We start from the raw sequence: 40,637 nt of genomic DNA, 5'->3' as shown, positions 1-40,637 counted from the left end.
GCATGGCGCTGGCGCGAAAACTCCTCGTCATTCTCAATGCAAAAGCACGCGATGCGCGCATCGAGTTCGCCAATGCAACTTGACACCACAGATAGTCGCTCATTGCCCTGCCGGGCATTTCTCCCCGTATAGTGACGGGGAGAAAGACGCGGTCGCTGATGATTTCGCCAATCACCAGCGTTGCAGAAGGAGCGCCGACGATCGCGACAGCCCCTTCTCCCCGTCACTATACGGGGAGAAGGTGCCGGCAGGCGGATGAGGGGCAGTGTCAACGTCGGCAATTGGCGTCGAGAATTGGGAGGGAGACATGATCACCGACAGTCTGTTGAAAACCTATGCTGACTCCGACGCGCTTGACCTGGCCGCGCTGGTGCGCAGCGGCCAGGTTTCGCCGGCGGAGCTGGTCGAGGCGGCGATCACGCTGGTCGAGCGGTTGAATCCGTCGCTCAACGCGGTCATCCACCGCCTCTACGACATGGCGCGCGCGCAGGCGCGCACAGTCGACAAATCGGCTCCCTTTGCCGGCGTACCATTCCTGCTCAAGGAACTGGCCTCGTCCTGGACAGGCGCGCCGAACACCAATTCCTGCCTCTATCTGAAAGACGTCGTCGCCGACTTCGACACCGAAGTCGTTCGCCGCATGAAGGCGGCGGGACTGGTGCTGGTCGGCAAGTCGAACGCGCCCGAAAACGGCTGGTCGATCACGACGGAGCCAAAACTCTACGGCACGACGAAGAACCCGTGGAAGGAAGGCATCACGCCCGGTGGATCGAGCGGCGGTGCGGCGGCGGCCATTGCCTCGCGCATGGTGCCGATCGCGGAAGCAAGCGACGGCGCCGGCTCGATCCGCATTCCCGCCTCCTGTTGTGGCATTGTGGGCCTGAAGCCGTCGCGTGGCCGCGTCAGCCTCGCGCCATTCGGCGACTATTGGTATGGCGGCGCCTATTTTCTCTGCTGCTCGCGCACGGTGCGCGACACGGCGGCCTATCTCGACGCCGTCGCCGGCGCGCTGCCCGGCGACCCCTACACGCCGCCGGTGCCAGATGCGTCCTGGCTCAGCCTGTCGGCGAGCGCGCCGAAAAGATTGCGCATCGGCTTCACCGTCACGCCGCCCAACGGCACGGCCATCGATCCGGAGGTGAAGGCTGCGGTGCTGGCGACCGTGGCGACGCTCGAGCGGCTTGGCCATGACGTCGAGGAGCACGACATGCCGCTCGATGCCAACGGCGTGTGGACGACCTACACCAACATGACCTGCGTGCAGACGGCGGCGACCTTCGACTATCTCGAAACGGTGATCGGCCGGCCGGTAACGCCTGGCGATGTCGAGGCGGTGACCTGGGCGATCATCGAGCGCGGCTGCGCCACCAGCGGCATCAGGCACATCTGCGATGTCGAGCAGCTCAGGCAGGTCGGCCGCGACATTGTCGGCGACCTCAATGGCTATGATCTTTTCGTCACGCCCACCTTGACGCAATTGCCGCGCCCGTTCGGCTATTACGACATGTCGGAGACGGACATCGACCGCTACAACGCCAAATGGACGGACGCCGTCTTTGCCTTCCCGTTCAACATTTCAGGCCAGCCGGCGATCTCGCTGCCGCTCGGCTGGTCGAAAGGCGGCGTGCCGATCGGCGTGCAGCTGGTCGGCCGCTACGGCGACGAGGCGACAGTGCTGGCGGCGTCGGCGCAGCTCGAGCAAGCGATGCCTTGGAGGGATCGCAGGCCGCCGGTGAGTGCTTAGCAGCCAAGGGCCTAAGCATCGGCGTTCGCGCTCTACGGCGCCCCCCTCTGGCCTGCCGGGCATCTCCCCCACGGGTGGGGAGATTGGCGGCTTCGGCGCCGGCTCCTCTTCTTGCCATGTTGAAGATTGGCGACGGCGGCTACGACAGTCGATCTCCCCCCTCGTGGGGGAGATGCCCGGCAGGGCAGAGGGGGGCGCCGTAGAGTGCCAACGGCGATAGGGACCGCTACCCAATCACCTCCAGCCGCCTCGGCAGCCGGTTCATGGCGACCGGTCCATCCGGGGTGATCAGGAACTGGTCCTCGAGATTGAAGCTGGCGAGGCCGTCGATGTAGAGCGGGATCTCGAAGGCCAGCACCATGCCGGGCTCGATCACGGTATCGCTGCTGGCCGCGATGAACGGCCATTGTTCGGAAAAAACCGACTGGCCGACGCCGTGGCCGAAATGGCCGCGGCGGTAGGAGCGCAGGCCTTGCCGTGCCAGGCTGTCGGTGGCGACGCGATGCACATGGGCGAGCGTGTTTCCGGGGACAAGCTCGGCCAGGCCATCCTCGAAGGCGCGCTCGGCGATAGCGTGCAGTTCTGCCTGATCGGCGGAAGGCGGGCCGAAGGTGAAGTTGCGCGACATGTCGGAGGCGTAGCCACCGACCGTGCAGACCATGTCGCATTTCAGCGGATCGCCAGCCACGGCCCTCGCGTCCGCGCCCTTGGCCCGGGCACCCAGCGTCACATATTCGGCCGTGATGACCGGATGCGAAAGCCCGGCCGCCGCCGTGGCGACGCCTTGCCGGTAGAGCGCGACGAGGTCGCCCTGGCGCATGCCGGCCATGGCATCGACCTGCAGCCGCTCCAGGCCGGCCTCGGACAGGAGGATGCCTTGCCGCAGGAGGTCGATCTCGCGCTGCGACTTGACGGCGCGCAGCCGGTCCAGCACGGGCGAGCCGTCGACGACGGGGCAATCCGGCAGCAGCGCCTGGATGGCGGCAAAATCGGCGGCGGCAATGAAGTCGAGGTCGAGGCCGAGCGTGGCGCGCTCCAGCCCGAAATCGAGAAGCATGGCTTGCAGCTGGCGCACCGCGCCGGCGAGGTCGAAAGTGGCGGGACGCGAGAAATCCGCCGCGCGGCCGAGCGAAGCCAGGCCAGCCTCGATACGCTCCGCCAGAGGAAGGCTGTGAGGCCCGGTCTCGACCGGCGCGGATTCGATCCAGATCGGGTGCGAACGTACAAACATTTCGGGCGCCGAGGTCCGCAGCTGCGCCGCGTTGAAGTCCGCGACCACGACGCCGATCGGCAGGTCCTGACGGGCGGGGATGACGACGAAGCCGGCGCCGGCGCGCCGGAACAGTCCGGCCGGGCCGATCGACGCGCCGGTCGCATAATGGAAGGCCTCGGGCGCGCAGAGCACCAGCGCCGCGATGCCGGCGCGTTGCATCAAATGCGTGGCGCGCTGGCGGTCGACAAAGCCCGTCATGACATTTCTCCATATGCCCGAACCGGCAACGGAGCATTAAGGGTACGGACAATCAAGCGGCCGACAAGGGCTACTTGATCGATTCCAGCTTGGTAAGCGCGGCGGTGAAGCCGGCCAGCGACACCGGGATGGTGACCGGCTTGCGGGTGACGGATTCCATGCCGACGTTCAGATTGGTTCCCGATTTCATCGCCTTGACCAGTTCCGGCGGCAGCGGCGTGGCGGCATAGGCGCCGTTCTGGTCGCTGGTCTGGATGGCGATGGTCGTCTTCTGCCCCTGGTCGACCTGATAACTGGCGCCGGACGGCAGGAACAGGCCGTGCGGCAAAGCAAGCAGCATGGCAAGGCTGCCATTGGCATTGTCGCGGCGCACCGTCACGGTGAGCACGCGCTGTCCTGTCTTGGCTTCGGTCAGGTTCTGCGACAGCTGGCATTGAAGCTCGGCGTTCGCCGAGCCGCTGGAGCAGTTCACCGCCCAGGGATTGGCGTCGGCCGGCTTGGGCGGGGCCGATTGGGGCTGGGCCGGTTGGGGCTGGGCCGGCTTGGCCGCGTCCTCGGCAAGTGCGGGTCCAGCGACCGACAGGATGAGCCACAGAGTGACAATACCTACGGCCAAGCCTGAAATATTAGCTCGCGCTAAAGCAACTGTCATATTCCTTGTGCCCCGGCTGGTATTCCCGCAGTACGGCTTGATACAACACTCCAACCCGGCCTGGAAGCCGCGAGTCTAGCCAAGCAAGCCGGCAAATTTACTGTGTCCATATTGCCACAGGGAAGAACTTTGGCGGACGACCACAGCAGCCGGATCTTTAGGGACTCGCTATACAATAGAATTCCAGTAAATATCGGCACGCGGGACGTGTAGTCCCAGAAGGGCTCGCCAGGGGATGGGAACTACCGAGAAGTCTCGGCAAGTTGGTGGGATGGCGGCGCGTGGGGAGGGTTTCCACGTGCGCGCCGGCTATCGCCGTTCGAGCATTGCCAGGCATCTCTGGAAGACGACGGCGCTTACGTCGCTGGCACTGGCGCTCTCGGGCGCGGCTGCCTATGGCGACGATGCCGGTCTCTGGCAGCCGCAGATCCGGGCCATTATCGGCGCCGACAACAATGGCGGCAACGCTGCGCTCGAAGGCTTCATCCCGATCAAGCAGACCGCCGAATCGGTGCTGTTCCTGGATGTCCGGGCCAAGCACGATTTCAAGGACGCCTTCGGCCAGGATATCGGCCTCGGCATCCGCCGCATCATCAACCCCGACCTTATGCTCGGCGGCTACGCCTATTTCAATGCCGAGAGCTACGGCGGCACTCAGTTCACCGGCGGCACGCTGGGCGTCGAGGCGATCACGCCGAATTTCGACGCGCATGTGAACGTCTTCGTGCCGATCAAGGGCGACTCGACCGACCAGTCGACCAGCTCGACCCTGTCGATGGTCTCCAACCAGCTGATCGAGCAGATCTCGGTGCTCGACCATCGCGATTACGCGGCCTGGGGCATCGAGGGCGAGGTCGGGGCAAAGGTGCCGCTCAACCTGCCCGACAAGCATTCGCTGCGGCTGGATATTGGCGGTTATCATTTCGAGGATCCGCACGGCGATGACGGCAGCGTCACCGGCGCCAAGGCCGGCATCGAATATGAGATCGGCGATGTCTTCGGCACCGGAACGTCGCTGACCTTCACCGGCGAGGTGCGCAACGACAACCGCGACGACACCCAATTCGCCGGCAGCGTGCGGCTGAACATCCCGTTCAACCCCGGCCATGGCTCGGACACTACCGGGGCCATCGGCACGGACCCGGTCTATCCGGTCAGCGAAGGCCTGCGCAAGCGCGTCAACGAGCGGGTGCGCGGCGATATCGGCGTCAGGGTCCAGTCGCAGGACAAGATCGGCGGCTCGACGACGCGCGTCGCCATCAACGCCGCCACCAATGCCGCCTTCGGCAAGTTCTATTTCGCCGATGGCGGTTTGGCCGGCGCCGGCACGCAGGCCGACCCGACGACACTGGACGACGCGGTCACCAAGGCCGGCAATGGCGGTTTTGTCGTTGCCCTGGGTGGCAGTGGCAATCTGACGACTGCCGGCGTGACACTTGCCACTGGCCAGACCGTGATCGGCGGTGGCCAAAGCGTCACCGCGAAACTGTCCGGCGGCGGCACCGCCACCTTCAATCTGGGCGGCAGCGACGGCACGATCCAGGGCACCAACGTCGCCAACAACGTCATCACGCTCGGCACCGGCAACACGCTGAACGGCATCACCATCACCGGCGGCGCCGACGGCATCTTCGGCAACAACGTCACCGGCACGACGCTGACCAAGGTCACGGTGACGGGCGCCGGCGGCAACGGCGCCGAGTTCACCGGCAATTCGACCAACGTCAAGGCGTCCGATTTCACGTCCACGAATAACGGTCTCGACGGCCTGCACATCGAGGACAACGGCACCTACAATTTCACCGGCACGACGCTGCTGTCGGGCAATCTCGACGACGGCCTCGATATCACCGGCCAGGGCACCTACACCTTCGCGACGGTCAATGCGCTTGATAATACCGACCGCGGCATCACCGTGCAGGGCACGTCGAGCGGCGGCAGCTTCACCACCACCGGCGGCACTATCTCCGGCAATGGCGGCGTCGGCGTCTACATCGACCCGATCACCGCGCATGTGGTGCTGGATTCGATCAGCCAGACCGGCGGCACGTCGGGCGTGGTGCTCGACCACGTCTCGGGCAGCTTCACCGTCAACGGTTCGACGACGATTTCCAACACGACCGGAGCGGCGATCCAGATCACGGATTCGCCGGCGACAATCCGCTTCGGCGACATCAAAATCACCAATCCCGGCGCCGGCGGCATGTCGTTCAGCGGCGTCAACGCCGCCGTAGTGGCCGGCAACATCGTCATTTCCGGGCTGGGCGTCGGCTCTGGTCTCGACTTCTCCGGCAGCCAGACCAATTTCACCGCGCAGTCGCTCAACATCACCGGCCCGGGCGCCGCCGGCACCATCGGCATCGACCTCGCCGACACCACCGGCGGCGCCTCGATCATCATCACCAATGGCGGTTCCATTTCGGGTGTCGACACCGGTGTGCGCTTCGGCATAGCGGGCTCGCTGGCCCATTCGGCCAATGCCGAATTCAGCTTTGGCGGCGGTTCGATTGCCGGCAGCACCGCTTCGCTCGACGCGCGCGGCCTCAACCAGACGCTCGGCCACTACGCGTTCGGCTCGACCACTTTCAGCGGCGATCAGCTGTTCGACCAGCAGAATGTGATCTTCGTCGGCGGCGTCGGCTCGTTGGGTGACGGTTCTTCGACATCGAGCCTGCTCGCGATAAACCTGGCCGACTCCAACACCCAGAACAATGCGATCTTCGTGCTGGTCAACGAAGGATCTCCCATCGATACCGTCAACGGCTTCTCGCTCAGCGACGGCCAGACGCTGGCCTCGTTCGGCAATGGCCGCTCCTTCTCGCTCGGCGGCATTCCGGTCAACATCACCGGCAACAATGTCCAGCACGACCAGGTCGTTTCGGATCCGGGCGGCGGCGCGGCGACGCTGACCAATTCCGGCTCCGGCGGTGTCGTGACAGTGGCCAACGGCAATTCGCTGCTCGACTTCAACATTTCGGGCGGCAGCGACGCGGGCATCAACGCAACCTTGATCAACGCCCTGACGATCCAGGGCGTGACCCTCAGCAATGTCGACACAGGTCTTTTCCTCGGCAGCGTGACCGGCACGGTTTCGGTCCACGATCTCAATGTCCAGAATGCGAGCCAAACCGGCATCGAGCTTGTCGCCTCGAGCGCGACCGTCAATTTCACCGGCAACACGACGATCGGCAATGCCACCAATGTCGGGCTGTCCGCCAAGAATTTCGATGGCACCGCCACTTTCGACGACCTCGATATTACCGGCGGCGGCATAGGCGTCTCTATCGTCAACGACTCGAGTGGAACCCTGACTTTCGGGGCCGGCAGTTCCATCACCGGCACGAGCAGCAACGCCTTCTCGATCAGCAGCTCCACGCCCAACGTCACCTTCAACGGCACCATCAATCAGACCGCTGCCGCAAGCGCGGTGACAATCTCCAACATGACCGGCGGCAGCGCCACCTTCGGCGGCACGATCACCGCCAGCACCGGCGCGGCCAATGCGATCGACCTGACCGGCAACACCGGCGGCACGATCAACTTCACCGGCGGGCTCGACCTGACCGCGGATGGCGGCTTCGCCTTCAGCGCCGTCAATGGCGGTACGCTGACGGTAACTGGCTCCGGCAACACGGTAGCGACCGGTCTCGGACCGGACGAGAAGGGCATCCAGATCGCCGGCATGACGATCGGGACTGCCGGGGTGAACTTCTCCAGCGTCACCGTGGATGGTTCCGGCGGCGGCGTTTCGACCGGTATCGCCATCAGCAACACCAGCGGCGGCAACGTCACCTTCGGTGGCGTCGACCTGTACCGTATCAGCGGCGTCGCCATCAGCCTCAACAATGTCGCCAGCGGCGTCTACACCTTCAACGGCACGACGAAGATCGACACGGTGGTCGGCGGAGGCCCCGGCTTGCTGGTTCAAAACAGCGCCGCGACCGTCAGCGTCAGCAATCTCGTCACCACGAATATCGCCGGCGCCGATGTCAGCTTGACCAACAACACCGGCACGATCGGCATCGGCGGCACGATCACCAACTCCGGTACCGGCAACGGCGTCGTCGTCTCCGGCGGCAGCGCTGCGATCACGGTCTCGGCCGATATCTCCAGCTCAGCCACAGCACCGGGTACGGCGGTCAAGGTCGATGGCATCACCGGCGGCTCGGTGACCTTCAGCGGCGCGATCAGTTCGACCAGCACCGGTAGGCTTTTCGAGATCGGCTCGGCGGCTTTCCTGAGCGGCGGCACGATCAGCTTCACAGGCCCGTCACTGTCGGCGACAGGCGGCGGTGGAGCGTCTGCCATCGACCTCATCGGCACGGCCAAGTTGAACGTTACCGCTCCGCTGTCGATCACCAATGCCGCGAGCACCGGCCTGGTTGTCGGCAGTGTCGACAGCACCGCATCGGCAACCTTCGGAGCGGTCACGGTGACGGGCGCCGGCCCCGGCATCGCCATCGCCAACACTGCCGGTTCAGTCACCTTCGGCACGACCCAGGTCACGCTGGGCTCTGCCGCCAACGTGGCCGGCATCAACTTCTCATTCACCAATGCCGATGTCAGCTTCGGCACGACCACCGTGACGATGGGCGCCGGCGCCAACCAGAGCGGCATCAGCTTCGCAACTGCCAGTGCCGATGCCAGCTTCGGCGCAACCACCGTGACAATGGGCGCTGGCGCCAACCAGACCGGCATCAACTTCAGCGGCGCCTTTGCCACGGCCGATTTCGGCGTGACTCATATCACCGGCACCGGTGACCTGACCTCGCGCGGCATCGACCTGTCGTCGACGCAAGCCGACAAGACCATCACCTTCCAGGCCGGCTCCAGCATTTCCAATGTCGGCGTCGGCGTCGAACTGTCGTCGGGCGGCACCACGGCGACATCGGCCAATGCCAACTTCACCTTCGGCGACGGCAATGCGGGCAATGGCCTGCAGTCCTCCATCAGTGCGGCAGCCGGCGGCTACACGGTCAACACCATCGGGCTCAATCCGGCGCTCGGCAATTACAATTTCAACGATGTCGCCTTCACCGGCAGCGCGCATCTGGCCAGCGCGGTTGGTGGGACCATCATGGTCTCGCAGAACGGCGGCGTCATCGCCGCCGGCACGGACGGGCTGAGCGCGGATGTGAGCACCATTTCGGTGACCGCCGCCGACGCCATGAGCGGCAGCGGTGTGGTCTTCGCCTTTGTCGGCACGGTCGATCTCAGCGGCACGCCGTTCACGCTCGATTCGGGCCAGTCGATCACCGGCTTCGGCAACGGCAACTCGATCCTCACCTCCGGCACGGTCCAGCCGATCAACGTCCAGGGCAATCTCGGGGCAACCGGCGGCAACGTCACCGGCGACGAGGGCGTGGTCAAGAGCACGGGCAGCGATACCCTGCACCTGCTCGGCAGCAATCAGGTGGAGAACACCGCTTTCGACTTCAGCGGCGGCAGCGGCTCGGTCTTCCTCATCGACGAGAGCGCGGTCGGCTTCGGCAATGCCGGCGGCATCGTCGTTGACGGCGTCACGGTCAGCAATGTCGCCGTTGGCCAGACCGCCTTCAAGGTCGACGGCCTCACCACCAACGTGTCGATCACCAACAACAACATCAACGTCGCCGGCACGCTGCTCGCCGCCGATGGCGGCAATGGCAACATCACGCTCACGCGCGGCAATTTGCCCAACAGCGGCCCGGCCGGCACGCTGACCGGCGGCGGTGTCACGATCTCCAACCGCACCGGCGGCCTGGTCGATTTCACCGACAAGGCGACCATCGGCGGCAACGGCGTTTCGCTGACCAACAATACCGGCGCTGGGATTACCTTCGCGGATGTGGACATCACCACCAACGGGTCGACGGCCTTTACCGCCAGCGGCGGCGGCACGGTCAATGTCACGACGGGCACGATCAACGCCACGGGCGCGCAAGCGGCGGCGCTCGACGGCATCACCGCAGGTATAAACTTCGCCTCGACCAACGCCACGTTCGGCTCGGGCAACGGCATCGACCTGCGGAATCTCAGCGGCACAGCCGCTTTCGGCACCGGCACGCTGACCAACACCGGCGCGAGCACGTCGTTCAATGTCGGCTCGGCGACCGATCAGAGCGGCGGCAACGCCGTTATCTCCTATGGCGGCACCATCGCCAGCAACGGCACGGGCGCGGCGGTTTCGATCCAGGAACTGACCGGCGGCTCGGTGACGCTGTCGGGCAATTTGACGGATGGCCTCACGGGCGCCGGCGGCAATATCGTCGTTGCCGGCATCGACAACGGCACGGCGGCGACGGTCACCTTCTTCGGCACGACCAAGCAGATCGACTCGGGCGCGACCGACGGCGTCAGCCTGACCGGCAATCCGAACGGCACGGTCGACTTCAGCAATGGCGGCCTTGCCATTAAGACAACGACCGCAACGGGCTTCCATGTAGCCTCCGCCGGCACGGTCAGCGTCAGCGGCAGCGGCAACACCATCACCACGACGACCGGCACCGCGCTCGACCTCGGCAACGCGACAGTCGGCGCCGGCGGCGTCACCTTCGATTCCATCACGGTCGCCGGGGCGGCGACCGGCATTGCGCTGAACAATGTCAGCGGCGGCGCCGTGAGCCTCGGCGTGGTCGACCTGCAAGGCATCACGTCGCGCGGCGTCGACATTTCCGGCACGCTCGCCTCAACGCTTGATTTCACCAGCCTCAACATCGGGCTCGGCGCCACCAACGCGATCGGCCTCGACCTCAGCGGCGCCGCGCTCGGCGCCAGCAACATCACGGCTGGCGATCTCGACGTCGATGGCGGCAGCTTCGCCGGCACGATCGGCATCGACATGGCCGGCACGACCGGCACCGGCACGATCCAGCTCGGCGACCTCGTCAACAACAACCCCGGTCCGAGTGGCCAGACCTCGACCATCGCCAATGTCGGCTATGGCGTGCAGTTCTCCAGCACCACCAACGCCAAGCTGGTCTTCGGCGATGGCCAGGGTCCGGCCGAATCGTCGATCGCCACCACCGGCGGCCAGGTCATCCACGCCACCGACACGCTGCCGACCAATGGCAACTACAATTTCAACGACGTCAATTTCACCGGCGACATTTCGAACCTGTCGACGATCAGCGTCTACTACGTCGTTGAAGGCGGCACCGGCGACGGCAGCCTTGCCAATCCGGGTAGCTATATCGGCGCCCAGGCGTCCACCGCCAACGTCGTGGTGCTGATCGACAAGAACGTCAACGGCAGCCAGGAAACCATCGATCTCAGCGGGACGTCGTTCCAGCTCGACGACGGACAGGTGCTGCTCGCCTTCAAGAGCGGCGATGCCGCCGTCGATGTCTCGCAGCTTGGCGTCGACACCAGCGGCGGCGCCGGCGCAGCGTTCCATTTCACCACCGTGCAGAACTCGCCGATCGTCTCGGCGCCGGGCGGCATCGATTCGCTGCGGCCGATCCTGCAGAGCAACAACGCCACCTCGGTGATCAACCTGGCGACATCAGGCTCGGGCATCTTTAGCGGCGGCGTCGACAATCTCATCATCCGCAACACCAGCACCGGCGCAGGCATTTCGGTCAACGCGACAGCAGCCTCCAGCTTCTTCATCTGGAACAACGACATCGCCGCAGGCGGCCGGGCGCTCGACTTCGCGACCACTGGCGCGCCGGCCAACACTCTGCTGGCGTCGATCGACGGAAACACGCTGCAATCGACCGGAACCGCGCTGGCCGCATCCTTTGCCGGCCAGAACATCAGCGCCACGCAGAATTCGATCGCTGTCAGATCTTTTGCCGGCAACACGGTGGTCGGCGGTACCGGCGGCGGCATCGCCTTCAGCAATGTCACCTTCGATTCGACCGGCGCCGGCGGCACCGTCTCGGTGGGTACGCTCGACATCGGCACGACAGCCGCGAGGGTGCAGGGCAACGGCCTCAGCCTGACCGGCACCAGCGGTACGCTTGATCTCGGCACGTTCACTGTCTTCAACAACAACGGCACCGGCCTGCTGGTCGATGCCAAGGGTCCGCCAGCCACCACTTTTGCGCTCAACAGCAGCGGCGGCTCGGTCGACACCACCAGTGGCACCGCCATCGATCTCGACCCGTTGACGGTTGGCATGACGATCGGCAGCGTCACCGCGACCGGCGGCGCGAGCGGCATCATCTTCGACGGCGTCGCCGGGACCTTCACCGTCACCGGCGCCACCAACATCTCCGGCACGGCGGACGCCGGCATCAGCGCGATAAACACCAATGCCGGCACCTTCAACTTCAACACGGTGACGGTGAACAACGTACTGTCGACCGGCGGCGGCATCGGTTGGGCCAGTGGTACGCTCAACGTCACCGGCCTCGCCGACATCGACACGACGAGCGGCGCGGGCCTTACGCAGACCGGCGGCACGACCAGCTTCACCGGCGGCGTAACGATCGATACCACGACCGGCGTCGGCATTTCCGGAGGGGGTGGCGCCACGATGGGCATCACCGCCACTGGCGGCACCGAAAGCGTGAATTCAACCAGCGGCACGGCGATCGCCTTGTCCAACGTCTCTGCAACCATCGCCCTGGATTCGACCTCGTCCGCCGGCGGCAGCACCAATGTGAACCTTGTCAACACCAGCGGCACGGTTAACCTTGGTTCGGGCGCGCTGACCGGCGCCGCGGCTGTCTCGTTCATCGTGAGCGGCGGCACGGCGGCAGTCAGCTATTCGGGCAGCGCCACCATGTCGGCCGCCGCCGGCACAGCCCTTGAAGTCCAGAACCGATTGGCCGGGGCCGGGCTCGTCTCGTTGAGCGGCAACCTGACGTCCAATGGCAACGGTATCTACCTGAACAACAATACCGGGGGTACAGTGACCGCCTCGGGGGCATCCAACAATTTCACCGGTGCGGGTTCCGGCGTTACGATAGTCAACAACACCGGCGGCACCTTCAACATCAACGGCGCAAGCTATACCATCGCTATGAGCTCGACCGGCGCGGGCGTCGCGATCAGCGGCAACAGCGCCCCTGTGGCGATCAATTTCGGCGGCGGTGGGCTGGCGATCACCACGGCGGCGGGCACGGGGTTCAGCGCCACGGGCGCCGGCACTGTTACCGCCGGCGGAAGCGGCAACACGATCGCCACCACCAGCGGCGGCACCGCACTGAACCTCAGCGGCATCACGATCGGCGCGGCGGGGCTCAACTTCTCCTCGGTATCCACCACCAGCGCCACGACCGGCATTTCGCTGGCCAATGTCGCCTCCTCGGGCGGCGGCGCCATAGCGCTCGGCACGGTCAGTCTGCAGGGCATCACCTCTCGCGGCGTCGACGTCACCGGCACGCAGGGTGCGGCGCTTTCCTTCAACGGTCTCGACATCGGCCTGAACGATAACGCGGCCGTGGCTTTCGACCTCAACGGTTCGACGATCAACGCGGCGATCACGGCCAACGATTTCGACGTCACCAATGCCGCCGCCGCCGGCACCTCGATCGGCGTCGACCTGCGAGGCGCCACCGGCGGCCAGACGGTGCGGCTCGGCGATGCGAACCTCGCCGGCAACAGTTCGAGCATCGCGGGCGTCAACACCGGCGTGTTCCTGAACGGCACGACGAACGTCGCCTTCACCTTTGGCGACGGCGATACCGCCGACCAGTTGTCGACCATCAGTGCCAGTGTCGGCATCGACGCTTCCGTCGCGCCGGCCGCGGGCACCTACAATTTCAAGGATGTGAACTTCCAGGCCACGCCTGGCCTCGGCTTCGGTGTCGGCAAGGTTTATTTCGTCGGCGCGGCGTCGACCGGCGACGGCAGCGGCCGCGACCAGAATAATCTGGCGACGCTGGCCGACGCCGAATTCAACGCGGCCGCAACGGACATCATCGTCCTCGTCAACGATGGCGGCACCATCACCGCACAGGGCACCAATGGCAACGACACGCTGAACCTGCTGACCGGCCAGCAGGTGCGCGGCTTCGACAATGGCAACATCAACCTGGCGCTGACGGTGCCGTCGACGATCCAGCTGGCCAGCAACACCATCTCCATCGCCGATCAGACGCCGGGCGGCACCACCACGCTGACAAGCGCCGATGGCAGCAGCGTCATCACGCTTTCGGCCAGCGGCAACATCATCGACGGCTTTACCATCAACGGCGACGACGGCGCGGGAGTGAATGCCGCGATCGGCATCAGCGGCGCGACGGCGAATGCCACGATCAGCAACATGACGATCAGGAACGTCACGGCCGCCGACATCGACTTCGGCGCCGGCGCAACCGGCACGACGACGCTGACCAATGTCTCCCTCATCGCGGCCTCGGCCGCGACCGGCATCAAATTCGGCGCGGCCTCCGGAACGGTCACCGCCACCAATGTCGATACCACCGGCGGCAGCGGCCTGTCCGTGATCGGCGGCAATGCGGCGTTCGGCTTCGACAGCACGAGCTCGGTCACCAGCGTTATCGGCACCGCGGTCAGCATCACCAACCGCACCGGCGGCAGCTTCGGCTTTGCCGGCGCGGTGACGTCGAACATCGGCGCCAGCGGCGTCGTCATCTCCGGCGCGACGGCAGCCAACACAGTCAGCTTCACCGGCGCCGTCACCCACAATAATGCCACCGGCGCCGCCGTCTCGATCAACAATGGCGGCCAGGCCTCGACCGTTAGCTTCGCCAACCTCGTGGTCACAACGGGCGGGTCCAACACGGCCTTCACCGCGACCAATGGCGGGACGGTCAATGTCACCACCGGCTCGATCAGCGCGAGTGCCGCCCAAGCGATCAACCTCAACGGCATCGCGGCCGGCATCAATTTCACCTCGACCACTTCGGGCGGCGGCGTCAACAATGTCGCCCTGACCAACGTCACGGGCACGGTAAACCTGGGCACCGGTGCGCTGAGCGGCGCCTCGGGCACCGCGTTCGATGTCAGCGGCGGCACCGCGGCCATCACCTATGGCGGGTCGATCGCCAAGACGAGCGCCGTCGGCAACGTCATCAGCATCGCAGGCCGCACCGGCGGCACGGCCACCTTCAGCGGCACGGTGTCGGCAACCGGCTCCAGCGCCGGCATAGCGCTTTCCAGCAACGGCGGATCGACGATCAATTTCACCAACACGCTGACGCTGACCGGCTCGAACGTCGCCGGCTTCAGCGCGACGGGCGGCGGCACGATCAGCGCCACCGGCACCGGCAGCGTGATCAGCTCGGGCACGGCCACAGCACTCAACGTCGCCAACACGACGATCGGTGCGAGCGATCTGACGTTCCAGCGCATCAGTTCCAGCGGCGGCAGTGCCACCGGCATTATCCTCGACACCACGGGTGCCCTGGGTGGCCTGCATGTGACCGGCAATGGTGCAACGGTCGGCGCCTCCGGCGGCGGCGTCATCTCCAGCAAGACAGGCGCGGATGGCAGCACCGCGCAAGGCGTCGGCATCTACCTGAACGGCACGACGGATGTGCAGCTCAACGGCCTGCAGATGAACGACTTCCAGAATTACGGCATTCTGGGCAACAACGTCACCGGCTTCACGCTGGACCATACGATCATCAACGGCAGCAATGGCACCAGCGTTGCCGGAGTCGGCGAAGGCAATGCCTATTTCACCGGCCTCAAGGGCACCGCTACGGTTTCGAATTCCACCTTCACCGGCGCGGCGCTGGACGCATTCCACGTCTTTAACAACAATGGCGAGACTCTCAACCGGATCACCATCACCGGTTCGACCTTCGCGACCGACGCCGCCGCAGGAAACTCGTCAGGCGACGCGCTGGTGTTCCAGGCGACGAACGGCGTCTTCAACGCGACCGTCCAGAGCTCGACATTCACCTCCGCGCGCGGCGACCTGTTCCAGCTTGATCTGCACGGCAACGTCCAGTCGGATCTGGTGTTCGGCGGCGCCACTGGAGCGCTCGGCAACACGCTGTCGAACAACAACCAGAACATCGTCTCGGGCGGCGGCGGCATCACGATCAGTTCGGGCGGCGCCGGCGACGTGGCGAACCTGACCTTCAACATCGCCCACAATACGATGCGCGATGCGCTGGGCACGGCTCTGGGCATCAGCACCGGCTCCGGCGCCAGCTCGTTCAACGGCACGATCGATTCGAACACGATCGGCGTCGCCGGCGTGGCGAACAGCGGATCGGCCCAGGGCAGCGATATCGGCTTCGTCACGTTGGGCGGCGCCGATTCCAGCGTGACGATCACCAACAACCTGCTCTATCAGTACAACAATGATGGCATTCTGCTGCAGACGGGTGATGCGGTCGACGGCGGCAACCACAAGCTGACGGCCGTGGTACAAGGCAACACCGCCAGCAATCCAGGCACATTCGGCAACCACGGTTTCGAACTGAACGCCGGCACGGTTGCTGGAGACGCCCAGACGGTCTCGCTGACCCTCGGCGGTGCTGGCGGCCTGGCCAACAATTTCACAGGTTCGGGTGCCAATGGTGGCACAGACATCCGTCTCCGCACGCGGTTCGATGTCCATGTTGGCTTGCATGGCGGCGCCGCGGCTTACGCGGGCGCGGCAACCGATGCCGCGGCTGTCATGAGCTATGTGCAAGCCATCAACAGCGGCACTGTCAGTGTCACGATCGGCACCGGTGGTACGGCGGGCTTCTATTCGACGCCATAGTCTGAACGGGCGACGAACTCGCCAGGCGATTCTTACATACGCCTCAATCGAGGCTTGTAAAGTATATAGTTAACAATATACTTGAAGTTGCCAGTAAGCGATCCGGTGGATATTTATGAAAATTTATCCGGAATAAGTATTGCCAGTAGACTTATAATTCGTGACGTGTATAGTCCGAAGCGGCAGTGGGAGGGTATCGCATGTCAGAGCCGTTTCTGTCCGAAATCCGCATCATGTCCTTCGGTTTCCCGCCCAAGGGGTGGGCGTTCTGCGACGGCCAACTGCTTCCCATAAATCAGAACCAGGCTCTGTTTTCACTGCTCGGCACGACCTTTGGCGGCGACGGCCGGGTAAATTTCGGCTTGCCGGATTTCCGGGGCAGGGTCCCGATCCATGTCGGCAACGGGCATGACCTCGGCGGGCGGGGCGGCGAGCAATCCCACACGCTGTCGATTGCGGAATTGCCGACCCATGTTCACCAGGCGAGAGCGACGAACGCCAACGGCACGGTGCCCCTGAACTCCGGGAATTTCCTGGGGGCTTTCAACAATGGCTATGCGCAGGCTACGAACCTGACCTCGTTGCACCCCGCCAGCATCGCCAATGTTGGCGGTTCGCAGGCGCACCTCAATATGCAGCCTTTCCTGACATTGAACTTCTGCATCGCCCTGCAGGGCATTTTCCCGTCGCAGACCTGAGGAAACGCGATCATGGCACAACCCTATGTTGGCGAAGTTCGCATGTTTGCCGGCAATTTCGCGCCGGCTGGGTGGATGTTCTGCGAAGGACAACTGTTGCCTATCTCGGAAAACGAGACGCTGTTCCAACTGATCGGCACCACCTATGGCGGCGACGGCGAAAGCACTTTCGCGCTGCCCGACCTGCGTGGCCGGCTACCGCTCCACCAGGGCAACGGCTTCACCCTGGCCGAGACCGGCGGCGCGGAGGAAATCACGCTGTCGATCCAGCAGATCCCGGCTCACTCGCATCCCATGCTGGCATCGGGCCAAACCGGCACCGGGACCAATCCGGGCGGGAATGTCCTCGACCAGACGACGGGGACGATCTTCATGTACATCGATGGCCAGGCGCCCGATGGCCCGATGGCCGCGACCATGGTGTCACCCGTCGGCGGCAGCCAGCCGCATAGCAATTTCCAGCCGTATCTGTGCATCAACTTCATCATCTCGCTGTTCGGCATTTTCCCGTCGCAGACCTGAGAGGACCGTCATGGCCGATCCGTTCGTTGCGGAAATCCGCATCTTCCCGTTCAATTTCGCGCCCAAGGGCTGGGCGCTGTGCGACGGGCAGATTTTGCCGCTGTCGCAGAACACGGCGTTGTTCTCGTTGCTCGGCACGACTTATGGCGGCGACGGCAAGTCGAACTTCGCGCTGCCCAATCTCCAGGGCAGCGCGCCAATGCACCCCGGTCAGGGACCTGGCCTGTCACTGCACGATCTCGGAGAGAGTAGCGGCTCGGAGACGGTGACGCTGCTCCAAAGCGAAATACCGATCCATGCGCACAACGTTATGGTCGGAACCCAGGACGTCGCCGACGTCCAGGTGCCCAGCCCGTCGAGAATTCTCGGCAAGTCGGGTGGCGCTTTCGCCTATGTTCCAGGGACGCCGATACCCGCGCTGACGCCAATGAACGACAACATGCTCGCGCCTGCCGGCGGTGACCAGCCGCACAACAATCTGCAGCCTTATCTCACCTGCAATTTCTGCATCGCCCTGCAGGGCGTGTTCCCACCGAGAACCTGATTTTCGAGCCAACAAGGCGGGGCCGTTACCATGGCTAACGAAGACGCTCACTTACCCTCCCATGCGGCGCCAACCGGGCACGTGCCAGGCGTGTCGTTCTTCGAACTGTCGCGGCTGATGGTGATCGGCATCGATTCCGCGGCGGGACGGCTGATCCAGAAGGCCCAAGTCGCGCCCAACGGGGCGTGGCCTGCCGCATGGTCTCCCATCGCCGCCGGCGCCTGGGTGATCATGACCGCAGGCCTGACCAAGGACGGGCGCGTCGCGGTGGTCGCCCAACCGACCGGCACCACCAACCTGTCTTTCATCACGGAGGACGCCAACCAGGTCGGCCCTGTCGAAAAATGGAACCCGCCGGTCGGCATTAGCGCGCCGCCCGGCGCAACAAGCTACCAGAAACTCTCGATGGCGCGCGACGTTGACGGCCGCGTCGAAATCTTCCTCACCGACAATCAGGGCCGCATCTGGTGGATCTACCAGAACCCGGACGTGATCGTTCAGGTGCAGAAAACCATCACGCCGCCCGGCACATCCACCCCGATCGTCGTCACCGTCGACGAGCTCAGGCCGCCCGCACAGCCCTGGAGCGCCTGGATACAACTGACCGGCCAGCTCGTGGCGGTCACGGCCCTCCGCCAGGCGGACGGCCGTATTGCGCTCTTCGGCATCAACTCCGCCCTTCATCTCTATCGCTGCCAGCAGGCCAGGGCCCAAGCGCTGACGGTGGCCGACTGGACGCCATGGGTGCAGATCGACGCCGGCTATCCTTTCACGGAAATGGCGCCAATCGTCGGCCCGCTCGGCGCCACCAATCTTTTTGCCATGACGCAGTCAGGTCAGGTCCTGCACACCAAGCAACAGCCGGCGGGCTCCGACACCTGGACGAACTGGGCGACGCCTGGATACAGCAGGGTTCCGAGATACACGCTCTGCGCCGGCGTCCAGGGCGACGGCGACATCATGCTGGTGGCCTCCGACCAGCAGCATGTCCACTCGTTCAACGCCCAATACGACGCGGCCACCCAAAACTGGTCGGGATGGCGTGATTTCAGCGCCTCCGGCGCCAACACACGGCTGTCGCTCGACTACAATGCCGATGGTCGGCTTGCCTTGTTCAGCATGATGATCACGAACGATGGCACCAATGGCCTGTGGACGATCAACCAGATGGCCATGGACAGTTCCGAATGGGAGTGGAGCTGGACGGCTCTGGCCACCGGCAACCTCAAGCAGATCGCGGTGGTGCGCGACCTGACGCCGCCGGTCTGACGTTGACCGCAAGCGGCGTGGCTTTGGTCTATCCCGCTCCGGCGTGGTCCCGGTCGCGGCAGGCCGGGCTCAGCTTCCGGTCCGCCGCGCAGGCCGACCTGACTTTCCTGTCGCGGCTTTACGCCTCGACCCGCATGGAAGAGCTCGCCGTTACGGACTGGAGCGAGGCACAGAAAGCAGCGTTCCTCGACATGCAGTTCCAGGCGCAGCACGCGCACTATCGCAAGCATTATCCGCAGGCCGACTGGCTGGTGGTGGAGCGCGCCGGCCAGGCCATTGGCCGCCTCTATATCGAGCGCTGGCCGGGCGAGCACCGCATCATCGACATCGCCTTCTTGCCTGCGCACCGCCGCAAGGGCTATGGTGGCGCCCTGTTGCGCGACCTGATAGGCGAGGCATGGTTAGCCGGCAAATCAGCGTCGATCCATGTCGAGAAGAACAACCCAGCAAGGCGGCTCTATGTCGATCTCGGCTTTGTCGTCGTCGAGGACAAGGGCGTCTACGATTTGATGGCTTGCGCGCCGGCGGATCCATGATCGTTGGTTGGCGTTGCCCCCTCACCTGCCTGCCGGCATCCTCTCCCGTATAGGGACGGGGAGAGGGACGCCTCGTTGATGATTTCGCCAGTCTGCCGCCGCAACAAGGGCAAGGGCATTGCCGCCAGCCACCTCGCCCCGTTTACGGGGAGATGTGCGATAGTGAGTGGCGGCGCCGACGGCTAAGATTGTCGCTTTTCGGCCCTGCAGCTCAAAACCGGCGTTAATTGAACACCGCTTCGTAGAGCCGCCCCGTCGCGTCGGCTGCAACCGGCACGATGAAGATGTCGTGGACCCCGCTGGTGCCGGCAAGGCTGTAGGTCGCCTGCGGCAGCGCGATCCCGCGCGGTCCCCGGAACAGCAGGGAAAAACCGCCGCCCGGGCGCGGGCTGGCCGCGATGCGGTTGACGGCGCTCAGTTCGAGCGAGATGCGCCCGCCTGTGGTCTCGATGATGAACGCCTGCCCGATCGCCTGTTCGAAATCCGCCGCCGCCGCCATTGCGCTCGCCTCAAAGCCGTTTGCGCGGCACTGTCGCCGCTTCGCCGCTAGCTGTCCAGAACTGTTTAATTCCCGTCGTTCAGAACGGAAAATCGTCGAACACTTTCCTGGGGTTGTGCGCCATCGCGCGGAGCGCCCGGCACCCAAGACAATTCACCGCCGCAAACCGCAAAATACAGCAGCCCATGTCCTTTTGCGCGTGCCGGCGACGCTGTAGTACTTTGTTTCGATACGCGCCTGGCGCGACAAGACAGGGCTTCGGCAGCGACGCCGGACGCTGATTGGCCGGCTTGACCGGCTTGCGGGAGAAAAGGACGGACGATGGCTGAGAGTGGTGCGAAAACAGGGACGGCGCCGGCAAATGGGGGTGACGCCATGCCGTTGTTCTATACGAGGCCAGAAGCGCTCAACCCGATCCGGCACGGCTCGCTGGGGCTGACCGCGCGCAGCGATTTTTCCTTCGCGCGCTCGGCGCACGCCATTCCGGTGGTGGCGTCGGAGATGCCGGCGGCGATGCGCTCCTACCCGATCGTGTTCATCGGCGCCGCCAAGGCGCCTGTCATCATCACCGGCGTGCGCCAGGACGAAAACCTGTTCGTCGATGCCGACGGCATGTGGAACGCGCCGCATTACATCCCGGCCTATGTCCGCCGCTATCCCTTCATCCTGGCCGAGGACCCGACGTCGGCCGGCCGGCTGACGCTGTGCGTCGACCGCGCGAGCGAGCGCGTCGTCGACCAGCTCGTGGCACCGTTCCGTGACGACAAGGTGCTGCCGTTCTTCAGCGGCAACGAACCGACCGAGGCGACCAAGCAGGCGCTCGCCTTCTGCAACCAGTTCCAGATCGACTTCAGGGCCACCCGCGAGATGGTCGACAAGATCGACGCCCACGGCCTGTTTTCGCCGCGCCAGAGCAAGGTGACGCTGGAAGGTGGCGAGGTGCTCAACCTCACCGATTTCCAGGTGATCGACGAGGCCGCCTTCAACAAACTGAGCGACGAGGCTTTCCTCGACCTCAGAAAATCAGGCGCGCTCGGCCTGCTCTATTGCCACCTCGCCTCGACCAACAGCTGGACCTCGCTGGTGCACCAGGCGTCGGTGCGCAAGGCGGAGGGGGCGAAGGGCTGATTTCTCGCGCTCGTGGTTGGGGCTCTCAAGAACGCCCAAAGTCGAACGGCCTTCCGGGAGCCGAGGTTCGTTCGTAACAAGGAGCGAGCTGAAAGACTTGGGGGAGGCGGCCGCGGAAGCCGCATGATCAAGCAGATGCTTGGCCCGCGGACATCATGAACCCCGGCAAGATTTTGCCGGCGTGAGGGCAGAGCCGCTGATGCCGATGCGACTTGTGACTTTACGGCTAGTCACAGCTTTTTTGCTTGGAAGTGACCAGCTTCAGGGACACAGTGATGGTTCCATCCTCAGAGCCGCTTACGATGGTTTCCTCGAAAGTTTCATTCTTGATGCGAACATAGTATTCCCCGGGTGAAGCCCCGTCTTGTGCTTTAACTTTAAAGGTAATTGTCGTCGTATCTTCGATGGTTACGTCGTTGTCGAATACCACTAGATATGGCTCGCTCTTTAAAGTGCCAGCATCGATAAAGTCAATTACCAGGTATTCTGTGTCGTTAAACCAACCACGGTCTGGGGCTACCGTCACACTGACCGTAACCGGATCTCCGCCTCTTACAGCATTCCCTTCAGGTGTATCGACACGTACTATATCTACTCTCGCCATGGCCCATCTCCCTTCGGCCTTCTCAATTAACGATCGAAAACGCTAGTCCATATCGCCGCGCCCGCCGCGGTTCATGGCGCCACCGGACCGTCCCATCGCACCGCCAGACCTGCCCATGGCGCCGCCGGATCGCCCCATCGCACCGCCGGATCTGCCCATTGCTCCACCCGATCGACCAAACGAACGCGGGTCCAGCTCCGCACTCAGCAGGACATCCTCGAGCGTTCCGGTGTCGAGTTCCAGCCGCATTGTCAGGTCACTCTTGTCGTAGACCCAGACCTGCATTCCGCGCGCGAACGAGCCTATCTGCGATGACAGTCCGGTATAGGCAGGGTCGCTTGGACCGCGGCTCATGACCTTGAGATCGGTGTCCCCCGGGGCCGGATAATCAACGACAGTGCCAGGCCCATGGACAAGAAGTATGGTCGGTCGGGCCAGCTCGTAGAACTGCGCTTCAAAGGTGAACGCATAGATCCTTGCCAGCAGGCTACCGGAAGCGTCGATCTGGTTCTGCAGGAATCTATTGTTGCCAAGCCTTGGAGGCCGTCCCCCATCGATCCTCTTCTTGAGCTTCAAATCTTCAAGAACTCTACCGAACAAATGTATGGCTGAGGTACTTAGAATGGTTTCAGTGGTCATGGATCACCCCCATCATCTGTATGTCGATCAAAGATCGGCGCCACTTCTGGACATCCAATATTTCTCGAAATAGCTCATGTCCGGCAGGCGCGCCTGGTCCAGTGGACGGGCGGTTCGGCCCTCATGAACATGGCTCTTTCGGTTTGGCTTCGTCAGGCGAGGCCCGGCACGGTAGCGAAAAATCCCTCTTCGGTCGAAATCCCGGAAGATGATCCTCGATAGTTCTCCTCCGGTCATGCTGTCGTCGACCGCGAGCATCGTTCTCGCCACGTCACCGTAGTCCAGGAAATCCGGGGCGAGAGCCCAAAGCGTCTCGGCGAGATAGGTACCCACGATATCCCGCGCGTCGAGCAGGGCTTCGACGAAACCTTCCGGATTGCGAGCGAAATCGCGGTCAAAGACTTCCTGCATCGGCAGCTCGGCGGCCGGATCGATCTCGGCGAGGTCGGCAAGATTTTCGGCCTCCGGCGAGATCAGTCCTCGAGCCACCAAGCTCTCGTGAAAGACATCGACCAGAATGTCGAAGACGGCGCCAGTGAGAGGTTGTGACAGTGCATGCTCGTCGGTCCAGCCGTCGGCAAAGTCGGCCATCGTCCGCTTGTTGTTGGCCTCGCGTATCTGGCGGTGCGGCGAGAATTCCGAGAATCGAGAGAGCTGGTTGGCGAGGTAGAGGTTCCCATGCGTCACCGTCAGGACATTATCGATCACGGAGGGAAAATGCATGGCCGCGATCAACGAAACGCAGTCCGAAAAGGCCTCCTGAAAGCCCAGATATTCGGGGAACTCAGCGCCCGGGTCCGGTATGCCAAGAACGCTGTAGACGAATGCATGGCCAACCTCGTGCGCGATAATATCGAAGTCGAGGCTGAACGGGAGCGTGCGTCCGTCCTTCACGAATTGGCTGCCGAGCTCAAGGAAGCCATAGCCGTATTGGGCGTTGTCCCAACCTGGCAGGATCGAAATTTCCAGACGGTCGTAGTGATCGTGGAAATGCCAGGTGATCGGCTGGCCGATGTAACGCTCCCAAACGTCGAGGGTGAAGCGCGCGCACCCGAACGCGTGGGCTGCTTCGAAGCCGGGCGTCGAGGGCTGATAATGATCGAAATTGCCTTCCTCGTCGGGAACAGCCGGATCGAGGATCGCTCGCGTCCAGGGCGGCAGGGAGATAACGGGCGTACCCAACGGGCCGTGGTTGACGCCATAGGGCCGCGTCTTGCCGACCGGCTCGACGACATACATACGATCGTCGGACGGGCCAGGTCCGACGCTGCCTCGCGGGGAAGAAACCGCAATGATCTCAGGGCTTGACGTAGGGTCTTCGAACGGAGGCTGAACAAACAGCCTGAACCGGGTACCCATTCCCCACCTCTCGGTTATATTAGTAACATACCATAATAACCGTGAGGTGGCGAGGGCGTTGGTTTGTCGGGTTAATTCTTCGTGACGGACGGTTCGATTGTCGGCAATAAAATTGCCTCAAGAACAATGCGCTACTGCAGGAGCTCGAGCAACTTCTGGTAGCGGGGATGACTGCGAACAGAGGCGAAATCGGAATCGTTCTTGAACCAGAGTCTCATCTCGGCGCCAGCCTGCGGTAGCCAGACTTCCAAAAGGTCGATCGAGCGTTCGAATTCCCCCAGCAACGCATAGGTACAAGCGGCGTTGTATTGGACGTTGATATCGATAGGGTCGATTTCCAGAGACCGGCCAAGCCACTTCGCGGCCCTGTCGCGTTCACCGAGGAAGGCCAGCACGATCGCCCCCAGGCAGGCACAATTGGCGTTCTCCGGATGCAGACGGAGTTCCTCTTCGGCTCTCTCCAATGCGATCCGCGCATAAAGCTCCGCGTCGTTCTGTTGGCCGAGAGTGCGGAAGACGTTCACCAGCATGACCGGTGCGCCGTAGTCGGTCGGTTTAATCTCCATCGCGCGCAGGAAGTACGTCGCGGCGAGCTCGAACTGGCCGCCGGTCACGCAGAACTCGGCATAGTAGCGGTTGGCCTCGTGGCAGTTGGGGTCGAGCGTGAGGGCCTGTTCGAACGCCGCCGCGGCCTCGGAGCGGCGGTCGGCGAGGGACAGGGCAAAGCCCCTGGCTGAATGCGCCTCGGCCAGATTCGGGTCCAGAGCCAGGGTCTTGTCGGCGGTCGCGAGAATGTCGTCCACCTGGATCGAAGAGCCGTAGATCGACTGAAGGCGTACGTCGCAGACCGCCAAGCCTGCATAAGCGCGGGCATATCCCGGATCAAGCTCGATGGCCCTGATGTAGCTTTGTCTGGCCATCAGGTGGTTCGCTCTGGTCGCGATGTGGCTGTAATCGCGGCCTCGAAGATAATGCGTATAGGCTTCGACACTGTCCGTCGGCGCCAGCTCGATAGCCTTCTTCTCTTCGGGCAGGAGCCTGACCCTGAGCTGCGCCACGACCGCCTTGGCGATCTCGTCCTGCACGGCGAAGATGTCGGTGAGGTCGCGGTCGAAGCGGGCAGCCCAGACGTGTCCGTCCGTGGCGCCCTCGATCAGCTCGGCATTGATCCTGACCCGGTTTCCCGCCTTGCGGACGCTGCCCTCGACAATGTAGCCGACGCCAAGTTCCCTGGCGATGCGTTCCATCTTGTCGGTCCTGCCCTTGAAGGCGAACACCGTATTGCGGCTGAGCACGAACAGGCCGGAGACGTTCGAGAGGTCGGTTATGATATCTTCAGTGATGCCGTCGCTGAAATACTGCTGGTCGGGATCATTGCTCAGATTGGCGAAGGGCAGGATCGCCACCGACGGCTTGTCGGACCGCACCAGTGTCTGGACGCTCCTGGCTGCAATATGCGTCTCGACTTGCGAAACGCCCTGGTCCCAGTTGGCGAAATAGACGTGCACCGGCTGAGCAATGTTCTTGACGGTCCTGGCGCCCTGATCGGCGAAGTCGACGCCCAGCTTGTTGCCGACCTCATGGCGCACCACTTCCGAGCAGGCGATGCCGCCGGGTATTGCGAGCCCCTGCAGCCGCACCGCAAGATTGACGCCGTCGCCATGGAAATCATCACCGTCGACGATGATGTCGCCAAGGTTGATGCCAATGCGGAACTTGAAATGCCGGGCCTCGGGGATGCCGACATTCCGCTCGGACATGCCGCGTTGGATCTCGACCGCGCAGCGCGCCGCATTGATTACGCTGCCGAACTCCACCAGGAAGCCGTCACCCATCACTTTAAAGATGCGCCCACCGTGCTTGGTGACGGTCGGATCGAAGAACTCCCGTCGATGCTGCCGAAGGAGATTGAGCGTGTGCTCCTCGTCGGCCTCCATAAGACGGCTATAGCCGACCACATCAGCCGCCAGGATCGCCGCCAGCCGACGCTCAACATGCTCCTCGGACATGTCGTCTCCTGAAATCGCGGACAATAATTCCGCCTGATTTAGTTTTAACTGATTTACCTCCTCGGCGCCAACGTCGCTGAAACGGTCGCTCGCGGTCGCCGACCGGGTGGCGCGGCGCCAGTCGCAATCCAAGCGGTCCGGCCGTACGGTCGACGTCGTTCACGGGATAGCAACGAACGGGGAGTGACCCAGAACATCGTTCCCCGACCTGCGCAAAACCGGCGCGCTCGGCCTGCTCCATCGCCATCTTGCCTCAAGGTTCTGATTTGTCCATGTCGTGGTTCCGGAACGAGGACACTTCCGGGCGACATGCATCAACTGGTTGTTTTCGCCGCAATTCCCCCTACATGCGGCGGCTTTCATGCCTTCAGGTCAGTGTGACTGTCGAAACGTCGTCGTGATCCAGTTCTTGCTGCAGCATGATCTTGTCCGAAAGCAGTTCCATCGCCGCGACGGTCTTGCGGGCCGCCCTTGGGCGTGGCGCAGCAACGCCAAAACTGCTATTTAGGGCAGCGAACCGCAAGCTGGCGACCAGGCACCGCCATGCGGATCGCAATGAAGGAGCGGGTGGCATCGGTGGGTACGCCGGTGCAAGGGTCGTGGAGGCTGGGGGCAATGTCAACTTCATTGCGCGTGGATCGCGCCGGTTGGCGGGCTGGCGTTTCTTTGTTCCGTGGCAAATGGCCGATCGCTTCCAATGAGCATGCCTCAATGGAGAACACATGTTCCTGGCCGAGTTTCCGCCACCTGGCTCGACTTGGCCAAGATGCGGGCTTTTGTCGTGCACAAGAAAACTCGAATACCATACTCCAGCAACAGTTGGCTCAGGATGACGTTCGATCCATGATCTGATGGCTCGGCGAAGCAGAGGGGTGAACCGGGATGATAATGGCCGACTTGATACTCGATACTTTTCAGTTCTTCCTTCTGGTGACAAGGCGAAACAGCCGTGGCGCGGCTTTGATCTTCCGGAGGGCCGTAGCGCGCATCGTGCCGGCCCTCATCGTGCTTGCCCTGGCCTCGCTGCTTTTCCCCAATCTCTCACAGTCCAAAGAGGCCGCTTTGCGCCCCGGATTTGACGCCTGGACCGGCGACTACGGCGGAATGGAAAAGAGACGTCTTATCCGAATCCTGGTCCCTTACAGCAAGACGATCTACTTCATCGACCGTGGTGAGCAACTTGGCACGGCGGTCGAGTTTGGCCAGGCGCTTGAGCGGCAGATCAACAAGAACAAGAAAAAGGAAATCGAAAAAATTCGTGTGGCCTTCGTGCCGGTGGCCCGGGACCGGCTGCTTCCCGCGCTCATCGAAGGGCGCGGAGACATTGTCGCGGCAAATCTGACGATTACCCCATCACGGCAGCAGATCGTCGACTTCACGGATCCCCTGGCGAGCGGCGTGAAAGAAATCCTGGTCACCGGCCCGGCCGCGCCGAAAATCGCCGCCATCGACGATCTCGGCGGCAAGGAAATCCGCGTTCGCGCGAGCAGCAGCTATTTCGAGCATCTGCAAAAGCTCAACAGCGACCGGCGCGCGGCGGGCCAAGCCGAGATCGGCATCGCGCCGATCGACGAAAATCTCGAGGATGAGGATCTTTTGGAGATGGTCAATGCCGGCCTGCTGCCCTGGTGCGTGGTCGACGGCCACAAGGCGCGGATCTGGTTCAGGGTCTTCGATAACATCGAACTGCACGATGACATTGCGATAGCGCAGGACGGGGAAATCGCCTGGGCGGTCCGCAAGAACAGCCCGGAACTGATGAAAAGGCTCAACGCTTTCGTCAAGCAATACAAGGTCGGGACGACCTTCGGCAACATTTTGAAGAAGCGCTACTACCAGGATGACAAGATGGTGCGTTCCGCCTACGAGCAGTCCGAGGTCGATAAATTCCAGGCTCTGCGCGACGCCTTCGAGAAATATAGCGCTGCCTACAAACTCAATGCGTTGCTGCTGGCCGCGCAGGGATACCAGGAATCGCGTCTCGACCAGAGCGAACGCAGCTCTCGGGGCGCCGTCGGCATCATGCAAATGTTGCCGTCGACTGCTGCCGATAAGGCGATAGGCATCAGCGGCATAGCGGAAAGCTCGGATCGCAATATAGAAGCGGGCGCAAAATACATGCGTTATTTGTCGGCAACCTATGTGAACGATGCCGAACTCGACCCAGTCAACAGGGCGCTGTTGACGCTTGCCGCCTACAATGCCGGGCCCGGCAACTTGCGCAAATTTCGCAATGCCGCGAAGACGATGGGCCTCAACCCCGATCTATGGTTCGGCAATGTGGAGAACGGCGCCGCGAAGGTGGTTGGGCGCGAAACGGTTCAGTATGTCGGAAATATCTACAAATATTTTGTGGCTTATACGCTGCTCGAGGAGCAGAAAGCGCGGCGTGGCGTGAACAAGGCGCAGTCAGAGTAAATCAGCTCGTATTTCGGCATGGCTGGCTCAATGATATGGATATGCAAGAGCTGACCGACCGTTCCTACCGGCATCTGCAGGCCATGAACTGACTGGGGCGACGAGGCCGCGACTTGCGCCGCCACCGATGAATAGTTTGACGGCCTGTCACCGGTCGGTCATTTTTGAAGAGAGCGACGCTCACGGCAGCGATAGCCAATACCAACGCGATCCATTGCCGCGTGAGCTCGTCTGGCCGCCACGTTGATCAGCTCGACCATGACCCGGCCTCCCGGGACGGCAGGCTCCTGATGCTGGATGGAGCTCCGCGACATGGACGCCCTGCCGCTGCATCGGCTCATGCGGGCGGAAGCCCAGGCCCATCCGATTTGCCGGCGCCACCGCCCTTCGCAGGCTTGAGGTGGCTGCGCTTCAACCGCCACAGAAAACGAAAAAGCCGCGGCGAACCGCGGCTTTTCGATGCTTGATTCCCTTGAGGAAACTGGAGCGGGTGAAGCGATTCGAACGCTCGACCCCAACCTTGGCAAGGTTGTGCTCTACCCCTGAGCTACACCCGCTCACACGGCGTCTTGGCCGCAAGCCGGGCCTATATGGCTGAAGAGCGCGGCGATTGCAACAGGGAAATAACAGGCTTTTTGCTGCCCGGCGCCATGATGCAGGCAAGCCGCCCGTGACAAGGCTTCTCGCCGGATCTGGGGGCCGTGTTGGGCGGCGGCCCGACCATTGCCGCCTCGTCGCGGCGCGCACCATCGCCGCGTGCATGGGAATAACCGGCGTTCGCGGCGGCGCGCACCAGGCTTGCGCAAAAATGATTCCGATTCCGTGGCCGATGCGATAAACGGCATGGCCGCAAACCAGCCGAAGAAGAAATCCAATGCCGAAGACCGAAGCCGAGCTTTTCGCCTTTCTCGCCGAACTGGGCATCGCCGTTTCGACGAAACGCCACCCGCCGCTCTATACGGTGGCCGATTCGCAGGCGCTGCGCGGCGAAATCGCCGGCGGACACACCAAGAACCTGTTCCTGAAGGACAAGAAGGACAATTTCTTCCTGGTCACCGTCGGCGAGGACGCGGTCGTCGATCTCAAGCAGATCCATCAGTCGATCGGCGCCGCCAGCCGGGTTTCCTTCGGCAAGCCGGAAATGCTGATGGAGCTTTTGGGCGTCACGCCGGGCGCCGTCACCGTCTTCGGCGTCATCAATGACAGGGAAAACAGGGTCAAGCTGGTGCTCGACAAGGATTTGATGGCGCATGCCGTCATCAACGCGCATCCGCTGACCAACGAGGCGACGACGTCGATCGCGGCGGCCGATCTCATCAGATTCGTCGAGGCAACCGGGCACGATGCTGCTATCTTGAAAGTCTCGGCATGATCGCCACATGGATGGCGAAGCCGATTTCCAATTGAGACATGGCGCCGAGCCGCGGGCCGGCAGCGCGACCGAAAGGGTGACGAGATGAGCGACAACAATCCGTTTGGCGGATCATTCGGAAACAATGGCGGCCAGTATGCCACCACGGTGCAGTATGGCGGAACGGCCACGGCGCCGGCGAAGGCAGCGCTTGGCGATGCGCCCGCGGGCGCCCCCGCCGGCGATGTCATCAAGGACACGACGACCGCCGCCTTCGCCGCCGACGTCATCCAGGAATCGCGCCGCCAGCCGGTGCTGGTCGATTTCTGGGCGCCGTGGTGCGGCCCTTGCAAGCAGCTCACGCCGCAGCTGGAAAAGGCGGTCAAGGCCGCCGGCGGCAAGGTCAAGCTGGTCAAGATGAACATAGACGACCATCCCTCGATCGCCGGCCAGCTCGGCATCCAGTCGATTCCGGCGGTCATCGCCTTCAAGGACGGCCAACCGGTCGACGGCTTCATGGGCGCCATTCCCGAGAGCCAGATCAACGAATTCATCACCAAGGTCGGCGGCCAGGGCAATGGCGCGCCGCCGGTGGCCGAGGCCCTGGCGGCGGCCGTGGAAGCGCGCGACGCCGGCGACATGCAGGCCGCCGCCGACATTTATGACGCCATCCTGGCGCAGGCGCCGGAGACGGTCGAGGCGATTGGCGGGCTGGGCGAGCTGCTGTTCGAAGCCGGCGACACGGAAGGCGCCGAGGCGTTGCTGGCAACGGCGCCCGAGGCCAAGAAGGACGCGCCGGCGCTCGCCGCCCTGCGCGCCAAGATGGCGCTTGCCGCGCAGGCGGCCGAACTCGGCAACCCGGCCGAATTCGAACGCCGGCTTGCAGAAAATCCCAAGGACCATCAGGCGCGTTTCGATCTGGCCATGATCCAGAACGCCAGGGGCGATCGTATCGCGGCCGCCGACAATCTGCTGGCCATCATCAAGGCCGACCGCGCCTGGAACGAGGACGGCGCCAGGACCCAGTTGCTGCAACTGTTCGAGGCCTGGGGCATGACCGACGAGGCGACGCTTGCCGCGCGCCGCAAATTGTCGGCGTTGCTGTTTTCCTGAGCCGGTTATCGGTTGTTTTGTCGCACAGGCTTGCGGCGTCGGGCCTGAGCGCCAGATAGGACAGGGCAGGGTTGACGCTTCGCCATGGAAGCGATCGGAGGAATGAGGTGCAAGCGGGAAACGCGCATTACCGGCTCGCCAAGGATTTGCCGTTGACGATCCCGATCTTTCCGCTCGAGGGCGCGCTCCTTTTGCCGGGCGGCCGCATGCCGCTCAACATCTTCGAGCCGCGCTACCTGCAGATGGTGGACGAGGCGGTCGCCGGCTCGCGTCTCATCGGCATCATCCAGCCCGGTCTCAATGGCGCATTGCGCGAGGATGGCGAGCCGGAGCTTTGCAATGTCGGCTGCATAGGTCGCATCATCGCCTTTTCAGAGACCGGCGACGGTCGCTACCTGATTTCGCTGCAGGGCGTGTGCCGGTTCCGCATCGCCCACGAGCTGACGGTCAAGACGCCGTTCCGCCAGTGCAAACCGGCACCCTTCCTGGCCGATCTCGACGAGGAGCAGGCGGCTGATGAAATCGACCGGCCGGCGTTGCTGCGGGCCTTTCGCGCCTATCTGCAGGCCAACGATCTGGAAGCCGACTGGGAAAGCGTCAGCCGGGCCGAAAACGCCATGCTGGTCAACGCGCTGTCGATGATGGCGCCCTATGGACCGGCCGAGAAGCAGGCGTTGCTGGAAGCCGCGGACCTGAAGACGCGTGCCGAGACGCTGATCGCCATCACCGAGATGACGCTGGCGCGCGAGAATGAGGATTTTGGCTCGAGCCTGCAGTAGGATGTGCCGATATTCAGGTGATGCGGGCCTGCAAATGGCGGCTTTCTGCGCTTCCGGGGCTCACGTGCGAAAAGTGCGCTCCGCTCCGGTTCTCGGAAGCCGCCATTTTCGACTTGGCCTGACCTGAATCTCAACACATCTTCCGATAGTTGGTCAGGAGGCGACACGATGGCGGCGGATGGGCGTGACGGAAAGAATTTCAATGTCGACCCCAAGTTGCTGGAACTCCTGGCCTGCCCGCTGACCAAGGGGCCGCTAGCCTGGGATCCGGAGCGGGGCGAACTGATCTCGCGGGTCGCCAAGCTTGCCTATCCGGTACGCGACGGCATACCGATCATGCTGCCCTCCGAGGCGCGAACCATCTCGGCCGAGGATGTGCTGGCGCCGCCGAGGCTGGGTGGGCCGAGTTAGAGTTCTTAGCTGATAGTAGAGTTGCGAGAGGCTGGCGGGCCAGCGCCCCCCTCTGCCCTGCCGGGCATCTCCCCCACAAGGAGGGAGATTGGCTGTTACCTCGGCTTTCGCCAACCTTCAACTTTGTCAGAGGAGGCGGGGCGGCGACGCTGCTAATCTCCCCCCATGTGGGGGAGATGCCCGGCAGGGCAGAGGGGGGCGCCGTAGAGCGTCCACGCGGCTTGTTCCCACGTGCTTACTGAAAATTCCGTCCCTTGGGCATGACGCGTTCCGCCTCTTCCGACAGCGTTGCGAGATCCTGTCCGGCCGGCGCATTGCGTGGCGCGGGTCTGCTATCTCGATCAGGAGCCTCTGCCTTCGCGGCCGCAGAGGAGGCACCCGGCGCCCCGGCCCCGCTCACTTTTTCCAGCAGCACGGTCAGCCAGGGCGTCAGATCCTCGATCTTCTCGGCGACGATATGGACGACACCTGATTCCGACTGCAGTTTTCCGCTGACCTTGACGAAGCGCGCACCCATGACGATGGGCCGGAAGCGGGTGAAGGTCCTTTCCCAGAAGATGATATTGGCGACGGCCTTGTCGTCTTCCAGCGTGAGAAAGATCGCGTTGCCCTTGCCGGGGCGCTGGCGCACCAGCACCAGGCCGGCAACGGAGACCCGCCTGCCGTCGCGCACGGAAGGCAGGTTGGCATTGGGGGTGACGCCGGCGCGGTCGAGCCGCTCGCGCAGGAAGGCGACCGGATGCGCCTTCAGCGACAGGCCGAGCGAGCGGTAATCGTGGATGACATGCTCGCCAAGCGGCATTTTCGGCAGTCTCGTCTCGGGCTCCAGCTCGCGTAGGCTGAGTGCCGGCTGGTCGAACAGCGGCAGCTTCTCGGCGGCGCTCTTGCCGTCGAGCGCGCGGACCTCCCACAGTGCCGCGCGGCGGTCGAGGCCGATGGACCGAAAGGCGTCGGCCTGCGCCAGCTTCTCGATCTCGTCGACATTGAGGCCGGAGCGCAGCCAGACATCCCGGACGGTCGAGTAGCCGGCGCCGCGCCGGGCGACGAAAGCCTCCATGCGTCCCTTGGAAAGTCCCTTGATTTGCCTGAAGCCGAGCCGCAGCGCATGGCTTGTCTCGATGACGCCGCGCATCCCGGCATGACGCGGCAGGATGCGGGCCGGGTCGAAAGGCGCCTTTTCCAAAGTGCAGTCCCAGACGGAGAAATTGACATCGACCTCGCGGATGTCGACGCCATGGTCGCGGGCGTCGCGCACCAGCTGCGCCGGCTGGTAGAACCCCATCGGCTGCGAGTTCAGGATCGCGGCGCAGAACACGTCGGGATAGAAGGTCTTGAACCAGCAGGAGGCATAGACGAGCAGCGCGAAGGAGGCGGCGTGGCTTTCGGGAAAGCCATATTCGCCGAAACCCTCGATCTGCTTGAAGCAGCGCTCGGCGAAGTCCTTTTCGTAGCCTCGGTCCGTCATGCCGTCGATCATGCGCTGGCGGTAATTGCCGATGGTGCCGGTGCGCTTGAAGGTGGCCATGGCGCGGCGCAGTTCATCGGCCTCGCCCGGCCTGAAGCCGCCGGCGACGATGGCGATCTTCATCGCCTGCTCCTGGAACAGCGGCACGCCCAGCGTCTTGCCGAGTATTTTTTCCAGCTCCGGCTTGGGATATTCGGCTTTTTCCTTGCCTTGGCGGCGGCGCAGATAGGGATGCACCATATCGCCCTGGATCGGGCCTGGCCGCACGATCGCCACCTCGATGACCAGATCGTAGAATTCGCGCGGCTTCAGCCGTGGCAGCATCGACATCTGGGCGCGCGATTCGATCTGGAAGACGCCGAGCGTATCGGCGCGGCAGATCATGTCGTAGACACGAGGGTCCTCCTTGGCGATCGTATCCAGGGTCAATGGCCTGCCATAGTCGTCTCTCACGCCGTATTGGGTTTCGAGCAAGATGAAAGCGCGCTGGAGGCAGGTCAGCATGCCGAGCGCCAGTATATCCACCTTGAGGATCTTCACCGCGTCGAGATCGTCCTTGTCCCATTCGACCATCTTGCGCTCGTCCATCGCCGTCTTGACGATGGGGACGATTTCGTCGAGCCGGTCCCTGGTGATGACGAAGCCGCCGACATGCTGGGAGAGATGGCGGGGGAAGCCCATGATCTCGTTGGCGCGTTCCATCACATGCCGCGATATGGGATCGCTGCGGTCGAGGCCGCCGGCCCTGGCTTCCTTCTCGCCGAGCTCCGAGGTCGACCAGCCCCAGATCGAGCCGGAAAGCGACGCCCGGACATCCTCCGACAGGCCCATCGCCTTCGACACTTCGCGCAGCGCCGAACGGCCGCGATAGCTGATGACGGCGGCGGCGAGCGCCGTGCGCTTGGAGCTGTATTTCGTATAGATGTACTGCATCACCTCTTCGCGCCGCTCATGCTCGAAATCGACATCGATATCCGGTGGCTCGTTGCGTTCCTCCGAGATGAAGCGCTCGAAGAGCGTGTCGATCTTGTCCGGTCCCACCTCGGTGATGCCGATGCAAAAGCAGATGATCGAATTGGCGGCGGAACCACGGCCCTGGCAGAGAATGCCTTCGCCGCGGGCGAATTTGATGATGTCATGGACGGTCAGGAAATAGCGGGCGTAATTCAACCGCTCGATCAGGGCGAGTTCTTCCTGAATGCGTTTTATGACGCTGGAGGGGACACCAGCGGGAAAGCGCCGGGCCGCTCCCTCCCGGGCCAGGCGCTCCAGCTCCGCCTGCGGGCCGAGGCCCGATTCCGTCGGCTCGTCGGGATAATTGTACTGAAGGTCGCCGAGCGAGAAGGTCAGCTCTTCGCCGAAACGCAGCGTCTCCGCCAGCGCCCGCGGATGCCTGCGGAACAGGCGCGCCATCTCCAGCGGCGGCTTCAGATGGCGTTCGGCATTGGCGGTCAGCTCCAGCCCTACCTCGGCGACCGGAACATTGAGGCGGATCGCGGTCAGCACATCCTGTAAGGGGCGGCGTTCGGCCGTGTGGTAGAGCACGTCGTTGGTCGCCATCAGCGGAATGCCGGTGCTTTCGGCAAACGCCGCCGCCTGCTCGATCCTGAAGCGGTCATGGCCGGCATAACAGGGCGAGACGCCGAGCCGCAGGGCGCTGCCGAACCGGCCCTCGAGTTCCCGCAGCAAGGCCAGACTGTCCTGCGCGTCCCGCGCCGGATCGGGCAAGACCGCCAGCGACATCCGGTCCCCCCATTCGAGCAAGTCGCCGCGCTGGAGCAAGGTGGCGCCCTTTTCGGTCTCGTCGCGCAGATTGGCCTGGGTGAGCATGCGGCACAGATGCCCCCAGCCCGTGCGGTCCCTGGGATAGGCGAGAATGTCCGGCGTGCCGTCGCCAAAAACCAGCCGGCAGCCAGGATGATAGGCAAGCTTTTCGACCTTGGCCTGCTGCCAGGCGCGCACCACGCCGGCCACGCTGTTGCGGTCGGCGAGCCCGATCGCGGAGAAACCCATGAGCTTGGCCGCGACCACCAGTTCCTCCGGCTTGGAAGCGCCGCGCAGGAAGGAGAAATTCGACTGGATGCCGAACTCGGCATAGGGAATGACGGTCAGCGCGTTCATGCGAAGACCCCGTGCATGAACCAGCGCGGCGGGATCTGCGAGGCGCCGCCGTAAAGGCCTTGCCGGTAGAGCCAGTAGCGGCGGCCATCGGCATCCTCGATGCGGAAATAGTCGCGTGTCGATGCCGCCGGATCGCCCGGCGCCTCGCGCCACCATTCGGCGGCGATGCGTTCCGGACCCTCGGCACGGGTGACGCGGTAGAGCGCGCGGCGCCAACGAAAATGCAGCGGCGGTCCCTCCGGCATTTCGGTGGCCGGCACATCGATGGGCTCGGGCGCGCGGAACAGCCGGATTGGGCGTTCCGGCGGGAAGATGGTCATCGGCGCCGGCATCCTGTCCGGCTTCTTCGGCGGCGTGGTCCGGCGCGGCGCCTCGCTGAAGGGGACGATGGCGACGGCGCGTTCGGGCAGATGGCTTTCCACAGGGACAGGCTGGAGAACCGCGCTCTCGCCGAGGCGGGCGCGGATGCGGTCGGCGAACAGGGCTATGTCGGCACCGTCGTCGGCCGCTTCACCGGTCAGATCGGTCTGCTGCGTGTCGAAAGCGGCGACAGCCAGCACCGAGAGGCGCACCAGGTCGAAGCCATAGCCGGCATCGATATGCTGCTCGAGTGCTGCCAGTCTTTCATGGAACAATTTCCGGATCAGCAAGGGTTCGCGCATCGGCCGCGAGGTGCCGAGCGCGATGCGGCTGACGGCGCCGTCGACGCGAAAGAGCAGCAGCGCCAGCGTCCGGGCGCCTTCGCCGCGGCGTTCGAGGTCGGTCTTCAAGGTCGTCGCCAGCATGCCCACCAGCCGCTCTATCTCCTCCGTCAGCGTGACGGGTTCGGCGAGATGGCGTTCGACTGAAAGCGGCGCGACGGGAAGGCGCGGCGAGATCGCTTCGTCGAGACGGCCAAGCGCCTGGTCGAGGCGCTGGAGCAGCAAGGCGCCGAAGCGGCGGGCAAGCGGCGCGCGCGGCGCGGCCATGACGGCGCCCGCCGTGCGCAGCCCGACGCTTTCCAGGCTGGCACGGGTTTCCGGCGCTATGCGAAGGGCGGCCAGCGGCAAGGGAGCAAGCAAGGCTTCCTCCTCGCCCGATAGAACGATGCGGTCGCCGCAAAAGCGTGCCGCCGCCCAGGCCGCCCCGGGCGTGCCGGCAAGCCCGGGGCGGACGTCGAAACCCTGATGCAAGAAGCGCGACAGGATTTCGTCGAGCATGGCGCGTTCGCCGCCGAACAGATGGGTGCAGCCGGTGACGTCGAGGAACAGGCCGTCGATGCTGTCCAGCGCCACCAGCGGCGTGTAGCGGTCGCACCAGTCGGCAAGGCCCTCGAGCAGGCGCCGGTCGGCCTCCGGATCGGCTTCGACGATGTCGATCGACGGATGCATGGCGCGCGCATCGGCAATCCCCATGTCGCGCTTCAGGTGCAGCGCCTCAGCCCGCTCGTCGAGGGCTGAGATGCGCTGCGCGTTGCCCTGGCGGTGGCTGATCACGAGCGGTGGGTGAGATGGCGACGGATGATCCGAGGGTCGGGAACGCCAGGATTTCCCCAGACGCTGCCGCAGGATCCTTTCGGCCGCCAGATAGGGAAACCACAGGGACAGGATTCTCTGCCCGCTCTTCCTCGCCCCTTCTTTCGTCGAATACGCGTTCATCGGGGTTCCACTCCAGTATGAATTGTCCAGGCAAGGCCGTGCGGCTCTTGCCGATGCTGATGGTGAAGGCAGGGTGGCCGATCGAACCGGCGAGCGGCCCGGCGACCGTGGCGCGCGGCACGGCCGGCGCCGACGCGGCGATGAGGCGGATAGGCGCCGCCGTCGGTTCCGGCTCGGCCGCCTGCCGCAGCAGGAACACCGGCCGGCCGGCACCTTGCGCCCGCGCATGCAGGCGGCGTGTCGCGGTCAGGTCCAGCCGCTGCGGATTGCCGCGGATTTCCAGAATGACGGCGGCAAGCGCCGTCATGCGTGCCGCCTCCTCGGCGATCCACAGCGCATCGACAAGCCTGGGCGCCTCGGAAAACAGCAATTGCCCGGGCTCGATGCCGAAGGCGGCATGCAGCCCCCTGGCGTAGGGAAAGCCGGCCTCGTGGAAAATTTCCGATGTCCCGATCCATAAGATGGGCAGCCCCTGCGCCTGGTTGAGGATCAGGCTGACGAGCGACAGGGCGAAGCCGGCCACGGCTCCCGCATCGCGGGTTTCCAGGCCATGGATTTCGGTCAGGGCGGCTTTCGGCAGGCCGCCGCCGAGCGCGGCATCGAGCCGCTCGACGCCGATGGGCAGGAAGGCATCCGGCAAGGCCGCGGCAAGCCCGCGCCGGACAATCGTCAGATCGTTGCCAGTGCCGGTGCCGGCATCAAGGGGCGCCGCCGCCGGCGCCTGCAGGCGCTCGGGCAGCGTTCCCTCGATCTTCGCGATCTGGCGGCGCAGGGCAAAAACAGTCTCCCGCGCCACGGCGGTCATCGCCATGACGGTCAGCTTCCACTCACAATTGTTCCTGTTATGTTCCTATTGATTCCAGAGGGCGCTGGAAGAGTCAAGCAGAGTCATAAGGAATTTATTCCTCTCCCGGCGCGACGCCGGCGTATAGGCGTCATTTGCCTCGACCGGTGCGAACACCTATATGCCGGGATTAAAGGACAAAGCATGGCCCGCATCTACAAGACCCGCACCTGGCATGGCGAACTTGCGCCCTCGATGGAAGAATTGGAGTTCCTGGCCCTGGAGGCCTACGCCCATCTGCCGGAGGATTTTCGCAAGCTGACCGGCGAGATCGTCATCCAGATCGCCGAATTCCCGACCGACGAGATCATGGACGATTTGTCGTTGGAGACGCCGTTCGACCTGCTCGGCCTGTTCGAGGGGCGCGGCATCGCCGAACGCTGGAACCCGCAAACCGGGGAAGGCCCCAACCGCATCACGCTCTATCGCCGCGCCATGCTCGACTACTGGGCCGAGAACGAGGAATCGCTGGGCGACATCGTCACCCACGTGCTGATCCACGAGATCGGCCACCATTTCGGCCTGTCGGACGATGATATGGAGAAAATCGAAGAGGCTGCTGAATAGGCTGTGCCTTCGTCATCCTAGGGTCTGCGCCGCGTCGCTTCGCTCCTTGCTTCGCCCTAGGATGACGAAGAGAGAGGGCCGCGGCGCTTTCCCCTACCAGTCGCTGAGCTTGGTATCCGGCCCGTATTCCTGGCCGTCGACATCCTTCACCACGGCCTGGCCGCAGCGCATGGTCTTGGCTTTCTTGTCATAGGCATAGGTCGGCGAGCCGAACAGGTGCCAGCCCTTGTTCAGCGCCGCCGTCACCTTGTGGCAGAAGCTGGCGTCGTCCGGGGCAGTGAGAAAGCGGTAGAGTTTCATCGTCCAATTCCTGTCATGTATCCCAAGTCGGCGAATATCATGCGCCGATGGCGGCCGCCTTCGCCAGCAGTTTTTCGGCCTGCGCCAGGTGCAGCCGCTCGACCATCCTGCCATTCAGCGCGATGACGCCCTTGCCGCTGTTTTGCGCCTCCCCGAAGGCATCCTTCACCGCGCGCGCCTCGGCCAGCGCCTGCGCCGACGGGGCGAAGGCGCGGTTGGCGGCTTCGATCTGCGATGGATGGATCAGCGTCTTGCCGTCAAAGCCCATGGCGGCGGCCTGCGTGCATTCTCGGGCAAACGCGTCCGGGTCGCGAAAATCGTTGAACACTCCATCGAGCATGTCGAGGCCGCCGGCGCGCGCCGCCAGCAGCATCTGCATCAGCCATGGCAGGAGATAGGCGCGGTCGGGCGTCGCCTGGACGCCGGTATCCTTGATCAGATCATTCGTTCCGGCAATGAAACAATCCAGCCGCGAGGCGGGGTCGCGGCCGAGTTCGGCGATGGCGCCGATGTTGAGCATGGCCTTGGGCGTCTCGATCATCGCCCATAGCTTCACGCTGTCGGGGGCAAAATTGTCGTCCAGCACATCGCCGACCTCGAGCACGTCGCGCGGCGTGTCGACCTTGGGCAGCAGGATGCCGTCCGGTTCCGCCTTGGCCACGGCGGCAAGGTCGTCGGCGCCCCATTCGCTGGACAACGCATTGACACGCACCACCATCTCGCAGCGCCGGCCATTGTGGTCGGCACCAGGGCGATTGGCGAAAATGCCGGCCAGTTTTTCGCGCGCGGCGATCTTGTCGGCGGGGGCGACGGCGTCCTCGAGGTCGATGATGACGGCGTCGCAGGCAAGCTGCGCGATCTTGGCCAACGCCTTGTCGTTGGAGGCCGGGATATAGAGCACTGAGCGGCGCGGACGGTAGGTTTCCATGTCCGATCTATGCCGGTTGCGGTCGGGCGAGGCAAGCGTCCGACCGATACCTGATACGAGCCAACCGCGAAAGCTTGCGCCGTCCCTTGCCTGTCCTCCGCAGCCGTTGCCGAAGGGCGCCTTTCCTCTCCCCCGTCGATCGGGGGAGAGGTGTCGAGCGAAGCTCGACGGAGTGGGGGTCGACCTTTGGGCGCAAGGCGATGCGATGCTTGCGCCCGGTGCCCTTTCCTATGTCCGTTTGCGGCGGTTGCCAGGTGGTTCCCCCACTCCGTCTCGGCTTCGCCGAGCCACCTTGTATCTACACGAGAGAGATTTCGTGGGATTGAAGCGATTGAGCCAAGGTCCGGGCGGCCGCCCGGACCTTGGCTTGGCGAAGTCGCCCGTACCACCTGAGGTTACAGCCGCGGGAGAGC

General features: G+C 63.9%; 26 protein-coding genes and 1 tRNA gene. 14 read left to right on the top strand and 13 right to left on the bottom strand.

Annotated elements, in window-relative coordinates; genetic code table 11:
- Window positions 1-307 precede the first annotated feature (307 nt).
- Entirely contained in the window at window positions 308-1,744 is a 1,437-nt protein-coding gene (locus EN850_RS32305) for an amidase (protein ID WP_136092906.1), read from the top strand.
- A 226-nt stretch (window positions 1,745-1,970) separates the two neighbouring features.
- On the opposite strand, the gene EN850_RS32295 is transcribed toward EN850_RS32305, so the two are convergent.
- Window positions 1,971-3,215, bottom strand: a complete 1,245-nt coding sequence (locus EN850_RS32295; RefSeq protein ID WP_136092905.1) for a Xaa-Pro peptidase family protein — start codon at window positions 3,213-3,215, stop codon at window positions 1,971-1,973.
- A 70-nt stretch (window positions 3,216-3,285) separates the two neighbouring features.
- A complete protein-coding gene (locus tag EN850_RS32290; protein WP_246689311.1) occupies window positions 3,286-3,831 on the bottom strand; it encodes an invasion associated locus B family protein in 546 nt (181 codons plus the stop codon).
- A gap of 334 nt (window positions 3,832-4,165) precedes the next feature.
- On the opposite strand from EN850_RS32290, the gene EN850_RS32285 reads away from it, so the two are divergent.
- The 6 genes from EN850_RS32285 to EN850_RS32260 all read left to right on the top strand — a co-directional run bounded on the left by EN850_RS32285 (window position 4,166) and on the right by EN850_RS32260 (window position 20,052).
- Window positions 4,166-16,483, top strand: coding sequence for a hypothetical protein (locus tag EN850_RS32285; protein ID WP_189591262.1), 12,318 nt, complete (start codon window positions 4,166-4,168; stop codon window positions 16,481-16,483).
- A gap of 200 nt (window positions 16,484-16,683) precedes the next feature.
- Window positions 16,684-17,181 (top strand): tail fiber protein, encoded by a 498-nt coding sequence (locus tag EN850_RS32280; RefSeq protein ID WP_127872743.1) that lies wholly within the window; start codon window positions 16,684-16,686, stop codon window positions 17,179-17,181.
- Window positions 17,182-17,193: 12 nt separating this feature from the next.
- Window positions 17,194-17,703 (top strand): tail fiber protein, encoded by a 510-nt coding sequence (locus EN850_RS32275; protein WP_127276705.1) that lies wholly within the window; start codon window positions 17,194-17,196, stop codon window positions 17,701-17,703.
- 10 nt (window positions 17,704-17,713) lie between these two features.
- Complete coding sequence (locus EN850_RS32270; protein WP_135867719.1) at window positions 17,714-18,247, top strand: tail fiber protein; 534 nt, start codon at window positions 17,714-17,716, stop codon at window positions 18,245-18,247.
- Between the two features lie 90 nt (window positions 18,248-18,337).
- Window positions 18,338-19,516: a hypothetical protein gene (locus tag EN850_RS32265; protein ID WP_189591260.1), complete on the top strand. Its 1,179-nt coding sequence runs from the start codon at window positions 18,338-18,340 to the stop codon at window positions 19,514-19,516.
- A gap of 17 nt (window positions 19,517-19,533) precedes the next feature.
- A complete protein-coding gene (locus EN850_RS32260; RefSeq protein ID WP_246689310.1) occupies window positions 19,534-20,052 on the top strand; it encodes a GNAT family N-acetyltransferase in 519 nt (172 codons plus the stop codon).
- 223 nt (window positions 20,053-20,275) lie between these two features.
- Here EN850_RS32260 and EN850_RS32255 read toward each other — a convergent pair whose 3' ends face one another.
- Entirely contained in the window at window positions 20,276-20,551 is a 276-nt protein-coding gene (locus EN850_RS32255) for a hypothetical protein (RefSeq protein WP_136092902.1), read from the bottom strand.
- 321 nt (window positions 20,552-20,872) lie between these two features.
- Here EN850_RS32255 and EN850_RS32250 point away from each other — a divergent pair, with 321 nt between their 5' ends.
- Window positions 20,873-21,679, top strand: coding sequence for a SapC family protein (locus EN850_RS32250; RefSeq protein ID WP_136092901.1), 807 nt, complete (start codon window positions 20,873-20,875; stop codon window positions 21,677-21,679).
- A gap of 226 nt (window positions 21,680-21,905) precedes the next feature.
- On the opposite strand, the gene EN850_RS32245 is transcribed toward EN850_RS32250, so the two are convergent.
- The 4 genes from EN850_RS32245 to EN850_RS32230 form a co-directional block, all read right to left on the bottom strand.
- Entirely contained in the window at window positions 21,906-22,283 is a 378-nt protein-coding gene (locus EN850_RS32245) for a hypothetical protein (protein WP_127276717.1), read from the bottom strand.
- A 42-nt stretch (window positions 22,284-22,325) separates the two neighbouring features.
- Window positions 22,326-22,922 carry a hypothetical protein gene (locus EN850_RS32240; protein ID WP_136092900.1) on the bottom strand — a complete coding sequence of 199 codons (597 nt, stop codon included), beginning with the start codon at window positions 22,920-22,922 and terminating at the stop codon, window positions 22,326-22,328.
- A gap of 27 nt (window positions 22,923-22,949) precedes the next feature.
- The gene (locus EN850_RS32235; protein ID WP_136092899.1) at window positions 22,950-24,281 is read right to left on the bottom strand and encodes a hypothetical protein; all 1,332 of its coding nucleotides are present in this window, start codon (window positions 24,279-24,281) and stop codon (window positions 22,950-22,952) included.
- Window positions 24,282-24,412: 131 nt separating this feature from the next.
- Window positions 24,413-26,290: an adenylate/guanylate cyclase domain-containing protein gene (locus EN850_RS32230; protein WP_136092898.1), complete on the bottom strand. Its 1,878-nt coding sequence runs from the start codon at window positions 26,288-26,290 to the stop codon at window positions 24,413-24,415.
- Between the two features lie 888 nt (window positions 26,291-27,178).
- On the opposite strand from EN850_RS32230, the gene EN850_RS32220 reads away from it, so the two are divergent.
- Window positions 27,179-28,708 carry a lytic transglycosylase F gene (locus EN850_RS32220; RefSeq protein ID WP_136092897.1) on the top strand — a complete coding sequence of 510 codons (1,530 nt, stop codon included), beginning with the start codon at window positions 27,179-27,181 and terminating at the stop codon, window positions 28,706-28,708.
- 482 nt (window positions 28,709-29,190) lie between these two features.
- Here the strand turns inward: EN850_RS32220 and EN850_RS32215 are convergent.
- Window positions 29,191-29,265 (bottom strand) — tRNA-Gly (locus tag EN850_RS32215).
- A 317-nt stretch (window positions 29,266-29,582) separates the two neighbouring features.
- Between EN850_RS32215 and EN850_RS32210 the strand changes: the two genes are divergently transcribed.
- The 4 genes from EN850_RS32210 (at window position 29,583) to EN850_RS32195 (ending at window position 32,362) form a co-directional block, all read left to right on the top strand.
- Window positions 29,583-30,080, top strand: coding sequence for a prolyl-tRNA synthetase associated domain-containing protein (locus EN850_RS32210; RefSeq protein WP_127281199.1), 498 nt, complete (start codon window positions 29,583-29,585; stop codon window positions 30,078-30,080).
- Between the two features lie 84 nt (window positions 30,081-30,164).
- Window positions 30,165-31,172 (top strand): thioredoxin, encoded by a 1,008-nt coding sequence (gene trxA, locus EN850_RS32205; protein WP_136092896.1) that lies wholly within the window; start codon window positions 30,165-30,167, stop codon window positions 31,170-31,172.
- Window positions 31,173-31,279: 107 nt separating this feature from the next.
- Window positions 31,280-31,951, top strand: a complete 672-nt coding sequence (locus EN850_RS32200; RefSeq protein ID WP_127281055.1) for an LON peptidase substrate-binding domain-containing protein — start codon at window positions 31,280-31,282, stop codon at window positions 31,949-31,951.
- A gap of 168 nt (window positions 31,952-32,119) precedes the next feature.
- Complete coding sequence (locus EN850_RS32195; RefSeq protein ID WP_127872755.1) at window positions 32,120-32,362, top strand: Trm112 family protein; 243 nt, start codon at window positions 32,120-32,122, stop codon at window positions 32,360-32,362.
- Window positions 32,363-32,597: 235 nt separating this feature from the next.
- Here the strand turns inward: EN850_RS32195 and EN850_RS32190 are convergent, their stop codons facing one another.
- From EN850_RS32190 to EN850_RS37470, 3 genes are read right to left on the bottom strand one after another with little or no spacing between them, the layout of a single operon-like run.
- A complete protein-coding gene (locus EN850_RS32190) occupies window positions 32,598-35,948 on the bottom strand; it encodes an error-prone DNA polymerase (RefSeq protein WP_136092895.1) in 3,351 nt (1,116 codons plus the stop codon).
- Window positions 35,945-37,423 carry a DUF6504 family protein gene (locus tag EN850_RS32185; protein WP_136092894.1) on the bottom strand — a complete coding sequence of 493 codons (1,479 nt, stop codon included), beginning with the start codon at window positions 37,421-37,423 and terminating at the stop codon, window positions 35,945-35,947. Before EN850_RS32185 ends, EN850_RS32190 begins: the two co-directional genes overlap by 4 nt.
- Window positions 37,365-38,396: a hypothetical protein gene (locus EN850_RS37470; RefSeq protein ID WP_135883925.1), complete on the bottom strand. Its 1,032-nt coding sequence runs from the start codon at window positions 38,394-38,396 to the stop codon at window positions 37,365-37,367. Before EN850_RS37470 ends, EN850_RS32185 begins: the two co-directional genes overlap by 59 nt.
- Window positions 38,397-38,573: 177 nt before the next feature.
- On the opposite strand from EN850_RS37470, the gene EN850_RS32175 reads away from it, so the two are divergent.
- Window positions 38,574-38,996, top strand: coding sequence for a metallopeptidase family protein (locus EN850_RS32175; protein ID WP_127280999.1), 423 nt, complete (start codon window positions 38,574-38,576; stop codon window positions 38,994-38,996).
- Window positions 38,997-39,089: 93 nt separating this feature from the next.
- Here the strand turns inward: EN850_RS32175 and EN850_RS32170 are convergent, their stop codons facing one another.
- Both EN850_RS32170 and EN850_RS32165 read right to left on the bottom strand, forming a co-directional pair.
- Complete coding sequence (locus EN850_RS32170) at window positions 39,090-39,296, bottom strand: DUF1737 domain-containing protein (protein ID WP_027145959.1); 207 nt, start codon at window positions 39,294-39,296, stop codon at window positions 39,090-39,092.
- Window positions 39,297-39,333: 37 nt separating this feature from the next.
- Window positions 39,334-40,224, bottom strand: a complete 891-nt coding sequence (locus tag EN850_RS32165) for a CoA ester lyase (RefSeq protein ID WP_136092893.1) — start codon at window positions 40,222-40,224, stop codon at window positions 39,334-39,336.
- Window positions 40,225-40,637: the final 413 nt, after the last annotated feature.

Source organism: Mesorhizobium sp. M8A.F.Ca.ET.207.01.1.1, from assembly GCF_004794715.1.
GTDB lineage: Bacteria > Pseudomonadota > Alphaproteobacteria > Rhizobiales > Rhizobiaceae > Mesorhizobium.
Note: the sequence above shows the minus strand (reverse complement) of the source record. Positions and strands in the feature narration are given on the sequence as shown.

Excerpts from the sequence above, each read along its gene's own strand:
- EN850_RS32165 (WP_136092893.1), bottom strand. The coding sequence starts at position 40,224 with ATGGAAACCTACCGTCCGCGCCGCTCAGTGCTCTATATCCCGGCCTCC.
- EN850_RS32245 (WP_127276717.1), bottom strand. The coding sequence starts at position 22,283 with ATGGCGAGAGTAGATATAGTACGTGTCGATACACCTGAAGGGAATGCT.
- EN850_RS32190 (WP_136092895.1), bottom strand. The coding sequence starts at position 35,948 with ATGAACGCGCTGACCGTCATTCCCTATGCCGAGTTCGGCATCCAGTCG.
- EN850_RS32230 (WP_136092898.1), bottom strand. The coding sequence starts at position 26,290 with ATGTCCGAGGAGCATGTTGAGCGTCGGCTGGCGGCGATCCTGGCGGCT.
- EN850_RS32170 (WP_027145959.1), bottom strand. The coding sequence starts at position 39,296 with ATGAAACTCTACCGCTTTCTCACTGCCCCGGACGACGCCAGCTTCTGC.
- EN850_RS32250 (WP_136092901.1), top strand. The coding sequence starts at position 20,873 with ATGGCTGAGAGTGGTGCGAAAACAGGGACGGCGCCGGCAAATGGGGGT.
- EN850_RS32270 (WP_135867719.1), top strand. The coding sequence starts at position 17,714 with ATGGCCGATCCGTTCGTTGCGGAAATCCGCATCTTCCCGTTCAATTTC.
- EN850_RS32295 (WP_136092905.1), bottom strand. The coding sequence starts at position 3,215 with ATGACGGGCTTTGTCGACCGCCAGCGCGCCACGCATTTGATGCAACGC.
- EN850_RS32210 (WP_127281199.1), top strand. The coding sequence starts at position 29,583 with ATGCCGAAGACCGAAGCCGAGCTTTTCGCCTTTCTCGCCGAACTGGGC.
- EN850_RS32175 (WP_127280999.1), top strand. The coding sequence starts at position 38,574 with ATGGCCCGCATCTACAAGACCCGCACCTGGCATGGCGAACTTGCGCCC.
- EN850_RS37470 (WP_135883925.1), bottom strand. The coding sequence starts at position 38,396 with ATGGCGATGACCGCCGTGGCGCGGGAGACTGTTTTTGCCCTGCGCCGC.
- EN850_RS32305 (WP_136092906.1), top strand. The coding sequence starts at position 308 with ATGATCACCGACAGTCTGTTGAAAACCTATGCTGACTCCGACGCGCTT.
- EN850_RS32195 (WP_127872755.1), top strand. The coding sequence starts at position 32,120 with ATGGCGGCGGATGGGCGTGACGGAAAGAATTTCAATGTCGACCCCAAG.
- EN850_RS32220 (WP_136092897.1), top strand. The coding sequence starts at position 27,179 with ATGGCCGACTTGATACTCGATACTTTTCAGTTCTTCCTTCTGGTGACA.
- trxA (WP_136092896.1), top strand. The coding sequence starts at position 30,165 with ATGAGCGACAACAATCCGTTTGGCGGATCATTCGGAAACAATGGCGGC.
- EN850_RS32275 (WP_127276705.1), top strand. The coding sequence starts at position 17,194 with ATGGCACAACCCTATGTTGGCGAAGTTCGCATGTTTGCCGGCAATTTC.
- EN850_RS32255 (WP_136092902.1), bottom strand. The coding sequence starts at position 20,551 with ATGGCGGCGGCGGCGGATTTCGAACAGGCGATCGGGCAGGCGTTCATC.
- EN850_RS32240 (WP_136092900.1), bottom strand. The coding sequence starts at position 22,922 with ATGACCACTGAAACCATTCTAAGTACCTCAGCCATACATTTGTTCGGT.
- EN850_RS32280 (WP_127872743.1), top strand. The coding sequence starts at position 16,684 with ATGTCAGAGCCGTTTCTGTCCGAAATCCGCATCATGTCCTTCGGTTTC.
- EN850_RS32235 (WP_136092899.1), bottom strand. The coding sequence starts at position 24,281 with ATGGGTACCCGGTTCAGGCTGTTTGTTCAGCCTCCGTTCGAAGACCCT.